Origin of the sequence: Vibrio frigidus, from assembly GCF_042465995.1 — a bacterium.
In the GTDB taxonomy this organism is placed as follows: domain Bacteria; phylum Pseudomonadota; class Gammaproteobacteria; order Enterobacterales; family Vibrionaceae; genus Vibrio.
This window is the reverse complement of sequence record NZ_JBCDMC010000014.1, coordinates 1-57,671: the sequence shown is the minus strand read 5'-3', so window position 1 is coordinate 57,671 and position 57,671 is coordinate 1. Positions and strand designations below refer to the sequence as shown.

At 41.7% G+C, this 57,671-nt stretch carries 46 protein-coding genes and 1 riboswitch (1 of these 47 running past the window's edge); of the genes, 24 read left to right on the top strand and 22 right to left on the bottom strand.

The features are described 5' to 3' along the window. The 4 genes from eutL to eat form a co-directional block, all read left to right on the top strand. Positions 1-519, top strand: the 3' portion of a protein-coding gene (gene eutL / locus AACW90_RS19980) for an ethanolamine utilization microcompartment protein EutL (protein WP_195702917.1). 138 nt of this gene lie to the left of the window's left edge; 519 of the gene's 657 nt are visible here — the last part of the coding sequence; its start codon lies beyond the left edge, outside the window; its stop codon occupies positions 517-519. A gap of 11 nt (positions 520-530) precedes the next feature. Beyond that, on the top strand, positions 531-1,874 hold the full coding sequence (locus tag AACW90_RS19975) for a 4Fe-4S dicluster domain-containing protein (RefSeq protein ID WP_390238080.1): 1,344 nt from the start codon (positions 531-533) through the stop codon (positions 1,872-1,874). A gap of 12 nt (positions 1,875-1,886) precedes the next feature. Beyond that, a complete protein-coding gene (locus AACW90_RS19970) occupies positions 1,887-2,435 on the top strand; it encodes a BMC domain-containing protein (protein ID WP_275136267.1) in 549 nt (182 codons plus the stop codon). Between the two features lie 189 nt (positions 2,436-2,624). After that, complete coding sequence (gene eat / locus AACW90_RS19965) at positions 2,625-4,049, top strand: ethanolamine permease (RefSeq protein ID WP_390238077.1); 1,425 nt, start codon at positions 2,625-2,627, stop codon at positions 4,047-4,049. A gap of 66 nt (positions 4,050-4,115) precedes the next feature. Here eat and AACW90_RS19960 read toward each other — a convergent pair whose 3' ends face one another. Together AACW90_RS19960 and pflA are read right to left on the bottom strand one after the other, a co-directional pair. Beyond that, positions 4,116-4,616, bottom strand: a complete 501-nt coding sequence (locus AACW90_RS19960) for a YfbU family protein (protein WP_390238074.1) — start codon at positions 4,614-4,616, stop codon at positions 4,116-4,118. 54 nt (positions 4,617-4,670) lie between these two features. Beyond that, a complete protein-coding gene (gene pflA, locus AACW90_RS19955; protein ID WP_390238071.1) occupies positions 4,671-5,411 on the bottom strand; it encodes a pyruvate formate lyase 1-activating protein in 741 nt (246 codons plus the stop codon). Positions 5,412-5,626: 215 nt separating this feature from the next. Here pflA and AACW90_RS19950 point away from each other — a divergent pair, with 215 nt between their 5' ends. Beyond that, on the top strand, positions 5,627-7,507 hold the full coding sequence (locus tag AACW90_RS19950) for a methyl-accepting chemotaxis protein (protein WP_390238068.1): 1,881 nt from the start codon (positions 5,627-5,629) through the stop codon (positions 7,505-7,507). A gap of 38 nt (positions 7,508-7,545) precedes the next feature. On the opposite strand, the gene AACW90_RS19945 is transcribed toward AACW90_RS19950, so the two are convergent. From AACW90_RS19945 to AACW90_RS19935, 3 genes are all read right to left on the bottom strand, one after another. Then, entirely contained in the window at positions 7,546-8,541 is a 996-nt protein-coding gene (locus tag AACW90_RS19945) for a lipid A deacylase LpxR family protein (protein ID WP_390238066.1), read from the bottom strand. A gap of 121 nt (positions 8,542-8,662) precedes the next feature. Next, on the bottom strand, positions 8,663-10,939 hold the full coding sequence (pflB, locus tag AACW90_RS19940) for a formate C-acetyltransferase (RefSeq protein ID WP_390238065.1): 2,277 nt from the start codon (positions 10,937-10,939) through the stop codon (positions 8,663-8,665). Between the two features lie 239 nt (positions 10,940-11,178). Next, positions 11,179-12,720: a DUF3360 family protein gene (locus AACW90_RS19935; RefSeq protein WP_390238063.1), complete on the bottom strand. Its 1,542-nt coding sequence runs from the start codon at positions 12,718-12,720 to the stop codon at positions 11,179-11,181. An 811-nt stretch (positions 12,721-13,531) separates the two neighbouring features. On the opposite strand from AACW90_RS19935, the gene AACW90_RS19930 reads away from it, so the two are divergent. The 4 genes from AACW90_RS19930 (at position 13,532) to AACW90_RS19915 (ending at position 16,818) form a co-directional block, all read left to right on the top strand. Beyond that, complete coding sequence (locus AACW90_RS19930; RefSeq protein WP_390238061.1) at positions 13,532-14,302, top strand: ABC transporter ATP-binding protein; 771 nt, start codon at positions 13,532-13,534, stop codon at positions 14,300-14,302. Positions 14,303-14,466: 164 nt separating this feature from the next. Then, a complete protein-coding gene (locus tag AACW90_RS19925; RefSeq protein WP_390238058.1) occupies positions 14,467-15,234 on the top strand; it encodes an ABC transporter substrate-binding protein in 768 nt (255 codons plus the stop codon). A gap of 160 nt (positions 15,235-15,394) precedes the next feature. Further along, the gene (locus AACW90_RS19920) at positions 15,395-16,135 is read left to right on the top strand and encodes an ABC transporter permease (protein WP_195705019.1); all 741 of its coding nucleotides are present in this window, start codon (positions 15,395-15,397) and stop codon (positions 16,133-16,135) included. A 5-nt stretch (positions 16,136-16,140) separates the two neighbouring features. Next, on the top strand, positions 16,141-16,818 hold the full coding sequence (locus AACW90_RS19915) for an ABC transporter permease (protein ID WP_390238055.1): 678 nt from the start codon (positions 16,141-16,143) through the stop codon (positions 16,816-16,818). A 130-nt stretch (positions 16,819-16,948) separates the two neighbouring features. Here the strand turns inward: AACW90_RS19915 and xthA are convergent, their stop codons facing one another. Continuing rightward, the gene (gene xthA, locus AACW90_RS19910) at positions 16,949-17,755 is read right to left on the bottom strand and encodes an exodeoxyribonuclease III (RefSeq protein WP_390238052.1); all 807 of its coding nucleotides are present in this window, start codon (positions 17,753-17,755) and stop codon (positions 16,949-16,951) included. Between the two features lie 317 nt (positions 17,756-18,072). Here xthA and AACW90_RS19905 point away from each other — a divergent pair, with 317 nt between their 5' ends. Together AACW90_RS19905 and AACW90_RS19900 are read left to right on the top strand one after the other, a co-directional pair. Further along, positions 18,073-20,190, top strand: coding sequence for a methyl-accepting chemotaxis protein (locus tag AACW90_RS19905; RefSeq protein WP_390238049.1), 2,118 nt, complete (start codon positions 18,073-18,075; stop codon positions 20,188-20,190). Between the two features lie 163 nt (positions 20,191-20,353). Beyond that, on the top strand, positions 20,354-22,471 hold the full coding sequence (locus AACW90_RS19900) for a methyl-accepting chemotaxis protein (RefSeq protein ID WP_390238046.1): 2,118 nt from the start codon (positions 20,354-20,356) through the stop codon (positions 22,469-22,471). A gap of 56 nt (positions 22,472-22,527) precedes the next feature. On the opposite strand, the gene AACW90_RS19895 is transcribed toward AACW90_RS19900, so the two are convergent. The 4 genes from AACW90_RS19895 to mnmA form a co-directional block, all read right to left on the bottom strand. Continuing rightward, complete coding sequence (locus AACW90_RS19895) at positions 22,528-23,034, bottom strand: GNAT family N-acetyltransferase (RefSeq protein ID WP_390238044.1); 507 nt, start codon at positions 23,032-23,034, stop codon at positions 22,528-22,530. Between the two features lie 80 nt (positions 23,035-23,114). Then, the gene (gene purB / locus AACW90_RS19890) at positions 23,115-24,485 is read right to left on the bottom strand and encodes an adenylosuccinate lyase (RefSeq protein ID WP_390238042.1); all 1,371 of its coding nucleotides are present in this window, start codon (positions 24,483-24,485) and stop codon (positions 23,115-23,117) included. A gap of 33 nt (positions 24,486-24,518) precedes the next feature. Continuing rightward, positions 24,519-25,136, bottom strand: coding sequence for a high frequency lysogenization protein HflD (gene hflD / locus AACW90_RS19885; protein ID WP_390238040.1), 618 nt, complete (start codon positions 25,134-25,136; stop codon positions 24,519-24,521). A 36-nt stretch (positions 25,137-25,172) separates the two neighbouring features. Next, the gene (gene mnmA / locus AACW90_RS19880; protein WP_390238036.1) at positions 25,173-26,303 is read right to left on the bottom strand and encodes a tRNA 2-thiouridine(34) synthase MnmA; all 1,131 of its coding nucleotides are present in this window, start codon (positions 26,301-26,303) and stop codon (positions 25,173-25,175) included. Positions 26,304-26,469: 166 nt separating this feature from the next. Here mnmA and AACW90_RS19875 point away from each other — a divergent pair, with 166 nt between their 5' ends. Further along, a complete protein-coding gene (locus AACW90_RS19875; RefSeq protein WP_275136281.1) occupies positions 26,470-26,739 on the top strand; it encodes a hypothetical protein in 270 nt (89 codons plus the stop codon). A 42-nt stretch (positions 26,740-26,781) separates the two neighbouring features. On the opposite strand, the gene AACW90_RS19870 is transcribed toward AACW90_RS19875, so the two are convergent. Continuing rightward, positions 26,782-27,459, bottom strand: a complete 678-nt coding sequence (locus AACW90_RS19870) for a pseudouridine synthase (protein ID WP_390238033.1) — start codon at positions 27,457-27,459, stop codon at positions 26,782-26,784. Between the two features lie 296 nt (positions 27,460-27,755). Here AACW90_RS19870 and AACW90_RS19865 point away from each other — a divergent pair, with 296 nt between their 5' ends. Further along, positions 27,756-29,984, top strand: coding sequence for an NADP-dependent isocitrate dehydrogenase (locus AACW90_RS19865; protein WP_390238030.1), 2,229 nt, complete (start codon positions 27,756-27,758; stop codon positions 29,982-29,984). Between the two features lie 81 nt (positions 29,985-30,065). Here AACW90_RS19865 and cspD read toward each other — a convergent pair whose 3' ends face one another. After that, positions 30,066-30,287, bottom strand: coding sequence for a cold shock domain-containing protein CspD (cspD, locus tag AACW90_RS19860; protein ID WP_275136284.1), 222 nt, complete (start codon positions 30,285-30,287; stop codon positions 30,066-30,068). Between the two features lie 397 nt (positions 30,288-30,684). On the opposite strand from cspD, the gene clpS reads away from it, so the two are divergent. Together clpS and clpA are read left to right on the top strand one after the other, a co-directional pair. After that, positions 30,685-31,005, top strand: coding sequence for an ATP-dependent Clp protease adapter ClpS (gene clpS, locus AACW90_RS19855; protein WP_390238026.1), 321 nt, complete (start codon positions 30,685-30,687; stop codon positions 31,003-31,005). A 47-nt stretch (positions 31,006-31,052) separates the two neighbouring features. After that, positions 31,053-33,323 carry an ATP-dependent Clp protease ATP-binding subunit ClpA gene (gene clpA / locus AACW90_RS19850; protein ID WP_390238023.1) on the top strand — a complete coding sequence of 757 codons (2,271 nt, stop codon included), beginning with the start codon at positions 31,053-31,055 and terminating at the stop codon, positions 33,321-33,323. Positions 33,324-33,473: 150 nt separating this feature from the next. Here clpA and infA read toward each other — a convergent pair whose 3' ends face one another. The 3 genes from infA to aat form a co-directional block, all read right to left on the bottom strand. Next, the gene (gene infA, locus AACW90_RS19845; RefSeq protein WP_005600159.1) at positions 33,474-33,692 is read right to left on the bottom strand and encodes a translation initiation factor IF-1; all 219 of its coding nucleotides are present in this window, start codon (positions 33,690-33,692) and stop codon (positions 33,474-33,476) included. Positions 33,693-33,771: 79 nt separating this feature from the next. Beyond that, the gene (locus AACW90_RS19840; RefSeq protein ID WP_390238018.1) at positions 33,772-34,470 is read right to left on the bottom strand and encodes an arginyltransferase; all 699 of its coding nucleotides are present in this window, start codon (positions 34,468-34,470) and stop codon (positions 33,772-33,774) included. A 13-nt stretch (positions 34,471-34,483) separates the two neighbouring features. Then, a complete protein-coding gene (gene aat, locus AACW90_RS19835) occupies positions 34,484-35,206 on the bottom strand; it encodes a leucyl/phenylalanyl-tRNA--protein transferase (RefSeq protein ID WP_390238016.1) in 723 nt (240 codons plus the stop codon). A gap of 149 nt (positions 35,207-35,355) precedes the next feature. Between aat and aroA the strand changes: the two genes are divergently transcribed. Next, positions 35,356-36,642 (top strand): 3-phosphoshikimate 1-carboxyvinyltransferase, encoded by a 1,287-nt coding sequence (gene aroA, locus AACW90_RS19830; protein ID WP_390238013.1) that lies wholly within the window; start codon positions 35,356-35,358, stop codon positions 36,640-36,642. A 121-nt stretch (positions 36,643-36,763) separates the two neighbouring features. Here the strand turns inward: aroA and AACW90_RS19825 are convergent, their stop codons facing one another. After that, positions 36,764-37,009: a DUF2498 family protein gene (locus AACW90_RS19825; RefSeq protein WP_390238010.1), complete on the bottom strand. Its 246-nt coding sequence runs from the start codon at positions 37,007-37,009 to the stop codon at positions 36,764-36,766. Positions 37,010-37,378: 369 nt separating this feature from the next. Here AACW90_RS19825 and topA point away from each other — a divergent pair, with 369 nt between their 5' ends. The 3 genes from topA (at position 37,379) to AACW90_RS19810 (ending at position 42,703) form a co-directional block, all read left to right on the top strand. Then, positions 37,379-40,006 carry a type I DNA topoisomerase gene (gene topA, locus AACW90_RS19820; protein ID WP_390238007.1) on the top strand — a complete coding sequence of 876 codons (2,628 nt, stop codon included), beginning with the start codon at positions 37,379-37,381 and terminating at the stop codon, positions 40,004-40,006. Between the two features lie 278 nt (positions 40,007-40,284). Further along, positions 40,285-41,733, top strand: coding sequence for a glycogen synthase GlgA (gene glgA / locus AACW90_RS19815; protein ID WP_390238004.1), 1,449 nt, complete (start codon positions 40,285-40,287; stop codon positions 41,731-41,733). A 172-nt stretch (positions 41,734-41,905) separates the two neighbouring features. Further along, complete coding sequence (locus AACW90_RS19810; protein WP_390238001.1) at positions 41,906-42,703, top strand: alpha/beta fold hydrolase; 798 nt, start codon at positions 41,906-41,908, stop codon at positions 42,701-42,703. Positions 42,704-42,720: 17 nt separating this feature from the next. Here AACW90_RS19810 and AACW90_RS19805 read toward each other — a convergent pair whose 3' ends face one another. From AACW90_RS19805 to torD, 5 genes are all read right to left on the bottom strand, one after another. Further along, positions 42,721-43,023 (bottom strand): putative signal transducing protein, encoded by a 303-nt coding sequence (locus AACW90_RS19805; protein WP_390237998.1) that lies wholly within the window; start codon positions 43,021-43,023, stop codon positions 42,721-42,723. A gap of 3 nt (positions 43,024-43,026) precedes the next feature. Continuing rightward, positions 43,027-43,704 (bottom strand): TVP38/TMEM64 family protein, encoded by a 678-nt coding sequence (locus AACW90_RS19800; RefSeq protein WP_390237995.1) that lies wholly within the window; start codon positions 43,702-43,704, stop codon positions 43,027-43,029. Between the two features lie 135 nt (positions 43,705-43,839). After that, a complete protein-coding gene (locus AACW90_RS19795; protein WP_390237992.1) occupies positions 43,840-44,430 on the bottom strand; it encodes a TfoX/Sxy family DNA transformation protein in 591 nt (196 codons plus the stop codon). 117 nt (positions 44,431-44,547) lie between these two features. After that, positions 44,548-44,650: riboswitch (cyclic di-GMP riboswitch) on the bottom strand. A gap of 138 nt (positions 44,651-44,788) precedes the next feature. Continuing rightward, on the bottom strand, positions 44,789-45,808 hold the full coding sequence (locus tag AACW90_RS19790; protein ID WP_390237990.1) for a substrate-binding domain-containing protein: 1,020 nt from the start codon (positions 45,806-45,808) through the stop codon (positions 44,789-44,791). A 248-nt stretch (positions 45,809-46,056) separates the two neighbouring features. Next, on the bottom strand, positions 46,057-46,704 hold the full coding sequence (gene torD, locus AACW90_RS19785; RefSeq protein ID WP_390237988.1) for a molecular chaperone TorD: 648 nt from the start codon (positions 46,702-46,704) through the stop codon (positions 46,057-46,059). A 233-nt stretch (positions 46,705-46,937) separates the two neighbouring features. Here torD and torR point away from each other — a divergent pair, with 233 nt between their 5' ends. Further along, positions 46,938-47,651 (top strand): two-component system response regulator TorR, encoded by a 714-nt coding sequence (torR, locus tag AACW90_RS19780; RefSeq protein ID WP_195702957.1) that lies wholly within the window; start codon positions 46,938-46,940, stop codon positions 47,649-47,651. Between the two features lie 53 nt (positions 47,652-47,704). On the opposite strand, the gene elyC is transcribed toward torR, so the two are convergent. After that, positions 47,705-48,505, bottom strand: a complete 801-nt coding sequence (gene elyC / locus AACW90_RS19775; RefSeq protein WP_390237985.1) for an envelope biogenesis factor ElyC — start codon at positions 48,503-48,505, stop codon at positions 47,705-47,707. Positions 48,506-48,865: 360 nt separating this feature from the next. On the opposite strand from elyC, the gene mukF reads away from it, so the two are divergent. The 4 genes from mukF (at position 48,866) to AACW90_RS19755 (ending at position 57,502) form a co-directional block, all read left to right on the top strand. Next, complete coding sequence (gene mukF / locus AACW90_RS19770; RefSeq protein WP_390237983.1) at positions 48,866-50,203, top strand: chromosome partition protein MukF; 1,338 nt, start codon at positions 48,866-48,868, stop codon at positions 50,201-50,203. Beyond that, positions 50,184-50,903: a chromosome partition protein MukE gene (gene mukE / locus AACW90_RS19765; RefSeq protein WP_390237981.1), complete on the top strand. Its 720-nt coding sequence runs from the start codon at positions 50,184-50,186 to the stop codon at positions 50,901-50,903. Before mukF ends, mukE begins: the two co-directional genes overlap by 20 nt. After that, a complete protein-coding gene (mukB, locus tag AACW90_RS19760; RefSeq protein WP_390237979.1) occupies positions 50,900-55,360 on the top strand; it encodes a chromosome partition protein MukB in 4,461 nt (1,486 codons plus the stop codon). Before mukE ends, mukB begins: the two co-directional genes overlap by 4 nt. Before the next feature lie 372 nt (positions 55,361-55,732). Continuing rightward, the gene (locus AACW90_RS19755; protein WP_390237976.1) at positions 55,733-57,502 is read left to right on the top strand and encodes a LolA-like protein; all 1,770 of its coding nucleotides are present in this window, start codon (positions 55,733-55,735) and stop codon (positions 57,500-57,502) included. Positions 57,503-57,671: the final 169 nt, after the last annotated feature.

Genomic DNA, 57,671 nt, shown 5'->3' with positions numbered 1-57,671 from the left:
GTTACGTATTGTGCGCTAGATGAAGCAACAAAAGCCGCCAACGTAGAAGTCGTATACGCTCGTTCATTCTATGCTGGTGCGGCACACTCATCTGGACCTACATCTGGTGAAGTCATCGGTATCATTGCTGGTGAATGTCCGGCAGATGTCATTGCAGGTTTAGACCGTTGCAAAGAAGTAATAGAAAACGAGGCAGCGTTTCAGACAGCAAATGAAGCGGGAGATATCGCTTATTTTGCACACTTAGTCACCTCAACAGGTAGTTACCTTTCTGCGGAAGCGGATGTAGAACAGGGTGATGCATTAGCGTATCTAATTGCGCCACCATTGGAAGCAATGTTTGCCATTGATGCGGCTCTAAAATCAGCTGATGTTCAATTGAAAAACTTGTTTGAACCACCATCAGAAACAAACTTTGCTGGCGCTCATTTAGTTGGTTCTCAAGCGGCTTGCCGTGCTGCCTGCGAAGCGTTTGCTGAAGCAGTAATTAGCATCGCTAGCAACCCAATCTCTCACTAAGGCACGTTAACATGAGCTCATTTTTAGATAAAGTCAGAGATGCTGGGGTCGTTGGTGCTGGAGGGGCCGGTTTTCCTACCTACGTAAAGCTAGATTGTAAAGTTGATCTGGTTCTTGCGAATGGTGCTGAATGCGAACCTTTGCTAAATAAAGATCAAGTCGTTATGCAGATCTGGGCAGATGAAATGCTCGGGGGCATGTTACTCGCGATGAAACAAACGGGGGCATCGCAAGCTATTATCGGTATCAAAGACAAACATCAAGATACTATCGAGATAATAGAAAGCGCAATTCAAAAATTAGCAAAACCTGAAGAGTTTTCGGTATTACAAATGCGTGACGTCTATCCAGCAGGCGATGAAGTTGAGCTGATTTATGAGGCGACAGGGAAGCGAGTGCCTTCAGGCGGTCTTCCGAAAGATATTGGCGTTTTGGTGCAAAATTCCGAGTCATATATAAATATATTTAGAGCGGCGATAGATCAACCTGTTACACATACGATGCTGACCGTTCATGGTGAGGTGCAGTCGCCTTATACGGCGTGGCTGCCTGTCGGTATTTCAGTCTCTGACGCTCTGGACATTGCGGGTGGAACAACCTGTGATGACTTCATTATTATTGATGGCGGTCCAATGATGGGTGGTGTGGTCAATTCTCTTGATCAGCCGATAACACGGCTCTCAAGTGGCTTTATCGTTATTCCTAAATCGTCGTCATTGGCGGTCAAAAAGACGATGCCAGAGTCGACGTATCGACGTATTGGTAAAGCGGCTTGTGACCAATGTAGTTTGTGTACTTCGATGTGCCCACGAAACATGTTGGGGTATCCCATAAAACCTCACTTAGTCATGCGAGCATTACAGACATCAGGTCCGAATAGTGAAACGTATGCCTTATCGGCTCAAGCGTGCAGTGAATGTAATCTTTGTTCGATGTGGTCTTGTCCTGAAGGTTTAGACCCAAGGAATATGTGTGTAACCACGAAGCGTGATTTACGTGAATCGGGAAGGCTGATGACCCCTGAACAGTTGCAAGGGCAAACCGTAGAGGTGCATCCAATGCGTGATTACCGAGGTGTTCCTACTAAGCGATTGATTCAGCGATTGGGCTTGGTGCAATACAGCAAAACAGAAGCCAAAAACCTAGAAGGTGAATTTGACTTTAAACACGTCAACATTCCACTAAAACAGCATATCGGAGCGCCTGCTCAAGCGTGTGTCAAAGTGGGTGAAAATGTGACGGTTGGTCAGGTGATTGGTTTGGCATTAGACGATGCTTTGAGCGTCAACATTCATGCAAGCATCGCTGGTAAAGTGGCGTCTGTCACCGAACAGCATGTCGTGATAACGAAATAGATGAGTAAAAATATGATTAATGCAATTGGATGTATCGAGCTTAATTCTATCGCACGTGGTTTTTTTGTTGCTGATGTAATGTTAAAAGCGGCGCAAGTTGAAATAATTTTTAACCGTAGTATCTGTCCGGGAAAATTCATGGTGATGATATGCGGAGATGTTGCTGCGGTAAACGCATCAGTAGAAGCCGGTATGATCGCAGGTGGTACAGAGATTGTAGACGACCTAATAATATCAAATGTTCATGAAGATGTGTTCCCTGCAATCTCAGGTACACGAGTCGTTGAACGTACCGATGCGCTTGGAATTATTGAAACATTTTCAGTCGCTTCTATCGTTGAAGCTGCAGATGCTGCCGTAAAAGCAGCTAACGTTGAATTGCTTGAAGTCCATATGGCAATGGCCATTGGAGGCAAGGGATACGTCACTTTAACCGGAGACGTCGCTTCAGTAACTGCCGCAGTAGAGGCGGGTGCTGAGTGTATTAAACATAAAGGATTGCTCGTGGATAAGGTTGTAATTGCCCAACCACGTAAAGAAATATTGGCTGACAAAGTATAAAAATAAGGAGCAATAGCTAGTTAGTAGATAGAAAAAATCAAATAGAAAATAAATTAGAACAAACAGTATGTTAACTAAAAAATTATAGGGATGTATCAATCCGTACCCTACAAGAAGGATTGATCCGTCATATCACTTGGTAGTCAGACGATGATTACTGAGTCAAAAATTAAATCATACGGGTGGCTTATGTCTGAAAATAAAGCAAGTGATTTTGGTTCCTCCGAGTTTATGCATGAACGACAGCTTAAGAAAGGTGTGGCTGGTTGGTTTTTGCTCGCGACGCTTGGGGTTTCCTACGTAATATCAGGGGACTATGCAGGGTGGAACTTCGGTATCGCCACGGCTGGTTGGGGTGGCATGTTAATCGCATCAGTGTTGATGGGAATAATGTATTTAACATTGGTTTTGTCACTGGCAGAAATGTCGGCAGCGATACCAACAGCAGGTGGTGGTTACAGCTTCGCTAGGAAAGTAATGGGGCCGATCGGTGGTTACGCCACTGGATTAGCAGTATTAATAGAGTATGCGATAGCACCCGCTGCCATTGTCATCTTTATTGGTGGTTACCTTGAAGCATTAGTTGGGTGGAACGGACCAACGGTGTATGCGGTCTTTTATGCAATATTTATCGGTATCCATTTGATTGGTGCTGGTGAAGCACTACGTATTATGCTTGTTATCACAGCATTAGCTGTTGTTGCAATCATTGCAACTGCATTTGGGTTGATCCCCTATTTTGAAGTGGCTAACCTTTTTGATATACCAGCCAACCCAGCAATAGCAGGTGCAACGACATTCTTACCTCAAGGTTGGAATGGTGTTTGGGCTGCATTACCATTTGGTATGTGGTTATTCCTAGCAGTAGAAGGTGTACCTTTGGCTGCGGAAGAAGCAAAAGACCCGGCAAAAGATATGCCTAAAGGCATCATCGCGGCGATGATATTCCTATTAATCACGGCCGTTGGGGTTATGTTATTAGTTCCTGGCGCTGCCGGTGCTAAAGCGACCGCTGGGTATGCCGCGCCGTTAGTCGATGCGTTGCGTGCTGTTCATGGTGAAGATTCCATGTTAGCTAACTTCGTGAACGTGGTTGGTTTGACTGGTCTTATTGCGTCATTCTTCTCAATTATTTATGGTTATAGTCGTTTAGTCTTCGCACTTTCGAGAGCGGGTTACTTACCAGCGTTCTTATCATTAACAGGTAAGCGTAAAGTACCAGTTTGGGCATTGATCATTCCAGGGATTGTAGGTTTCTTAGCATCACTAACTGGCGAAGGTGATCGCATGATCATGATCGCGGTGTTTGGTGCAACAATCTCTTATGCTCTACAAGCTTATAGTCATATCTTGTTGAGAAAAAATGAACCTGATTTGGAACGTCCTTATAGAACACCAGGTGGCATCGTTACACCTTGGATCACGATAGTTCTTTCGTTACTTGCTCTATCATCATGTTTTGTATATGACGCAACAGCGGCATTCTGGGCTGTAGGTTTATATGTGATTGGTATGGCTTACTACTTTATCTTTAAGCATAAAGAAGTATCTAAGCATACTGCGGAAGAAGAATTTGAAGCAATCTTTAAAGCAGAAGCGGAACTGGATGATTAATCTAGTTTTATAAATGCGTAAAAAGGAGGTCAATTGACCTCCTTTTTTATTGGAATTATTTACTTATTATGCGTTAAATATCTGAGTAAACTCAGTAGAAGATAGGTGATATTGACGCGGGCAATTACGCCATGTTGTTAGCATACGGGTATATTTTTCTAACATAGGCATTTGGGCATTAAAGTGGTGGTCACTCTTCTCAAATTGAGGGTAAAGCCCTTCAGAATCAACGAGAAAACGAACATAATTGACGAGTTGATGTTCACTTGCGATGTCAAAACCCAAGAATTGTAGTCTACGTTGGTCAACGTTGTTCCTATCCGCTTCACTTAACATTTTGTTTGACTCTTGCATCGCGTGGTACATTTCCATGATGTTGATCACTTCGCGACATTCTTCTTCGGTTATCTTACCGAAATGTTTATCCAATTCACGCATTTGTAACTCATAGCCTCTCTCCACAATCGTTTGTAAACGACTATATTTAGCTTCATTTTCAGGTCGGAGCTTAGACATAAGGTAGTATTGATTTGAAAGGATCAAGCGTTGAGCGTTCGTCATTTCCATTGTGAGGCCTCGAAGTAATTATTATCTGTTTGTTGTTACTTTATAATCAAAGTACTAATATTTTACGTTGTCGACATACTGTTCGAGTATACCCACCATTTTATCCATGGTTTCTTTACTTGGTGGATTGACCCCTTCTAGAGGGTAGTCATAACCAAGTGCTTCCCATTTATGAGCGCCCAATTTGTGATACGGCAGCAGCTCAACTTTTTCGATGTTATCCATTTCTTTAATGAACGCACCTAGTAGATGTGCCGACTCTTCATCATCGGTATATCCGGGTACGATGACATATCGAATCCATGTTGTTTTACCTATTTTGTGCAGGTAACGCGCAAAGTCCAGAGTGCGCCTATTCGATACACCAATAAAGTCGTGATGAATTTCATCCTTCATATGCTTGATATCAAGCATGACTAAATCGGATGCCTCTAATACTTCATCGACTACATCGGTATGTTTACGAATATAACCGTTGGTATCAAGGCACGTATGCATCCCTTCCCTTTGGGCTGCACGGAAAAAATCACGAACAAATTCTGGTTGAAGCATCGCCTCGCCACCGGAGCAGGTAATTCCGCCGCCAGATGCTTTCATGAAGTGTCGGTACGACTTAGCTTCGTTGATTATTTCATCTACGGTAACTTCTTTACCACCATGTGTATCCCACGTATCGCGGTTATGGCAATACATACAACGCATTAAGCAACCTTGTAGAAACACGATAAAACGAATTCCAGGTCCGTCTACGGTACCGCAAGATTCGAATGAATGGATACGACCAGATGTTGACATAGGTTCTTCTCAGAGAGTTTTTCTTATCTGTTATTTTATTACATTTAAGTTCCATAACCTAGTCTAACTTTCTGCTATTACGTATGTTCTTTGATTAATGAATTGCTTTGATGGTGGTTTTTTCCATTCGCGTTATAATTGTTATGATATTGTTAAATTTATCGCAGGGCGCATTTTGGTCGCGCTGTTATTACTGGTGTGGCTAAGGAAAATACATGGAACGTTTTTTATTCTCACAAAAAGAAAAAATTTGGATTGTATTAGGGGTATTGATTGTCGGTTTTATCGGGCTAGCTGCTTACACAAGCAATAGCTTCAAAGCAATGAATTCAGAATATCGCTTGAGTATAGATGTCACCAATGGTTCCAATGAGATTGAACAGACCCAGGTGAATCTGTTCAAGTTAGCTAACAGTTTAATGACCATGAACTCAGAGAAAGTAGAAGCAGTTAAGCAATCTTTATCTGTCATTCAAAATAAGGGTCAGATTAATAGAGAATACTTAAATAATGTTGGTATGGAAAACCGAGCAAATGAGCTGACGAGCCTAATTGAACGCTATCAGAATACCGTCGAACCATGGTTAGTTCTTCGACGCGAACTGGGTTTTAATGCAGACGATGGAAAGTTAGGTAGGCTGAAAAAGATCGCGGTGATCATAGAACAAAAAATCGCAGAAACCGGAATGGTAACGCTCAACTCCGATTTTCAAACGATGATAAAAGCGCAGCAAAACTATCTACTTACTCCTAGTGAGCAGAACCTGAAGCTTTTTAATCGTGCGAAAGCGGGATTTAAGAATATGTCCAATACCTATGCGATGCTTGAGCTTTATGAAAAAGAGCTGGAAGCGTTTTCGGTTACCTTTGAACAGGTATCCGTGCTTTCTGGGCAACTAAGTAATATTGAATCTGATCTTTACGCTAATCAGGATGTGTTGTTAACGGCTGTAGAACAGATTACAACTGAACTTGCGGCAATTAGTGAACGTTATCAAAATTCAGCGTCCGCGACAGCAGATGTTTCACTTTGGTCCGTTCTCATCGCTTGTATTGTCCTCGCGGTGATAACCATAGTGATATTTATTACGCTATCTTTATCTATAACACGCTCGCTTAATCAAACCAATACGGCACTTGACTCGATTTCGAAAGGGAACCTAAGTGTACGGTTGCCAGTGACCCTCAACAATAAAGATGAATTTAACCAATTGTCGATGGCAATTAACCAAACCTGCGAGAACTTAACAGAGTTAGTTAGAGAAGTGCAAAGTAATAGTGACGCGCTTTCACTTAATGCGAAAGAACTTAATCGAGGTATTGAAAGAGTGGTGGTAGGGCAGTCAAAGGCCATTGAACAGACGCATATACTTGCTTCTGCCACAGAAGAGGTGAGCGTAACCACGAAAGAGGTTTCAAACAGCTTAGAGCGAGTTTCAGTAGTGAGTAAGTCGTCGGCTCAGTCTGCCGATGACGGAGGTAAAATTATTACGCTTGCCATTGAGTCAATTGAACAGGTAGGTAGTATTTTAACTCTGGCAGCGACGCATATTCAGCAATTAGAGTCGGCGTCGAACAAGATAGACTCAGTCATGGACATTATTAACGGTATTGCCGAACAAACTAACTTGTTAGCACTGAATGCGGCGATAGAAGCGGCTCGCGCGGGTGAACAGGGTAGAGGCTTTGCCGTAGTTGCTGATGAGGTTAGGAACTTGGCGGTTCGAACCGTTGAGGCTGTGTCTGAGATTTCAGGTACTATTGAAACGCTACAAACCGAGAGCGGTGAAGTCATTCAATACATTAATAAATCTCAAAAATCGATGGAGGCCGGTAGACAAAATGGTCATGATGCTGTTCAAGCGTTATCTGAAATAACGAATAAGGCTGAAGAGGCGAGTCAACAGACGGATATGATATTTTCGTCAATCCGAGAGTTGGCAATAACAAGTCAGTCAATGGCCGATAGTATGTCTCAGATATCAACCTCGATGAGCTCTATCGCCCTTAGCAATAATGAACTCAAACAGACGAGTCAACGAGTGGATAAACGTTCAACAACCTTAAATCAAAAATGCCTCAAGTTTACCTTGTAAAATATGATTTTTAGAATCAAGGAGCGGTCTTGGACCGCTTAAAACATCCAAAAAAGTGACATAGACAGATTTGCTGAGTAGCCATTTAGGTCTTGTTCAAAGTCTTCTGATTTGAATGCTAATGTCGCGCTACCACCTATAGATTCGCCATACACTGCGCCGCCAAACACAGCCGTTGCTTGAAGGTGTTCTACATCGGTAGGGTATACTTCATCCGGGCGATCGCCGTCTATGGTAATATCATTAAATCGATATCGTGCTTCAACACCGGCGAATAGAAAAGCACCGGTTGTTTTACCTTGTACCATAAAGGACTTAAAGCTCATTTCATTCTCTGTTTTGGTGCTGCCAATACTGTCTTGCAAGTTCAACCCCCATCGCCATAGAAGCCCGGTCGCGATTTCGCTTCGATAATTGCCCGCCAAAATTCTAATCGGTGCGCTGATCTCGTGGGATAGACCCGACGACTTATCAATGGTGTATAACTGGTAACTACTATCGTAAGAAAGGTTAGCAATGAAGGTGCCTTCTATCTGATAATCCCATCCTTGAGGCGTGTCGGAGCCGACAATTTCATGCACAATTTTCTGAGCGCCTTCGGCAAAAGATTTCGGGCCCGTTACACCAATCATCAAACCGAAAGCCTGGGTGTTTGTATCTGAAATCGCGATGAGTTCTCCTTGTGTATATAAGAGGCCTGCGTAGGCTCGCTCGTTTGGTTCTGGTTGTTCTTTTTTTATGTCTGAAGGTGTCCACATTTTCTGACCAATACTTATATGCCATTTATATGTATTGAATTCGTGATTTTCAAGCAACGATAGAGGTGAGTACGCAATCAAAGCGCTGTTTAAATCTAAAAGCGATGTCGAATAATCGACTTGGATTCCGTTCGTGTAATTCTGATCAGTACCGAATGGACCATCATTATCGAAGGACATAGAGATAATGTTTTCGTTGGCGTTTGCTGCAAATGACAACAAAAAGACAGATGAGATAAATAGATGTTTTAATTGGATAATATCAGCCTTAAACAACTTTTATTATAATTACGCCTAGTGTAGCCTTTTTTTTATAAAAAACAAAAAGCCCCGCATAAATGCGAGGCTTTAATCAATGTTCGCTATAACTAGCGAACATTGAATGACGTTTACTGGATTACATCGTCTCAGTAAAAGTACGCGCGATTACGTCAGCTTGCTGCTCTGTAGTTAGAGAGTTAAAGCGAACTGCATAACCAGATACACGAATTGTTAGCTGAGGATAATTCTCAGGGTGCTTAACAGCGTCTTCTAGCGTTTCACGATTAAGAACATTAACGTTAAGGTGTTGACCACCTTCAATGCCAGTCTCGTGGTGGAAATAACCATCCATAAGACCTGCAAGGTTCGCTTTCTGCGAGTTATCATCTTTACCTAGTGCGTTAGGTACGATAGAGAACGTATACGAGATACCATCTTTCGCATCAGCAAACGGTAGTTTACCGACTGATGTTAGTGATGCTACAGCACCTTTCTCATCACGTCCGTGCATTGGGTTAGCACCAGGAGCAAATGGAGCACCTGCGCGACGACCGTCTGGTGTGTTACCGGTTTTCTTACCATACACTACGTTTGAAGTGATAGTAAGAATAGACTGAGTAGGTACCGAGTTACGGTAGGTTTTCAGTTTACGGATTTTGCCCATAAATACGGATACTAATTCACAAGCGATATCATCTACGCGAGAATCGTTGTTACCAAATTTAGGATAGTCACCTTCGATTTCAAAATCGATAGCGATGCCGTCTTCGTCACGTACAGGTTTAACCGTCGCGTATTTGATAGCAGACAATGAATCAGCCGCAACAGAAAGACCAGCAATACCACATGCCATTGTGCGATAAACATCACGGTCATGTAGAGCCATTAATGATGCTTCGTAGCTGTACTTGTCATGCATGTAGTGAATGCTGTTTAGAGCTGTCACATATTGCTTAGCAAGCCAATCCATGAAGTGGTCCATCTTGCCCCAAAGTTCGTCGTATGAAAGCACTTCAGAAGTGATTTTATCCATAACAGGACCAACTTGAGCTTTAGACTTCTCATCAACACCACCGTTGATGGTGTAAAGCATGGTTTTAGCTAGGTTAGCACGAGCTCCAAAGAACTGCATTTGCTTACCAACAATCATTGGTGATACACAACATGCAATAGAGTAGTCATCAGACGCCATATCTGGACGCATTAGATCATCGTTTTCGTACTGGATAGAAGAAGTATCGATAGATACTTTCGCACAGAAACGTTTGAATCCGTCAGGTAGTTTCTCAGACCAAAGAACCGTGATGTTCGGCTCTGGGCTTGGACCCATTGTGTATAAGCTGTTTAGGAAGCGGAAGTTACTACGTGAAACTAAAGTACGTCCGTCAAGACCCATGCCGCCCATTGATTCTGTTGCCCAGATTGGGTCACCAGAGAATAACTCGTCATATTCAGGAGTACGTAGGAAACGAACCATACGTAGCTTCATGACAAAGTGGTCGATCATCTCTTGAGCTTGTGCTTCAGTGATAGTACCAGCAGCGATATCACGTTCGATGTAAACATCTAGGAAAGTCGAAGTACGACCTAAAGACATTGCAGCACCGTTTTGAGATTTAACAGCGGCTAGGTAACCGAAGTAAGTCCACTGTACCGCTTCTTGAGCCGTCGTTGCAGGACCAGAGATATCACAACCGTATTTAGCGGCCATTTCTTTGATTTGCTTAAGTGCACGATGTTGCTCAGCAATTTCTTCACGAAGTTGCATTGTTGCTTCTAAATCTTCGCCATTCTCAAATCTCTCTTGAAGAGAATTGAATTGAGCTAGCTTATCCTTCATCAAGAAGTTAATGCCGTATAAAGCAACGCGACGGTAATCACCGATGATACGACCACGGCCATAAGCATCAGGAAGACCAGTTAGAACACCAGACTTACGACACGCCATAATATCAGGCGTATAGATATCAAAAACACCAGCGTTATGTGTCTTACGGTATTCTGAATAGATTTTGCTAACCATAGGATCAAGTTCGCGATCATATGCTTTTGCAGAACCTTCAACCATGCGAATACCACCGTTAGGGATGATAGCGCGTTTCAATGGAGCGTCAGTTTGTAAACCAACAATAGTTTCTAGATCTTTGTTTATATAGCCAGCATCGTGCGCAGTGATGGTAGAAATAAGAGAAGTATCGAAATCTACAGGAGCATGAGTGCTGTTTTCCTGTTTGATGCCTTCCATTACTTTAGCCCAAAGCGAATTAGTTGCTTCAGTACCTTCAGAAACTAGGAAAGATTCGTCACCTTCATAAGGCGTATAGTTCTTTTGAATAAAATCACGAACGTTTACTTCGTTTTGCCAATCTCCGTTCGCAAAACCTTCCCAAGCTTTAGCAAATTGCTCTGCCATGATATACCTACCTTTTTCGTAGAAAAATTACGTACTGTTTTTACTGATATTAGCTAGTGCCGAAGCACGCAGTACACTTTTTAATTAATAACAATATTTATGACCAAATGATACGTCATTAAACCATAGATATTGTAACCAAAATTGCCATTCGATTTTGTGATTCAAATTATATTGTAAAATTTAAAAAAAATATACAAAAAAATGGGCAGCATTTCTGCTGCCCAATTTTTATCTATTTATAGAAAGCCCGGAATGCCATATTTTCCTTCAAACATACCGACTGAAAGCATTGCAATTAAACAGATGACGAGCACAGAAGCAGGGATAACGACTTTATCAATGATGGTCAATTTTTGAGCGCGTTCTTTGTTGCCGATCAAACCATTGTTATCAAGTAACATCGTTAAGGCCCAAGCCAATACTGGGTTCGCTACAGCAGAAGCGAAAATACAGATGCCGGCTGCATGAGAGTCTTTCGTATCTTTAACCATTTGCATGCCCGCTTCCAATAGTGGAAGGAACACACCAACTAGAAGAGCAATACGCATAACAGGAGGCCATACTGCCACATCCATAGGGAAACCTAAGATTGCAATAATCATGACCAAAAGACCAAGCAGAATAGCACCACCCGGGATAGGACGCTTAGCAATAGCCGCTGGGATCATATAAGTACCCCAAGATGATGTAATGTTACCACCACCCACTGCGGTACCAACCATCTGACGGATAGAACACATTGTCATCGTATCATCTACATCCATAAGTACTTTTTCAGTACGCTTAGGATAGTTAAGCTCTTGGAAAATACGGTGACCAAGGAAGTCAGGCGACCACATTGCAACCGCCAGAATAGCAAACGGCAAAGAGGCGATGAAATGTTGCAGATTTGGTAAACCTAACATCCATCCTTCTTGTGTATTACCCCACCAGTAAACTGGGTTTAGGTTAGGAAGACCCATCTCTGTTTCAAAGGTCAGGTCAAAACCAGCACCAAATATTAACGCGATAAGTAGTCCAGTTACTGCACAAGCTGGGATAGCTAACCAACGCTTATTTATCTTCGCAAGGAATGCGTAAAGAACAATGTTGACGCCTAACACAACCAGACCGATGTAGCCCATGCTGCCTTTCGCAATCTCAGCGGACTCAAGACCTACTGCCCAGCTTTGAATCTGGCCAATCTGACTCATGGTTCCGGTAAAACCGAGGAAAACAAGCAAACCACCTGCGACCCCTTCACTGGTTAAGTTGACTAACTTAGACCCACCTTTGAAGTAACTAAGTAGAAGACCAAATACACCGAGTAAAATAGCAAGCGCTAGAGGGTGAGCACCGGCAAGTGCAATCGTACCGATAAGTGGAATCATCGGACCGTGGTTGCCTGCAAGGTTGGCACGTGGGTTAATAAAACCAGAAGCAAGAACACAGAAAAGTAGAGCAGGAATAAGCATTTCTACGCGAGCAACTTCAATCGCAAAATCTTTTCCTAAATTGATGTGGTCCCATGCTTGAGTTAGGCCATCAGCCCAAGACATCATCACAGCCGAGTACATCGCGATTATACCAATAGTACCCGCAATGGCAGGTACCAGATCTTCAATTTCGAATCGGAAATCACGGCCCGGAAGGTTTAAAGCATAACGGCGTGGTTTCATTATTTGAAGTTCGTGGTCCAGATATTCAGAACGACTAGAGAACTCAGAAGCAGGGCGATGTAGCTCTGAATAGCTTTTCTCGTCGATTTCTGAGTGGTCTGTGTTGACTACGTCTGACATAGATTCCTCATTTAGTATTGTTAGTGATTTAAATTTTAAGTAGCTGTATAGCCATCATAATTGTGTTTTGTCATCGACATACTGTGCCACATGAATGTCGTGTTTTAATCATACTTCATATTAAAGTGACAAAGGACTAAAATTTGCCCCATATTTGTTGACGGAGTCTAACAAGCTCCCAATTTTGGGTGATTGATCCTGATCATTTTATGAAAAATAGTGAAATAAAACTACGGGAAAATTGGTGGAAATGTGAGTTGGTAATCAGTTTCTGTAACTGCCTTTCAATAACTCACGCATAGAAATATCTACTTTCACAACAGTCAACATGAATTCGGCAAGATAATTAAGAAATAAATGACCAATTATGAGGGTTTACAGTTGGGGTGAAGAGTTTAAAAAGTTTATTGGTTTAAACGGATGTTCAGCGCCTTAAAACATGCCGTATATTTGTTCACAGTGACGTTGTGAAATTGAATATTTGATTGAAAATATCATAAGATCTTATTTATCTAGGGTATTAGTCTGGGTGTGAAAGATTTTGTGACAGTTATCACTAATTTTACTACTAATATCGGAATTAATTAACTTTATATTTACATGCCTCGTTATTTGCTTTTCTCGGGTTTTGCTGTTTTATGCGTTCGTGGCTAGGTTTATAGTCTGTATTTGAATAAAAATGCAGCACTATCGCTTGTGTATTGCTATCTTGTCAGTTAATGATTTGTTGCATGTTTCTAGGATGAATGCTAATTTGTAGCGACTAAAGAGGTCGGATAACCTCTCGATATTGCACAGGGAGTAGTGGCGCATGAATGATGTACCAGCGCTGGACATTAAAGATCTACATAAGACATTTGGTCAAAATGAAGTACTCAAGGGTATTTCGCTTCAGGCGCACAAGGGTGACGTGATTTCGATTATCGGGTCATCTGGTTCAGGTAAGAGTACCTTTCTCCGCTGTATCAATCTTTTAGAGACACCAACCGCAGGTCAAATCTGGGTAGATGGTGAGCTCATCGAAATGAAAAATAACCGCCAAGGTGAATCTGTCCCTGTTAACGAAAAACAGGTGCAACGAATTCGTTCGCGTTTAGCGATGGTTTTTCAAGGTTTTAATCTCTGGTCACATCTCACTGTACTAGGAAATGTAATAGAAGCACCTATTCACGTTCTTGGCGTGCCAAAAGCTGAAGCGATAGAAAAGGGCGAAGCGCTTCTTGATAAAGTGGGGCTATTGGAAAGGAAAGATTATTACCCAGGGCATTTATCTGGTGGTCAGCAGCAACGAGCGGCTATTGCCAGAGCTCTGGCGGTTGATCCTGAAGTGATGCTTTTTGATGAACCAACCTCTGCGCTCGATCCGGAGCTTGTTGGTGAGGTACTTGGTGTAATGCGCGATCTAGCCGATGAAGGACGAACCATGCTTGTGGTTACGCATGAAATGGCATTCGCCCGTGATGTATCAAATCATCTTATGTTTTTACATCAAGGCGTAGTTGAAGAGCAGGGCGATCCCGCGAAGCTGTTTACTGACCCGAAATCAGATAGGTTAAAGCAGTTTATCTCTTCAATATACTAACAATATTTTAAAAATAGAGGTGGTGTTAATGTCTATCTTTATTAGAAATGTAACAACATGGACACGGTTTCGTTAAAGGCGGGTTTAATGAGGAAAAGCTAAGTCAATTTTCTTATATAACTCAAAGCTTAGAAACCGAATTGTAAACACACAGGAGTATGGAAATGAAAAAGTGGTTATTAGCGGCAACATTGGCTGCTACAACAGTAACAGGCGTAGCTCAAGCAAAGGATTGGAAGGTTGTGCGTTTCGGTATCGAAGGAGCCTATCCTCCTTTTAGTAAAACAGAAGCAGATGGCTCACTTAGTGGGTTTGATGTAGATATGGCTAACGCATTATGTGCGGAAATGAAAGTAGAGTGTAAGCTCGTTGCTCAAGATTGGGACGGTATTATTCCTTCTCTTTTATCTCGTAAATACGATGCGATAATCGCGGCTATGTCGATTACTGAAGAACGTAAGAAGAAGATAGATTTCACAGGCAAGTATGCTTTAATCCCAAATAAATTTATTGCCAAAAAAGACGCTGCTCTTGATTTCTCAAATCTTGATGGTGTGAAAATTGGTGTTCAGCGTGCAACAACCCATGACAAATACCTGACTGACAACTATAAAAATGTTGAAGTTGTACGTTACGGTTCATTTGATGAAGCGTATCTCGACTTAGGTAATGGCCGTGTTGCCGCCGTTCTAGGTGACGCCTCTGCGCTAGAAGAGGGTGTGTTAAACCAACAAGGTGGTGAAGCTTATGAGTTTGTTGGCCCTTCATTAACGGATCCTAAATGGTTCGGTGACGGGTTCGGCATTGCTGTTCGTAAGCAAGACAAAGATTTAACAAAGACGCTTGATGCTGCGATACTTTCTTTACGTGAAAAAGGTATTTATCAAGAGATTCAAGCTAAATACTTTGACTACGATGTCTATGGTGACTAAGTAGTAAAATGAAGAGGTGGCGGTTATTGCCACCTCTTACCTAAAAGGAGTGTCCATTCAACACGTAATTTCGCCAAAGCTATAAAATATGAGGCGGAGTAATATGTTGAATGGTCATAACTTCGGCCTAGCTGGTTTGCTGAATAATGGACTAACGACGATGTTCGACTTACAAGGTTACGAAGCCTCTATATTATCTGGTGCACTATTAACGATACAGGTTGCAGTATTGTCTCTGCTTCTTGCAGTTGTGTTAGGAATGGCCGGAGCGTTAGCAAAAATGGCGCCATACCGATTTGCAAGATCGATTGCTACCTTGTACACAACCATAATCCGCGGTATCCCTGATCTCGTGCTTATGATGCTGATTTTCTTTGGTGGGCAAATTCTTCTTAACAATAGTCTTTACGCTGTGAATGAATGGATAAATGAATGGATGGTATCTTCTGATCCTGCCCATGAATGGACAGCTTATCTACCTGACTATATCGATATTAGTCCGTTTGTTGCCGGTGTATTAACCATAGGGTTTATATTCGGTGCCTACATGGCGGAAACCTTCCGTGGTGCCATTATGGCGGTCGACAAAGGTGAGCTGGAAGCGGCGAAAGCGTATGGGATGAGTGGCCCAATGGCATTTAAACGTGTTCTGCTACCTCAAATGATTCGTCACGCTTTACCTGGTTTTGGTAATAACTGGTTGGTGTTATTAAAAACCACCGCATTGGTGTCTATTATTGGATTAGAAGATATGGTTCGGGTTGGTTCATTAGCCGCAGGGTCAACAAAAATGCCATTCACTTTCTATATGACAATTTCGATTATTTTCCTATTTTTCACCAGCGTCTCGACAGGTTTACTTAAGCTTGCAGAGCGAAAATTCAGTATTCACACGAGGTAGATGATATGGATTTCTCATTGATAATCGAAAGCCTGCCTATCTATTTCGAAGGGCTATGGACGACGCTTTGGCTAGTATCGGTTGCTCTTTTCTTGGGTTTATGTATTGCGATTCCATTAGCGGTCGCAAGAAATAGTCGTAACCCGTTGATTAGTTTTCCTTCATGGGCTTACACCTACTTTTTTCGTGGAACACCGCTATTAGTCCAGTTATACCTGATTTATTATGGTATGGACCAATTTGTACCAGTCAAAGATACGTTGTGGGAAAACGCTTGGTTCTGCGCCTTGGTGGCTTTTGTATTGAATACTTCTGCGTACAGCGCAGAGATCATTCGCGGCTCTATAAACGGCTTGCCGAAGGGTGAAGTTGAAGCCGCCAAAGCCTATGGTATGAGTACGTGGAAAACGTATCAGCGGATTATATTACCAAGTGCTTTGCGCCGTTCTTTGCCTGCCTATAGTAATGAAGCGATATTCATGCTGCATGGTTCTGCGGTTGCAGGTATTGTGACTATATTGGATCTAACAGGAGCGGCTCGATTGGTTAACTCTCGCTACTATGCGCCTTTTGAATCGTTCTTGACCGCAGGGTTATTCTATATGTGCTTAACGTTTTGCATCCTTTGGTTCTTCAAATGGGCAGAGAAGAAGTATTTGGCTTATCTAAGGCCACTGAGCTAACGGTCAATCATTAGGAATAAAAAAAGCAGCGTTATGGGTCCACTTCATAAGCTGCTTTTTTTATTTAAGGCGTAACCTAAATCACTTATTCTGTTCAGTTGCGTTTGTACGTCGAACAGTTCAATCAATATTAGCCAAATTCAGACCAAATTGGCGCGTGGTCAGACGGTTTTTCTATGCCTCGTAGTTCGTAATCTATGCCCGCTTCGGTGCATTTAGCCGCTAACTTAGACGTCGCAAGGACCACGTCAATTCGCAATCCACGGTTATCATCAAATCCACGTGAGCGATAGTCGAACCAAGAGTATTGATCTTGGACCTCAGGATGCAAGCTTCTAAATGTATCTTCAAATCCCCAATCGAGTAGTGTTTTTAGCCATTCTCTCTCTTCTGGTTGGAACGAACATTTACCTGTTTTTAGCCAACGCTTACGGTTTGCATCACCGATGCCGATATCCAAATCAATCGGGCTAATATTGATATCACCCATAACGATGAGGTTATCTTCGCTGGTGTGATGACCGTTTAAGTATGCCATTAAATCTTTGTAAAACTGGCGTTTATATGGATATTTTGTTTCGTGCTCGATATTGTCGCCTTGAGGAAAATAGCCATTTAGTACGGTGGTTTTTTCACCTTCTGCATTTTCAAAGGTTGCCATTATCATACGCTTTTGATGATCTTCATCGTCAGTCGGAAAACCGTATTGAACAGATACAGGCTCTTTTTTACACATCATGGCAACACCGTAATGAGCTTTCTGTCCATGAAAGTAGACCTTGTAGCCCATTGCTTCAACATCTTCTATAGGAAAAGCGTCGTTATGCACTTTAATCTCTTGTAGACCAATCACATCAGGCTGATGCTTATCGATGATCGCTTGAAGTTGATGCAGTCGAGCGCGGAGTCCATTTATATTAAAACTGATTACTTTCATTATATTCTCAATGTTCTATTAAATGAGTAGCAATATATTAACATTTTTCTAAGCAGGTCAAATGACAAGTTGACATAAAAGTGCCGGTTTTTTCGGTTGTCCACCGTCTGGCTCATAGAATGGATAACATGCTCGTTTCAAAGGTGAAAATTGTGATCGATAAGTGCTAGTGGAAACGTTTTCATTCAAAAGAGGTCATTTCTGTGGTTAATTTGTGTAGGAACAAATAATGACCAGATTGTCATTGTGCTATTAGGTTTATAGTCGACAGTGACGTCGGTAATAGATTTGATGCGTTAAATTTATAGGGCATAAATATGAAAAAGTTATCCGTTCAGTGGAAGATCACCTTTCTTTCTGGGCTTTGTCTGATACTTACCTCCATCGCACTTATTAGCTTTTCAGTTTATAACGCCAAACAGAATCAAAATATCATTAAAGAAAGCAGTGCTGAGTCGGTAATCAAGAAGTCAACTAAGATCTTAGAAAGTGAGTCTCAACTCAACTCTGTAGAAATACAAAAATACCTATCTGAAGCCTTTTATCGTGCCGAAATGATGGTAGAAACAGCTCTGTTAATGAAAGAGAACGCAGAATTCAACGAAACCCCAAGTGAAGAGCTTAGAATGGCGCAAGACGAACAGATTAGACGTTCAGTTGAGCGATTCGATACCCTACAAAGTGCATTCCTCGTTTTCAAAAAGAATGCATTGGACGGAAAAGACGAAGAGTTCATGGGTGCCGATTATGCGGGTTCAAATGAGATTGGTCGACTTGCCACATACTGGGCAATAAACGTTGAAGGGACGAAAGCGCTCTCTAACATTCTTTATGAATCACTATTAGTTGAAGAGAGCAACCACGAGCGTTTTACCTGCGTTTTGGAATCCAAGAGTAGTTGCTTGAGTACACCGAGGTTTAGTGACTATGGTGATATCAGTACATTAACAACGACGATATCTATGCCAATACTTGTTGATACCGAAGTGATAGGTTTTTTGGGGATAGATCTTAAGCTAGACAACCTAATTGCAATGGCAAAGCAGACAGACAAAAACCTCTTTGATGCAAAAGGGTCAGTGTCAATTCTAACTGACCAGATAATGCTTATCGCCAGTGATAACCAAGATATAAAGATTGGAGAAACCTATCACAGCACACATATTTCAGATTCTGATATGAATGGATTAATGAGTCAGAAGACGGTTGCGACGCAATGGTCGCAAGACGGTGAGTGGCTAGTGGCCTATGCGCCAATCAATATAGCAAACAGGACATGGGCTGTTTTATTGGAGATGCCAAAGTCTAGTGTGGTTGCGGATGCAGAACACCTAGATGGCATAATTGAACAACAAATTGATAAAGGTATCGTTGCTGAATTGGTGGCAGGAATCGTCTTCATTGTGGTCGGTTTTATCATCATCGCCATCGCGGCATTAAAACTAGTCACGCCTATCAGAACGGTAGTGGCGAGCCTAAAAGATATTGCTTCTGGCGAAGGTGATCTGACGCAGCGGTTAGAAGTAAAATCTGAAGATGAAATTGGTCAGTTGGCGAATAACTTCAACTTTTTCCTAGAAAAACTACAAGGAACAATTAAAGAAGTTATTCAAACGTCCAATCAAGTGGCAGATACTACCGCGAGAGCCGAACAAGCCGCGACTCAGATTACAAATAGCAGTGACTCACAGTTTAAAGAGGTTGATTTGGTTGCTACGGCTTCCGAAGAGATGACTCAAACTGCTGGACTTGTTTTTCAGAATGCAGATATGGCGGTTAATTCAGCGACTAAGGCCAATAAAGCGGCGACGGAGAGCCAACAGGTCATTGAAAATTGCGCTGTTGAAATGAGTCGTCTGGTTGAGCAGATGAGTGATGCAGTGCCGATTGTTGAAGAATTAGCAAAACATAATTTGAGTATTACCGAGATCCTTGCCGTCATTGAAGGTATTTCTGAACAAACCAATCTACTTGCCTTAAATGCAGCCATCGAAGCCGCGAGAGCGGGTGAGCAGGGTAGAGGGTTTGCAGTGGTTGCAGACGAAGTGAGAAACCTATCGAGTCGTACAAAAGATTCGTTGAGCGAAATTGGTAGCGTAATTGATAATATTCAATCCGGAACTAAACAGGTCGTTACTGCTATCCATAGCGGAAATGAGTTAGCAAATAATGCGTCGACTCGGGTTGTACAAGCAGTAAGTGAGCTGGGCTCGGTATTTGAAGCCATTTCTGAAATAACAGATATGAATACTCAGATAGTCCGAGCGGCAGAAGAACAGCAAGCAGTGTCTACGGAGGTCAATCATAGCGTCTCTAAAATTCGCGATCTAAGTGCTGAAATTTTAAGGCAAGCGAGCTCTGCAGAAAAAGTTGGTAAGGACATCGCCCATATTTCTATAGAACAACAAACTATATTGAATCAATTTAAAGTGTAGTATTCACAGGTGTTATACAAGCAAAGCGCAGGAATCTACTTTCTGCGTTTTTTGTTTTTAATAGTTTGAAACAAAAGCAAATGTAATTAAACTTATCGGTCAAAGTGTCGATAACTAATTACTCTCTGTATTAACGCTCATTCGCAACGTAAAAGGATTTAACATGCGGTCAATGTCTGTTCAATGGAAAATTTCCCTGCTCTCAGGGTTGTGCCTTGTTTTGACTTCCATATCCCTCATCGGTTTTTCTGTTTTCAATGGGTATGAAAACCAAAAGACGATAAAAACGTACAGTACCGAATCGGTCATCTCTAAATCGGAAAAACTGCTCGAAGCTCAATCACAACAAAACGCGACAGAAGCAATTAAGTATCTAGATGAAGCATTGAATCGCGCAGAGATGTTAGCTAAAACAACGCTATTCTTGCAACAGAACGCGGAGGATAACTTTACCGCTAGTGAGGTATTGAGAACCTCTTTGCAAGATATGTTACGTCAATCTGTAGAAAGTTTTGACGCCATTAAAAGCATCTATTTAGTGTTCGAGCAAGATGCTTTAGACAGTGAAGATAGCAACTATCATGGTGCGGATTATGTTGGATCCAATGAAATTGGACGGTTTTCTACATATTGGCGCCAGATGGAATCCGGGGATGATGCAGTTTCTAGTGTATTATCTGAACAAGAATTAACCAATAAAACCAATGCAGAGAAATTTATCTGTCCTAAGAATACGGCACAGAGTTGTATCTCGACACCTACCTTCACCGATTTTTCTGGTACATCTGTATTTACGTCTTCAATCTCGTATCCATTAATCAAAGATGATGAAGTTATCGGTGTGTTAGGGATCGTTTTAAACCTGAGTGATCTGCAAAATATTGCACTTCAAACCGATAAAAAACTCTTTGATGCGAAGGGGAAAGTCTCCATTTTAAGTGCAAATGGTACTCTGGTTGCTAGCGACGAAATGGAGAGTGAAATAGGAAAGAGTTTTTCTCCTACAAGTATTTCTAACGATGAACTCAAGAGTTTTCTTAGCGCTGCGGTTTTACAGACAACGTGGAGCCAAGATGAAAATTGGTTGATTGTGTTTGCTCCTGCAAAGGTTGCAAACCAAAACTGGGGCGTTCTGCTTGAGATACCTGCTGCGAGTGTATTGTCAGATGCGAATCAATTAGATGACGTAATTACAAAGAGTATTAGCAATACCGTTAGCTCTGAAATAATGGTTGGTGTTTTTCTAGTGGTTATTGGGTTGAGCATTATTGCCATCAGTGCACGTGCCTTAGTTAAGCCGATAAAAGAAGTGGTCACTCGATTAGAAGATATCGCTTCTGGCGAAGGCGATTTAACCCAGAGAATTGACGTTAAGAGTAACGATGAAATTGGTCAGCTCGCCGACGGATTTAATCATTTTCTAGGAAAGCTGCAAACGACAATTAAGCAGGTCGTCGACACCAGTTCTCAAGTCGCGACTATGACGACGGAAGCCCAAGATGCTGCGATTGTCACTCGCAATAATAGTGGTTCACTATTTAAAGAAGTTGACTTAGTGGCGACGGCTTCAGAAGAGATGACACAAACCGCTGGGCTTGTCTTCCAAAATGCGGATGTGGCCGTCGTGGCGGCGACGAAAGCCAACGAAGCGGCAACTCTCGGACAGGACGTTATTTCTCGCTCCTCGGTGGAGATGGATCGGTTGGTTAGCCGCATGAGTGCAGCCGTACCAGTGGTAGAAGAGTTGGCGTCGAATAATGTTAACATTACAGAGATTTTAGGTGTGATAGAAGCGATCTCTCAACAGACAAATTTACTCGCTCTAAACGCAGCAATTGAGGCGGCAAGAGCAGGAGAATATGGCCGTGGATTTGCGGTAGTTGCTGATGAAGTTCGCAATTTAGCTAGTAATACTCAATCGTCAGTGGATGAAATCAAGCAGGTGATTGAGAGAGTTCAGGTGGGCACTAAGGACGTTGTTAAGGCTATCCAAGAGGGTAATGACCTCGCGATGAATACATCGACAGAGGTACAAAATGCAGTTGAGAAGCTAAATGCTGTATTTGAAGCTATTGCAGAAATTAGTGAGATGAATAGTCAGATAGTGCGGGCGGCGGAAGAACAACAATTGGTATCGACGGAAGTGAACCAAAGTGTTTCTAATATCAGAGATCTTAGTGGGCAGATATTGAACCAAACGGAGTCTTCGGAATCCATTGGTAGACAAATTGCTGAGCTTTCCGCTGAACAGCAAACACTAGTAGGACAATTCAAAGTCTAATTTGATGTGTTCGAAAACGTCTCGCAATAAAAAGAAGAACTCAAATGGTCGACGTTTTAAAAAGGCGCACCTTCAAGTTTAACTGGTTCTTCCGGCCAGTGGGATGCAATACCGCACGCCATTGCTTTGACTGGTTTCCATTGTCCATCTAAAAATACAGTGAGGTTGGTGACATCTTGATACCCGTTTGAGTTATAGACGCAGTAATCGCCAAATAGTATTGAAAAATGAATGCCATTTTTTTCTAACTGTTTGTGAATATGGTCCAACATGTCATGAACTAAACCTTGCTTGCGATGACGGGGAAGAACGCATACTTCAGCTATTCCAGCGACGGGTAGCTCAACATCATCGATGATAACGTTTTTTTCATGTACCGCGATGTGTGCGATGATGTTCTCACAATTGTCGAGAACGAAATAACGATGCTGCGGCATTTCGTTGAAGAATCGTTGCTGGCTAAATATCGCCGTGTCTTTTGCAAAACAGGTGCTCAAAATATACCGGAGTTGTGCGTCGATAATGGGTGTCACATCCTTATCGGCGATGTATTGAATGTTCATTTAGGTCACATAGCTAATGGATTGAAAATAAAAAAGGTTGCTATCCATCAGCAACCTTTCTAATTCGTTACGCTTTAAAATTATAGTTTATCTGTTAACTCGATAGCTTGGCCAATGTAGTTAGCTGGTGTCATCTCTTTGAGGCGTATTTTCTCGTCCTCAGGTATCTCTAAGCCGTCGATAAAGCGACGCATCGCTTCGCCATCCACACGTTTACCACGGGTTAACTCTTTTAGTTTTTCGTATGGTTTTTCAATACCGTAGCGGCGCATGACAGTTTGAACCGGTTCGGCTAATACTTCCCAGTTTTTGTCTAGTTCAGCAAGAAGCGCAGCGCGGTTGATTTCCAACTTGCTAATGCCTTTAAGTGTAGAAGTGTAAGCGATAATGGCATATCCACAACCCACGCCGAGGTTTCTAAGTACCGTCGAGTCGGTAAGATCCCGTTGCCAGCGTGAGATAGGTAGTTTTTGGGCAAGATGACCAAAAACGGCGTTAGCAAGTCCTAAGTTCCCCTCTGAATTTTCAAAATCGATTGGGTTTACTTTATGTGGCATTGTAGAAGAGCCGATTTCACCTGCAATCGTTTTTTGTTTGAAGTGACCTAAAGCAATATAACCCCAAACATCACGATCGAAATCAATAAGAATAGTATTAAAGCGAGCGATAGCATCAAACAATTCAGCTATATAGTCATGCGGTTCAATTTGAGTAGTATAAGGATTCCACGTTACGCCTAGTGACTCAGTGATAAAGGTTTCACTAAACTCATGCCAGTCAACGTCAGGATAAGCCGATAGATGGGCGTTATAGTTGCCGACAGCACCATTAGTTTTTGCCAGAATCTCGACATCTTGGATCTGCTTATATTGACGCTCCATGCGATAAGCAACGTTTGCCATCTCTTTACCCATGGTAGACGGAGACGCAGGTTGACCATGTGTACGTGATAGCAGAGGAATATCTCTATATTCTACGGACAGGGCTTTTATCGCATCAATAATGTTGCGAAGCTCTGGTAGAATAACCGTCTCACGTGCTTCTTTAAGCATTAGTGCGTGGGAGGTGTTGTTGATATCTTCAGAGGTACATGCAAAGTGGATAAATTCATTTACCGCATGCAGCTCAGGTACGTCGGCCACTTTCTCTTTTAAGAAATATTCAACGGCTTTAACATCATGGTTTGTTGTGCGCTCAATGTCTTTGATACGTTGGGCATCGGCTTCGCTGAAATTTGCGGCGAGTTCATCAAGGAATTGGTTTGCTTCGGCACTGAATGCTGGTACTTCTTTTATTGCATCCGTTGCAGAAAGCTTCTGTAACCAACGAATTTCAACGATAGCACGATACTTTAGTAGACCGTACTCGCTGAAGATACTGCGTAACGCAATCGTTTTACTTCCGTAACGTCCGTCTACGGGTGAAACAGCAGTCAATGCTGACAGTTCCATGGTGATTCTCCTGAATAAAGTGGGTGTTAGATGTTAAAGTCGAGCTAAAAGTATTTGTGCCTGTTCGACCATTTTTTTACGGCCAAATACCATATGGCGGCGCTTACCACCAACCTGCCTCCAAAGTACAGTACTACGGATGCCAGATAGCAAAAGAGCGCGAACTTTGTGTTGGTTAGTGGTCTGCTGTAATACGGATGGGGTGCCAGTTACCTGAATACGAGGACCAATAGGGCTGATTACCTCGAGGTAAATACTTGCTATGTTGCTTATCATCTGCTCATCGAAAAGGTCAAAATGATTCACTTGACGTGCGATCATTTGAATGCGTTCGCCTAACTGTGCCATCGCTTCATTTTTTTCATTTAACTTGCGTTCTAATGCCATCAAACTAATGATATAGCGAGTGACTTCACTTCCAGCTGGTGTGCTGTCAATGCCTTTAACCATACACTCAAGTCCGATCTTTAAGTCAGACTCTCGACCGTAGACCTCCAGTGTGTTGGAAGGGTTGGTATTAATAATGGCTTTAACAGAAGCTTCAAACGCGTCAGTATCACAATAACCGTCTTTTGCTACCTGTTGAACTAGTGCAACAGCTTGGCATATGCCAGCAAAAGCAATCGTACGATCATAAAGTGTATTTGCCACGTAAAGCTCCTATTCAGGTGTTAAATTCGTTTTGAATTAAATTCTTTGTTCAATGATACCACCACCAAGGCAAATATCATTTCTATAAAATACCGCAGATTGCCCAGGCGTCACAGCAACTTGTGGCTCGTCAAAGATTACTTTGATATTTTCATCATCGATAGGGATGATTGTACATGGAATATCTTGTTGACGATAACGCGTTTTTACTGTGCAACTCATTGGTTCTGAAATTACACCTCTGTTTACCCAATGCAACTGCGAGGCGAGCAATCCAGTTGATTTTAGAAGCGGATGGTCAGCTCCTTGAACCGCAATCAGTATATTTCGCTTTAAATCTTTGTCAGCAACATACCACGGATCTTCATTACCACCACCACCTTTCTGACCACCGATATGTAACCCTTTACGTTGACCTAGCGTGTGATACATAAGCCCTTGGTGTTCGCCAATTACTTTTCCATCTGGCGTTTCTATTTGTCCCGGCTGTGCTGGCAAATAACGACCAAGAAAATCGGTGAACTTTCGTTCGCCAATAAAGCAGATACCAGTAGAGTCTTTTTTCTCAGCCGTAACAAGGCCTTGTTCTTCAGCGATACGGCGGACCTCAGGTTTTTCCAGTTCACCCACGGGGAAAAGGCTTCGTTCAACCTGTTCGTGGCTCAATGTATAGAGGAAGTAACTTTGATCCTTATTGCCATCAATCCCACGCAACATCTGTGGTTTCTCCCCTTGTTTTGGGAAGGTTCGACGGACGTAATGTCCCATGGCGATATAGTCAGCATCAAGGACTTCATCTGCAAATTCTAGAAAAGCTTTGAATTTGATCTCTTTATTACAAAGAATGTCAGGGTTTGGTGTACGTCCTGCTTTATATTCAGCTAAAAAGTATTCAAATACATTATCCCAATACTCGGCTGCGAAATTAATGGTATGAAGATAGATACCTAGTTTGTCACACACCGATTGAGCATCGGCAAGGTCTTCAGCTGCGGTGCAGTACTCTTCACCATCGTCTTCTTCCCAGTTCTTCATAAACAGGCCTTCTACTTGATAGCCCTGTTGTTGGAGAAGATAGGCAGATACGGATGAATCTACACCGCCGGACATTCCGACAATGACTTTCTTTTGGCTGTTATCAGACATTGTTTTTTCCACTAAGATCATACGGGCGATGATTCTACCAGAAAGATTTTAAAGGATACAGTTTAGCGACGTTGTTCACAGTTTTTGAGCTTCTCAGAAGAGTAAAAATCGAATTAATGTGGAATTATTTTCGAGTTTTAGCAATTATCTGTCATAGTTTAATCAGAATTTTAGAAGAGACAACAAAATGACCGATCAAAATGAATTTATGGGTGAAGCTGAATTGCTCGAAACAATAGACAATCAGTTGGCAGATGGACAACCCAAAAAAGTTACTGAGACTTTAATGAGGTTAATGATGACCGGGTCATCAAAGGAAGATGCTAAAGCGATGATGGCGTGTGCATTAACTATAGAGATATTTGATGTGATGAAAAATGATGGTAAGTTCGATGAAAAACGCTACGCACAACACCTTGATATGCTACCTGACTTGAGCTTCATGCAAGGAGAGTAGTGTCACCACAAACGGTTCAATCACATCGTTAATATCGTGGGCTTACATGTCAATGACTCGGAACTCACCAGGTTTCAGTTCTTGAAGATTCTGGTTCGCCATTGAATAACGGATAAGCCGTAAAGTAGGGTGGCCAATATTCGCGGTCATTCTACGCACTTGGCGATTCCTACCTTCATAAATAGTAATCGAAAGCCACGTTGTCGGAATAGCAGCTCTAAAACGAACTGGTGGAGTTCGCGGCCATATATTCGGTTCGTTCATCACTTCGACAATCGCTGGAAGCGTTAAACCATCTTTTAATTCGACTCCCTTTCTAAGTTTGTCTATGTCCGATTCTTTTGGCGCTCCTTCGATCTGGACCCAATAAGTCTTAGGTTCCTTTGAGCTCGGTTGAGTTAACTTGGCTTGCAAGATGCCGTCATTGGTTAAGATCATCAATCCTTCGCTATCTCTATCAAGTCTGCCTGCTGCGTAAATATCTTTAATGGGTATGTAATCCGCTAACGTTTTTCTTCCTTCACCATCGGTAAATTGACTTAACGTATCGTAAGGTTTGTTGAACATGATCACTTTTCTTTCTTCCGGCGATATAGTTGGCTTAACCCTTCGGCTCTTTGCTCTGTTTTTACTCGAAGAAACAGGGTGTGCGTGTTTAAAATGCGAAGAACTAGACTTATTGAATTGTTTGGATTTAGTGCATTTTAACTGCGAAGACATGTTAACTACCTTACATTTATGTAAACAAATTGTGTGTAAAAGTTTGAATATTAGGAAAACTAAGCTATTATTTTTGCGCCGAAAATATGGATTGCTGCACGTTATGATAGACTAACTTACGTTAATTGTTTAATTATAACGATGTAACTGCTTATGGAGTGGTCAAGCTCACTAAACTTGATCGTAAAGAGCAAACAAGCACAGTTGAATCTTGAGGATGTTTTATAGTCAATTGTGTTAATTAAATTCGGGCTTTCTTCTCATCCAATTAGCCTGCAAAATTATAGGGAAATTTCATGCCTACAGAAAAACCGACCATCATTTATACCATTACAGATGAAGCTCCAGCTTTGGCAACGCACTCATTGCTGCCAATTATTCGAGCGTTTACAGCATCTTCTGGTATTGACGTTGATACTCGTGATATTTCGTTAGCGGGACGTGTAATAGCGAACTTCCCAGAGTATTTAAAAGAAGAACAACGCATTGACGATGCGTTAGCAGAGCTAGGTGAATTAGCCACAACCCCAGAAGCAAATATTATCAAGCTTCCCAATGTTTCTGCGTCTGTTCCACAACTACAAGCGGTAGTTAAGGAGCTTCAGTCTAAAGGATACGCGTTACCTAACTATCCTGAAGAAGCGACAAACGATGAGCAACAAGCGGTAAAAGCCATCTATGACAAGATTAAAGGTAGCGCAGTCAACCCTGTGTTACGTGAAGGTAATTCAGACCGCCGAGCGCCAACATCAGTGAAAAATTATGCCAAGAAAAACCCACATTCAATGGGCGCTTGGGCGAAAGATTCCAATACTCATGTTGTTAGTATGTCAGACAATGACTTCTTTGGTAGCGAAACATCCGTCACTATTGATGGCGAGGATGAGGTAAGCATTCAGCTTGTTAAAGCAAGTGGTGATACGGTTATTTTTAAAGAAAAAATAGCATTGAAAGATAAAGAAATTATTGATGCCTCAGTAATGAACAAAAAAGCACTTGTTGCATTTTTTGAAGCAGAAACGGCAAAAGCAAAACAAGAAGATGTATTGTTGTCGCTTCACCTGAAGGCGACAATGATGAAGGTATCTGATCCGGTCATATTTGGTTACGCGGTTAAGGTCTATTTTAAAGCGGTATTCGAAAAATATGGCCAGCTTTTCGATGAGCTAGGTGTAGATGTAAATAACGGTATTGGTGATGTTTACGCGAAGATCCAAGATCTACCACAAGCTCAAAAAGAAGAGATTGAAGCGGCGATACAAAGTGTATACGGTACTCAACCTCCTCTTGCTATGGTTGATTCAGATCGCGGTATCACTAACCTACATGTACCCAGTGATGTCATTGTTGATGCTTCAATGCCTGCAATGATCAGAGCTTCTGGTCAAATGTGGGGTCCAGACGGTAAGCAAAAAGATACCAAAGCAATGATCCCAGATCGCTGCTACGCAGGTGTATACCAAACCGTTATCGATTTCTGTAAAGAAAATGGTGCCTTTGACCCGACGACGATGGGAAGCGTGCCAAACGTTGGTTTGATGGCGCAAAAAGCAGAAGAATATGGTTCGCACGATAAAACATTTGTCATTCAAGACGCGGGCACAGTTAATGTTGTCAATGCATCTGGAGTCGTGTTAATGGAACAGGCGGTCGAAGAAGGCGATATCTTCCGAATGTGCCAAGTAAAAGATGCACCAATCCAAGATTGGGTAAAACTTGCTGTTACTCGTGCTCGTGCAACGGGTGTCCCTGCGATCTTTTGGTTAGACGAAGCGCGAGCTCATGACGCTCAATTAATCAAAAAAGTGAAACAGTATCTGCCGGATTATGATACATCAGGATTAGAGATTAAGATTCTTTCTCCGGTTGAAGCGACAGAGTTCTCTTTGGTTAGAATAAAAGCGGGTTTAGATACTATCTCAGTTACAGGTAATGTGCTTCGAGATTACCTTACTGATTTATTCCCAATTTTGGAGCTAGGTACATCCGCTAAGATGCTTTCAATAGTGCCACTAATGAATGGTGGTGGTTTGTTTGAAACAGGGGCAGGTGGCTCAGCGCCAAAGCACGTACAACAAGTAGAAAAAGAAAACCATTTGCGCTGGGACTCACTAGGTGAGTTCTTGGCATTGGCCGCTTCTTTAGAGCATTTAAGTGTTGTTACTGGTAATGCTAGAGCGAAAGTTCTTGCTGATACTTTGGATAAGGCAACAGGCAAATTCTTAGATACTAACAAGTCGCCTTCTCGTCGAGTTGGTGAGTTAGATAACCGAGGAAGTCATTTCTATTTAGCAATGTACTGGGCTGAAGCGTTAAAAGAGCAGGCACAAGATGCACAACTTGCGAAAGAATTTGCACCGATTGCCGCTCAGCTAAATGATAACGAAAATGTCATTGTAAATGAGTTAAATCAAGTGCAAGGTGTTAAAGGTGAGTTGGGCGGCTATTATGCTCCTGATGATGCTTTGGTATCCGCATTGATGCGACCTAGTGCTACGTTGAATCAATTGATAGACAACTTGTAATGTAAATCAAGAATAAAAAAACCCGCTTAATTTGGCGGGTTTTTTATTTTTTCTACTACATCATTTAAGGCAGCATTGTTATTATTTTACTTGTTGACCTTCAACGGGAACAACTGAACTAGCGTGGGAACCTTTAGGTCCGTCTTCAACTTCGTAAGATACCTGCTGACCCGCTTTCAATGTACGGTATCCGTCCATCTTTATCGTCGAGTAATGCGCAAAGATATCTCCGTCTTCACCTTCTGGGCAGATAAATCCAAATCCTTTGGCGTTGTTGAACCACTTAACTGTACCTGTAGCCATGCTTTACATCCCTCATGCATTTTGTAACTGAAGTTGTTTCATACTATTTACGTCTAAAATGCGTAAATTGTAGTGAGTAAACCATTTTGCTGCCTAATTTACCTTCACTACAGAACATAATTTAGCCAATCAGAGAGGACAGTCAATACTAAAACACCACAAAAACGTAAAAATTATGCAACAACTCAGATTTGAGATTAACATTTTACTAACTTTGTGATCTATTGTGCAAACTGGTACGTATTTGTTCATTAAGTGTAAAGTTGATTAGGTTTTGTTCGATCAGGCGTAGAAAGTTCAAAGATGACAAAGTTTTATTTGCAGGTACACCGATGGTGAATTAGGCTCTAAGTTAAGGAAAAATTATGTTTTAATTTTTCAACAACTCGATGTAGAAATGAGCAAACAATACGAATGGGTCACTCCAGATTCAGACCTACTGGAGAAAGAACTAACTAAGGTCACAGCGCCATCTTTGTACCATGTCATTTTAAATAATGATGACTATACACCGATGGATTTTGTCATAGATATACTGGCGAGATTCTTTTCCATGGATTTGGAGAAGGCAACTCAGATAATGCTTCAAATTCATTACGAAGGTAAGGCTATTTGTGGCACTTATACTGCTGAAATTGCCGAAACAAAAGTGGCTCAGGTCACTGTGTATTCGAGGGAAAACGAGCACCCGCTTTTGTGCACGGTGGAACAAGCGTAGTTTAGTCGCTATTCACCGGACACTGGTTGCTCTTTGCGGAGGTACTTATGCTTAACAAAGAATTAGAAACAAGTCTTAACGGCGCTTTTGCCCGTGCTCGAGATAAACGGCATGAGTTTATGACGGTCGAACACCTATTACTCGCTCTATTGGACAACAACGCAGCAAGAGAAACACTCAAAGCCTGTAAAGCTGATATTGAGGTGTTGAAAACTGAGCTAGATACCTTCATTGATCAAACCACACCACTTATACCAGAAAATGATGAAAGCAGAGAGACGCAACCAACACTGAGCTTTCAGCGCGTGCTGCAAAGAGCGGTTTTTCACGTTCAGTCCTCTGGTCGCAACGAAGTGTCAGGCGCAAATGTTCTGGTCGCTATCTTTAGTGAGCAGGAGTCCCATGCGGCTTACTTGTTGAAAAAACATGATGTGAGTCGATTAGATATTGTTAACTATATCTCCCATGGTATTTCTAAGTCATCCGATAAGGATGATGAATCGTCACCTGATGTTTTTGGTAGCAGCCCACAACAAGAAGATATCCCAGCAGATGAACGCTTAGAAGCTTTCGCGACCAATCTAAATAATGTTGCAAAAAACGGCGACATAGACCCGTTGATTGGTCGAGATAAGGAACTGGAGCGAACTATTCAGGTTCTGTGTCGTAGACGAAAAAATAACCCATTGTTAGTTGGTGAAGCTGGTGTCGGAAAAACGGCCATCGCAGAAGGCCTTGCTTGGCGTATTGTTGAAGGCTTAGTACCGGAAGTTATTCAAGACAGCATAATCTATTCTCTTGATATTGGGTCTTTACTGGCGGGCACCAAATATCGTGGTGATTTCGAGAAGCGATTTAAAGGAATACTTAAGCAGCTAGAAAACGAAAAAGATGCCATTCTATTTATAGACGAGATCCACACCATTATTGGTGCTGGTGCGGCGTCAGGTGGTCAGGTGGATGCGGCGAACCTAATTAAGCCACTATTGAGTAGCGGTAAATTGCGTTGTATTGGTTCAACTACTTATCAAGAGTACAGCAGCATTTTCGAAAAAGAACGTGCGCTTTCTCGACGGTTCCAAAAGATAGATGTTATCGAACCGTCGTTAGACGATACCACTAAGATTCTGATTGGTCTCAAATCAAAATACGAGGCACATCATGAAGTCCGCTATACCAATAAAGCGCTTAGAGCTGCGGTTGAGTTGTCAGCAAAGTACATCAATGAACGCCATCTACCAGATAAAGCGATTGATGTGATTGACGAGGCCGGTGCTCGCAGTCGACTGATGCCAGCGAATCGTCGTAAAAAAACGGTGAGCGTCGCGGATATCGAATCGATGGTCGCGAAAATGGCTCGCATACCTGAAAAATCTGTCTCATCTTCAGACAAGGACACGTTACAGGAACTAGAGAAACGGATGAAGATGCTCGTGTTTGGTCAGGATCCTGCTATCGGAGTACTTAGTGAAGCGATAAAGCTAACGAGGGCTGGATTAGGTGCAGACAATAAACCTGTCGGTTCATTCTTATTTGCTGGTCCTACTGGTGTCGGTAAAACAGAAGTTACCTTGCAGCTAGCAAAACTGCTTGGTATAGAACTGCTTCGTTTTGATATGTCTGAGTATGGTGAACGTCATTCTGTTAGCCGATTAATTGGTGCGCCTCCAGGTTATGTAGGTTATGACCAAGGTGGCTTACTAACGGATGCTGTTATAAAGAACCCACATGCCGTTGTGCTGTTAGATGAGATTGAAAAAGCGCATCCAGATATCTTCAACCTGTTGTTACAAGTAATGGATAACGGCACCCTGACGGACAATAATGGTCGAAAAGCTGATTTTCGAAATGTCATTCTAGTAATGACCACGAATGCCGGGGTTTCGGAAACGGAGAAGAAATCGATGGGTCTGATTCAACAAGACAATACCACCGATGCAATGGCTGAGATAAAGAAAGTCTTTACGCCAGAGTTTAGAAACCGTTTAGACAGTATTATTTGGTTTAACAGCTTGAGCGAAGAGGTTATTCATCAGGTAGTTGATAAGTTTATTGTTGAACTACAGGCGCTCTTAGACGCTCGTGGTGTCTCTTTAGAAGTTTCTGAAGATGCAAGGTGCTGGTTAGCAACAAAAGGCTATGATAAGACAATGGGTGCTCGTCCGATGGGACGTGTCATTCAAGATAGATTAAAAAAACCGCTCGCGAACGAACTGTTGTTTGGTTCGTTAGTGAATGGTGGCACAGTAAAAGTCAATCTGACGGATGGTGAGTTGGAGTTTCATTATTTTAATGCACAAGAAGAGCCAGTTCATTAGTTAACGTATAGCAACATGGGTGTGGTGACGTAGTTTGCGTAATTACATCCATCTTGTTCATCGTTAAAGCGGACATATTGATTTAATTTTATGTAATAAAAAACGGAGCATTATGCTCCGTTTTTTTATAGGTACGTAATCGTTGAGTGATTAACGAGCACGGAAAACAATACGTCCTTTCGAAAGGTCGTATGGTGTCATCTCAACAGTTACCTTATCGCCAGTCAGAATACGAATGTAGTTTTTACGCATTTTACCAGAGATATGAGCTGTCACAACGTGACCATTTTCAAGCTCAACACGGAACATAGTGTTAGGCAAAGTATCAAGAACAGTGCCTTGCAATTCAATTACGTCTTCTTTAGCCATTTAATCCTCTTTAGAAATCAGGCGATTATTAACGACGCGATGGTCATTAATTGTATATATAGTAAAGTTGGGCAGTATTCTACCCTTGCCATCGTTGATTTACTAGCTTTTGATGGCGATGAAAACGCACTTTATAATTCATCGCTGCGCATTCGTCTATTTGGTAGCCTAAATATAGCCACTGTTTATTGGTTTGAATGCAATGTTCTATTTGCATCAATACACCAACAGTACCAAGGGATAGCGGGTAGTCAGGATCGAAGAAAGTGTAGAAGGCACTAGCGCTAAGATGCATGTCATCGGTGACAGCAATAGCGATCAGATTCTTTCCGTCATAAATGTGTAGATACTGGGTATTTAACCAATCACATTGAGAAAACTGAGCGAAAACATCTTTTTGAGGAGGGAACATGCTGCCGTTTGTGTGCCTTTTGCTAATGTATCGGCTATATAGCTCGAACCAATTCTCGTCCATCTCATTCTTCATCTGCCAGTTCAGCGTCTGTGCTTTATTTTTCAGCCTTTTTTGGCTTTTAGTGAGCGCCACATCCGGGATGGATATCCTGATTGCCTGACAAGCATTACAGTTGTCACAATAGGGGGTGTATATTGTATTGCCGCTACGTCTAAAACCATTTGCCAGAAGCATTTCATAATTGCTTTCAGTATGCAGTTCTTCATCCATCGCAACCGCGACTCTTTCCATCCGGTCTTCGAGGTAATTGCAGTGATTTTGACTAGACAAGCCAATCTTAATCTGTCGAGCTTCAGCGGGCATTACACTTCTCCATTTACAGTTTATTCGAAGGTGGAATATTGAGCCACTGTGGTTGATAACAAGCGCTATCGAGTCTTTCTGATTTTAAAAGCTCTAGCTTTTCTAAGAACTCGGTACGAGATAACTCAATCGCCCCTAAAGAATGAGTGTGTGGGTTAAGTACTTGGCAGTCGATTAATTCACCGCCATATGAATGGAAGTGTTCGCAGAAGGCCCATAATGCAATTTTTGATGCGTTTGTTTTGGTGCTAAACATTGACTCGCCGCAAAACAGTTTGCCAACCTGAATACCATATAATCCACCAATTAGTTCGCGATCTTGCCAAACCTCAACCGAATGGCAGTAGCCTGTTGAAGCGAGTTGACTATAGGCAACCTGCATCGCTGGGTTCAACCACATTTCGGTTTCATCCCTTAATGAACCGCATAACTCTATGACTCTCTTCGTATTCACGTTGATGCTGATGGTGTAGTCCGATTGACGATAAAACTTCTTAAGGCTACGAGAGGGCTTAAAATCACTAGGGACAATAACGGCTCTAGGTGAGGGGCTCCACCAAAGTATAGGTTCATTAGGGCTATACCATGGGAATATGCCATGGTTATAGGCCTCAACTAGTCGTTCGACTTTTAAGTCTCCTCCTAAAGCAAGCAATCCATTGGGCTCCTTTAACGCTTCTTCAGGTGAAGGGAATAAGAGCAAATCTGAGTCTAGTTCTGGCAAATAAATGGTCATGGAAGGGGGTCTATTATCCAACTAGTAAGGTGAGTTAATCAATTTCGGCCATTTGTATATCATAAATGAATGATTCGTCATTTTCACTAGCCAACCTAAACAAATTTCGCTAGTCTGCTAACACGAAGAATTTATCGACAATCTATTCAATGGAATCCCTTACGCTACAACCTATTCATCAAGTAAATGGTGAAGTAAACCTTCCTGGTTCAAAAAGTGTCTCAAACCGAGCGTTGTTACTTGCTGCTCTTGCCAAAGGCACAACATGTCTTACTAATCTGCTGGATAGTGATGACATCCGACATATGCTCAATGCATTATCACTTTTGGGTGTGCAATATACACTTTCAGATGATAAAACGGTTTGTGAAGTAGAAGGCCTGGGACGACCATTTCAACGCAGCAGCGCATTAGAACTCTTTCTCGGTAATGCAGGAACCGCTATGCGTCCACTAGCCGCCGCTTTATGCTTAGGTGAAGGCGACTACGTATTAACTGGCGAACCTCGGATGAAAGAGCGTCCTATAGGGCATTTAGTTAATGCATTACGCAGCGCTGGTGCTCAAATTGAGTATCTAGAAAATGAAAACTATCCCCCGTTAAAAATCCAAGGAACCGGATTAAAAGAGGGGAGCGTTTCAATTGATGGCTCAATATCAAGTCAATTTTTAACGGCTTTTCTGATGTCGGCCCCGCTTGCTGAAGGCGAAGTAACCATAAATATTGATGGTGAACTAGTTTCTAAGCCATATATCGATATTACGTTACACATAATGAAGCAGTTTGGTGTTGATGTTATCAATAAAAACTACGCCCAATTTGTTATTCCTGCTGGACAAAATTACACCTCACCCGGCGAGTTTCTCGTTGAAGGGGACGCTTCCTCTGCTTCGTATTTCTTGGCCGCAGCGGCTATAAAAGGTGGTGAGATTAAAGTTACAGGTATAGGGAAGAATAGCATTCAAGGTGATATCAAATTTGCGGATGCGCTAGAGAAAATGGGTGCAGAAATAGAGTGGGGGGACGATTATGTTATCTCACGGGTTGGTGAGTTAAAAGCGATAGATATGGACTTTAACCACATTCCGGATGCGGCAATGACTATCGCGACTACCGCTCTATTTGCAAAAGGTACCACGGTTATTCGTAATGTTTATAACTGGCGAGTTAAAGAGACCGATCGTTTAGCTGCGATGGCGACAGAACTACGTAAAGTTGGTGCGAAAGTAGAAGAAGGTGAAGATTATATTACCATCACGCCGACCAATAAGCTCAACCATGCTGTAATCGATACCTACGATGATCATAGAATGGCAATGTGTTTTTCTCTCATTGCATTAAGTGATACGCCAGTTACGATTAATGATCCTGCATGTACATCCAAAACGTTTCCGGACTATTTTGACAAGCTGGAAGGCCTCAGTAGGACACAGTAGACGGATGTATTGTTGCTGAACTGTTGAGATTCCCGTTAAAGCGGGAATCTCATACCATTTAAAGATAATAATGCGAGGCGTATACGCCAAAACGGTGGATATTACCTCTCAGATACATAGGTTATTGAAGCGTAAATTCTTTAGATAAGTTAATCGCGAGATATTTGAACATGTTGAAAACAGCAGTAGTATCCGCGGTTGGTAAGCCGTTTTCGTCTAGGAAATATTGTCCTTTAAAGACTAAAACTTCATCCTTTTCTATTACAGAATCTGCGTGCATTCCCTCTATATAACCATCACTATCTTGGATTATTTGGTTTGCAATCAATAGAAGATCAAATTCGGAAACAATTTTTTTATCGCTCATAATTATTTTGCCTAGGTAAAAATTGATTTTTTGACATTTTATGCATTCAAAGATCAAAATCAATGCTTAAATTACCTTTAATCTTAGTTAAACCATAAAGAAACTGTGAGCTGCGACATAAATCCTTCGTTTTATAAGGGAAATAAATTTGTAGCTGATTACTATGTGCGTCGTCTAGTTTGGAGCGTCGAATTATTGTCTATAAGTCGACCAGATAGAATTAAAATGAAAAATATTTGTTGATCTTCTGGCGCTCTCGCTCAATAGTAAAAATAGAAACTTAAATTTTGGTATAGGTTTTGATAGTGAATATTAACGCTATCAATCGAATTATAGCCATCGCAATGATTGAGGATGTCAGAGTCTATTATGGGTAAATCACTTGTTATAGTGGAGTCACCTGCCAAGGCAAAAACCATCAACAAATACCTTGGTAAAGACTTTATTGTTAAGTCGAGTGTCGGTCATGTAAGAGACCTTCCTACGGCAGGCCAGAGTAGTGGCCAAAAAGCGGCGGCGATTTCGACGAAGGGTATGAGCCCGGAAGATAAAGCTCGTATTAAGAATGAGAAAGAGCGTAAATCACTAATTAAAAAAATGGGCATTGACCCATTTAATGACTGGGAAGCCAACTATCAAGTGCTACCTGGTAAAGAAAAAGTGGTAGCCGAATTACAGAAATTAGCGAAAGACGCAGATACCGTCTATCTCGCAACCGATTTAGACCGCGAAGGGGAAGCTATCGCATGGCACCTTCGTGAGATCATCGGTGGCGATGAAAAGCGATATAAACGAGTTGTTTTTAACGAAATTACTAAAAATGCAATCCAACAAGCTTTTGAAACGCCTGGCGAGTTAAGCATGGATGGCGTTAACGCACAGCAAGCACGTCGCTTTATGGACCGCGTCGTTGGCTTTATGGTTTCTCCGCTACTTTGGAAAAAAGTGGCGAGAGGGCTTTCTGCTGGTCGTGTACAATCCGTTGCGGTTAAGTTATTGGTAGAACGTGAACGTGAAATCAATGCGTTTATCCCTGAAGAGTTTTGGGATATCCACGCGAATACCAAAACGGTGGATAAAACCGATTTTCGTTTGATGGTTGCACAAAGAAGCGGTTCAAATTTTAGGCCAAATGCTGAAGCGGAAGCGATGTCTGCCGTTGCTACCCTTGATAACGCAAGTTATGAAGTGTGTAAACGTGAAGATAGACCCACTCAAAGCAAACCATCGGCACCTTATATTACTTCAACGCTGCAACAAGCCGCGAGTACCCGTATGGGGTATGGAGTTAAGAAGACCATGATGTTAGCTCAGCGACTTTATGAAGCGGGCTATATCACCTATATGCGTACGGACTCTACAAATCTAAGCGCGGAGGCGGTAGAGACACTTCGTGGCTATATCTCGTCTGAATTTGGTGATAAATATCTGCCAGACGCCGCCATTCGTTATGGAAGTAAAGCGGGCGCGCAAGAAGCACACGAAGCTATTCGACCATCAAGCGTAGAAGTTAAGGCGGATGATCTGCAAGGTATGGAAGCAGATGCGGTTAAGCTTTACTCACTTATCTGGAATCAGTTTGTTTCTTGCCAGATGACACCAGCGAAATACGATTCTACTACCGTAAGTGTTAAGGCTGCTGAATTCACCCTAAAAGCGAAAGGTCGTATCCTTAAGTTTGATGGTTGGACTCGCGTTCAAAGACCAATGGGGAAAAATGAAGATCAAATATTACCGGCAGTTCAAGTCGGGGATAAACTGGATCTGAAAGACCTAGAACCTAAACAGCACTTTACTAAACCGCCTGCGCGATTCACTGAAGCGGCGTTGGTTAAAGAGTTAGAAAAGCGTGGTATAGGCCGCCCATCTACTTATGCGTCGATTATATCTACGATTCAAGATCGTGGTTATGTGAAAGTGGCTCAGCGTCGTTTCTACGCTGAGAAGATGGGAGAGATTGTGACTGACCGTCTTGATGGCAGTTTTGATGACCTTATGAACTACGACTTTACCGCTCGTATGGAACAGAAACTTGACCAAGTTGCTGAAGGTGAGACGAATTGGAAAGGCGTATTAGATAACTTCTTTAGTGATTTTTCAAGCCACCTTAAGAAAGCGGAACTGGATGAAGATGATGGGGGTATGAAGCCCAACCACATCGTAGAGACAGATATTGAATGTCCGACCTGTAGCCGTACTATGGGAATTCGTACTGCGTCAACAGGCGTGTTCCTCGGTTGTTCTGGTTATGCACTGCCACCAAAAGAACGTTGTAAGACAACGATTAACTTGGGGGATGAAGAAGGCATTATTAATGTCTTGGAAGAAGACGTTGAAACGGCGGCTTTGAGGGCGAAGAAACGTTGTCCTATTTGCGAAACGGCAATGGACGCTTATTTGATCGATGATACGCGTAAGCTTCATGTTTGTGGTAATAATCCGAACTGCGAAGGCTATGTAATCGAAAAAGGCGAGTTTAAGCTGAAAGGCTATGACGGCCCTATTGTTGAGTGTGATAAATGTAGCTCTGATATGGTCCTCAAAAATGGTCGCTTTGGTAAGTATATGGGTTGTACTAGCGAGGAGTGTAAGAATACTCGTAAGATTCTTAGGAATGGTGATGTCGCGCCCCCTAAAGAAGACCCAGTACATCTGCCAGAATTACCGTGTGAAAACTCAGATGCTTACTTTGTATTGCGTGATGGCGCTTCTGGCCTATTTATGGCAGCAAGTAACTTCCCTAAATCTCGTGAAACTCGTGCGCCATTGGTAGAGGAATTGGTTCTTTATAAAGATAGAATTTCGCCAAAATTCCAGTACCTAACCACCGCACCTGTTGCTGACCCAGACGGACGCCCGACTGTTGTTCGATTCAGCCGTAAGGCGAAAGAAAACTATGTTCGTACCGAAGTGGATGGTAAACCTTCTGGATGGACTGGTTTATACATTGACGGTAAATGGGAAATCACAGATAAGCGGAAAAAGCCGAAAGCATAAACTGTCTATTTGATACTAAGAGGCGGCCGAAAGGGCGCCTTTTTTATTGCCGACAAAATAGCGAATATCTGATACTAAGCGAGGTAAGTTTGTCATCAATACTAGTTCGTGTTTCTCCATCTTAGATTGTCGAACCGATCGCCCTATTATCAAGCCAAAATTGGATTTAAACGAGACTTCAATTCAGGGTTGTAGTATATCTAACGCGTAGAAATATGCTTTTCACGCGCGCGAATAAATCAATGGTATCGTAATTATTTATCTGAAGTGGTTTTAGAATGGAACAATTAAACATTTGGTATGTCGTCTCTGAAGCTGAAGGCCTGGTCAAGAGTGGTGGTTTAGCTGATGTGGCAAAAGCGTTGCCCAAGGCCCTCAAAACGCTTGGACATGATGTAGCTATAGTTATTCCTTGTTACAGCCTCCTGTCTGATTATGCTAGCGCGGAGGTTGTATTATCGACAGAATTAGAATGTTGGCCACGGATTGCCTATAAGGTAAAAAAAATGGACCTTGATGGAGTCCCAGTTTACGCCATTGATTGCCCGCACTATTTTGATAGATCGCAGCTCTATGCTGAAAATAATCAAGCCTATAGCGATAATGCTGAGAGATTTGCTTTTTTCTCTTCTGCTTCTTTGGACTGCTTACCCAAGTTAGGAATTCAACCCAACATCATACATTGCAATGATTGGCATACCGGTTTGGTGCCACTTTTGATCAAGACTCGATACAGACATGATCGTTACTTTGATAATGTGCGCAGTGTACTAACCGTACATAATGCGCTATTTCAAGGGGTCTACTCCTACAACGAACTCAACATTATTCCCGAGCTTAAATTTGATGGCATGGAACACATTAGGTACAACCATAACCATGTGGGGCTACTTCGGGCGGGCCTAGCATTTGCAGACAAGATTAACGCAGTGAGTCCGAATTACGCCAAGGAGTTGTTAACGCCACTAGGTTCTCATGGACTATATATGGACTTTAATCAGCGGTCACAAGACTTGATTGGTATACTCAATGGTTGCGATTATGATACATGGAACCCAAGTGAAGACCGATATATTCCACTCCAATATGGCTCCAGCCTAGCAAGTTTAAAAAAAGGTAAGGCTGCAGCAAAAGAGTGTTTGCAACTTGAAAACGGCCTTAAACATAGAAACGTAGCTATGTTTGGTATGGTGTGTCGTCTATCGCATCAAAAAGGGTTTGATTATCTTCTTCCTATCTTAGAGCGTTTCTTGCGTAACGATGTTCAACTTGTATTTATGGGGACAGGCGATACCAACATCGCCGCTCAATTAAGAGGGATATCAGACAAGTACCCAGATAAATTTGTATTTCTTCAACAATACAGTGAACGGCTGGCTCATTTGATTGAGGCTGGGTCAGATTTTTTTCTTATGCCGTCTGAATTTGAGGCATGCGGTTTGAACCAGATTTATAGCATGGCTTACGGTACATTACCTATTGTACGTGAAGTTGGTGGATTGAAAGATACGGTCATTGATTGTGATGAAAACCCAGAGGGTGCGACGGGGTTTGTATTTGTGCAACCAGATGCACAGGCATTGTTGGTGACAATGCAACGCGCATTGATCTTCTATCTCCAGTCTCCTAAACAGATGAAGCAGGTGCAGATTAGAGGTATGAAGAGCGACTTCAATTGGCGAAACTCAGCTAAAGAGTACCTCGAGATGTATTCTTCCGCGTTTTGAGGATAATACGAAGTAGGGTGAATTCGGTGAACAGATATTCAACTTTAGTAGCAAATTAAATAAATTTATACAATTTCATGCAAATAACCGCTAATCTTATATTTAGCAGATGTGATAAGCTGAATAGCTTGTTAAAGTTTCCATAAATTAGACGGACTATAAGTTACGCCCTATGTCAGAAGCACTTTTATTCCATAAGACCTATACACACCCCACCAGTTCAGAGTGGGTTGTTTTTGTACATGGTGCTGGCGGCAGCTCTTCTATCTGGTTTAAGCAGATCAAGGCATATAAAGCGCATTTCAATTTGTTGCTTGTCGATTTAAGAGGACACGGTCGATCCAATAATTTATTGAAAGGTTTCATCACCAATCAGTATACATTTAAAGATGTCACGCTCGATATTTTGACAGTATTAGATCATCTTAAGATACAATCCGCTCACTTTGTTGGTATGTCGTTGGGTACTATCATTGTTCGAAATATTGCAGAGTTGGCCTCTGATAGAGTGAGGTCAATGGTGTTAGGTGGCGCGGTAACTCGTTTGAATATTCGCTCCCAAATACTGGTAAAGCTTGGCGACATAAGTAAACACATTGTTCCGTATATGTGGCTATATGGCCTGTTTGCCTATATCGTCATGCCGCAGAGAAGTCAGAAAGAATCTCGTCATATATTCGTACGCGAAGCCAAAAAACTCTGCCAAAAAGAGTTTAAACGCTGGGTTAGGCTCACCTCCGAGGTGAACCCAATGATGCGTTATTTCAGAGATAAAGATCTGGTCATTCCAACACTTTATTTAATGCGCGATAAAGACTATATGTTTATCACTCCAGTAAAAGAGATGGTCGCTAGGCACAGTGAAAGTACGCTACATGAAATATTAGATTGTGGTCACGTGTGTAACGTAGAAAAACCAGATGAATTTAACGCCAAATCGATAGACTTTATTCACCAACAAATAAAGTAACTGCCTACTCACGTTTGTTACTTATGACTGCAATTCCAACAAAGTCCAAATTGGCCTTCGTTTACTTCACCACATCCAATACAAGTCCAATCCACCAGATTTTCTTGCTGGTGCTGATAATCTAAGATTAACCGCTTTACGGCTTCAACTTTATTCGTTTGTAGCAACCACACATATGGATCCGTATCTTCCGTTAGCGGAAGTTCGCCTTTGAGACCGAAGATACCTTCTCCGCGCACTTCTGCACGAATAGAGTGCTGTTGTAAAAGCCCACAGACAATATGAGCTTCAGTAGGGTTGGATGCGCAAAACACTTTCATAGGTTAAGCCGGGTTGTTTGGACGTAGCTTGGCCATAATCCATTTTGTAATCACTGGAAAAAGGCCTAACAGAACAAACGAAGCCAATACACTAGGAGATACGATACCAGACAGGCTATCAATATTGGCTAATTGGGTACCTGCGTTTAAGTAAACCAAGGTTCCCGGTAGCATACCAAGTTGGCTTACTAGGTAAAACCTTACGGTTGATATAGGTGTTAGCCCCATCAACAAGTTGATAAGAAAGAAGGGAAACACAGGGATCAGTCTTAGTGAAAACAGATAAAATGCCCCATCTTTTTCAATGCCTTGATTCAAGGTTTCAAGTTTTGTACCAAATTTAGTTTGTACCCAGTCTCTAAGCAGATACCGGCTGCTCAAAAAAGCTAACGTTGCCCCTATAGTGCTCGCAAATGATACAAGGAATATGCTGGTAACAAAACCAAACAATGCCGCGCCTAACAAGGTAACCACGGCCGCCCCAGGGATAGAAAAAGCCGTTACCGCAACATAAGTTAAGAAGTAGATTAGAGCCGCTGTCGCAAAGTTGTTCTCAATGTATTCAGCAAGTAGTGCTTGCTGTTGTTTGGCGTTTTCTAAAGTGAAATACTGACCAAACTGAGTAGCAAGTATAATAATTGTAGCAACCAAAACTAAGCCAATAATGAGTTTTTTGTTCATTTAGATAATTCCAATAAAATGATATTACTTATTATGACAGGCTAAGTTAGGAAAAACTTTCATATAGGCGTTAAAAAACCGCTAAGCGTCGCTTAGCGGTTTTTTAATTATAGAAATTGTAAAAATGACGACGATTTATCGAAGTGAATCGATGAGTTCGCTTCTGCGTGCTTGAGAAATAACAGACCAATGTTCGCCATTTAAAGCGCCTTCAAGTGCCCACAGTAATTCGATATTAAGTTGGTCTTCTTGAGATGCCTGAATAGCTTTGAAAGCTTGTACAGAGCCCATTGTTCTCAATGCGGTAACCGAATTAATCCCCGCCTTTTTTAACATGCGCTCTGTACCTAAACGAAGGTTAGGCAGGTCTTTTAGGCGAGTGGGTTTTTCTTCCGCGTTCGATTCTTTCTCTTTATGAGCGGCTTTTAAAGCAAGCTCTGCTATTTTGAGTATCTGATCGCTATTATCCCAGTGTGAATTTGGGAGAGCAAAATACTTGGTAACAACAGGGAATCCACGTTTTTTGTATACATAAGGTTGGTAGTTTGCTTGCTTAAACTGTTTCTCAAGAGATTCGCAACAGCGAATATGAAGTGAATCATTAACGACGAGAGCAAACATGACGTCATCAACAAAGATGCCAAATCCGCCGAACATCGAGCGAGATTTTATCTTGCCAAATAATTCAAACAGTTTTAATGAGTTTTTAAGTACTGGTTTGTCCATTTTTATAAATCTCAGGTTAAAAATTGCATCAACCAATTCAGAACCGAGAAATTAACAAATATTTTACTTGAGATGTCAGAGGAAAGTTAGAACTCATGACTAATTTGTTAACCGGTCTTCGGTAACCCCGCTACCTTTTCAATTCTGCCAAATTGGCAAAATTAACGTGAGGCCGGAAGCTTTGCGTCCCAACTTTTCAATTGGTTTGCCCTGATCGTGACTCTATTAATATAGGTAAAGTTTGAACAAAGATCACCAATAGAATTTTCTAGTGTGATATTAGTCTCAATTATTCAGTGTAATTATGCATTTGTAGTCAATACTTAGTCAGTTTATGCTAAGTGTTTAAAATTAAACATTAATTTTTGATGTTTTTTACGCTTTCACGAACCATTAGCTCCGGATGCATTTCAAAAATACGCCTTTCATGTTCTTTGTCTTTAATTCTACTCAATAAAATCTCGAATGCGGTTTTACCGACGCGTCGCTTCGGTTGGTGGATTGTCGTTAATGGAGGTGAAAAATATTCTGCTAAATCAATGTTATCGTAACCGATAATAGAGATATCTTCAGGTATACGTATCCCATTTTGCTGAAGTCTACTCATCATGCCGAGGGCCATAGTGTCGTTAAAGCAAAAAATAGCGGTTGGTTTTTTATCCATAGCCAAAATTTTATCTGCTGTTTCGACGGCAGTATCACATTCAAAGTTACCTTCAAACACGTTAGCTTCATTAAACGTAATGTTGTTTTCTGCCAACGCTCTTTTATACCCGTCGAGTCGCTCAATACACAGTGTTTTATCTAAATGGCCACTCAAACAAACGATATCAGTATGACCGTTATCAATAAGAAACTTCGTCGCCAAGTAACCCCCTTCCTCGGAGTTATCGATTATCTTGTCTTTTGATTGCTCTGATAACGATTCACCTTGTCCCCAATCCATGAATACTTTTGGAATGTCAGCATGAGAGTCGAGCATCTGCTGGAGTTCATGAGTTAGGTCAGAACACATCACAAAAATACCGTCAACGCGCTTTTCAGCAAGCATGCGGATATAATCGCGTTGTTTTTCGTAGATACCTCCAGTATTACAAAGCACGAGAGTATAGCCTTGGCGATAACAATAGCTCTCGACACCGTTAATCACTTCTGCAAGAAATGGGTTGGTGGATTGAGTAACAAGCATACCGATAGTTTTTGTGGTATTGCATTTTAGGCTACGAGCAACGGCACTGGGGGCATAGTTCAACTCTTTTACCGCTTCGTTAACCCTTTGTTGAGTCGTTTCTGCAACAAAGCGAGTTTTGTTAATAACGTGAGACACAGTGGTTGTGGATACACCGGCTATGCGGGCGACATCTTTAATCGTTGCCATTATGGTTGTCCTATTCTGCGAAGGCTGAGTTTTTAGTGCGTATTATATCATACAGACATTGAAAGCGATTTCGTCAGCTAATGTCGAGAAAACACAAAAGCCGCTATTAAACATAGCGGCTGTCAGTAATCTTTACTCGTAAGTATGAGAACAATTTTATAGGCAAATAGCTCAGTAAACAATGATAGAAATTTAGTATTAAGATCTAGTACTCAGATTTAATACTTAGTATCTACATTTACCAAGGCTTACTCGCCAGTCAAGTAGACGCAATCTAGTTGACAGAAGTTAACTAGCAGTTCAGTAATGCTGCTATAGAAACCAAAGTCATCTAACTTGACACACTTTTCGCTGAACTGAGGGATCCAGCTCATCAGATAAGTTTCAATAAAATCTTTTTGTTCGACCAAAGCATCGTTTATGTGCTGGAGTTTTTCTAGTTCGTTGGAACGAATGATCATATTACCCAAAAAATCGAGTTCAATGGCAACGTGATCAGCGGGCTCGTTAAAGCTTTCCTTCACATCAATACCTTTGCTTTGCATCAATGCTTCCATCTCTCTAGCGGGTTTATCGTTGAGCAATTTTGCTTTACCAATGTACATCGATGCATAGGGAAGTGCACCAGCAGAATCAGTGGTTAAGAATAGTTCACAATAATCAGCGGCCAGCTCTAAATGAGCATCTTCTCTATCTTGTAAGCGGTTGAGAGCGTCGATGAATTTGTTTACAGGTTCTTTTAAGTTTTCGTTCTCTCCCAGTCCGGTTAAAAAAGAACGGATTTCATGAGATTGATATGTTTCAATTTCTTCTGGTGTTAGTTCACGCGCAAACAGGCTTGAGAGCCACCAATATATTTCAGCTCGTTTTTCGTTAAATGCTTTTGTCTCTTCCATCACGATATTTCCTAAACTAATGAGGTCTCTATTAGTGTAAGCAAAAAATGTGAATAGAACTAATCCAAAATATGAATAAATATGACAGGAAATGTAAGGAAATTAACCCAAAGTCAATAAGTTGCCTTTAATCAATAAAGTGACAAATTTTGCGCGTTTTTTAAAACTATTGCTAGAATTGTTAATAGATATGAATAAGATGCTATCAATCAAACAAGATATAAGCGGCGATTATGAGCAGTCATGTATTAGTTGTAGAAGATGATGTTGTCACTAGAAGTAAACTTGTCGGTTACTTTCAAAAAGAAGGTTATCAAGTTAGTGAAGCAGAAGATGGTCAGCAAATGCGTGGGATACTCGCTGAAAAAGAGATTGATCTCATCATGTTGGATGTCAACCTTCCGGGCGAAGATGGATTGATGTTAACGAGAGAGCTGCGTAGCCAGTCTACTATCGGTATCATTCTGGTGACTGGTCGAACCGATAGCATTGATAAAATTGTAGGGCTCGAAATGGGAGCGGATGACTATGTGACCAAGCCGTTTGAATTGCGAGAGCTTCTTGTTCGGGTTAAAAACCTTCTCTGGCGAATCTCTCTGGTAAATCAAATCCCAGAAGATAAAGAGCTTGTAGATATCTCTGGAAATACGGTTTATTTTGGTGATTGGGTATTTGATATTCAACGCAGAGCCTTATGCAAAGATGGCGAACCGGTGAAGCTAACCAAAGCTGAATATGAATTATTGGTTGCGTTAACGACGCATACCAATAAGGTGCTGAGCCGCGAGAGAATACTGAGCCTAATTAGTCATCGAGTCGATGCACCTAATGACAGAACGATTGATGTGTTAATAAGACGTTTACGTTCGAAGATGGAATATGATCCTAAGAATCCTCAAATATTCGTAACGGTACATGGAGAGGGTTACATGTTTGCCGGCGAATAAAATAAACGGAATGATTAGAGTAAAAAAGGCCGAGGATATTCCTCGGCCTTTTTTTATTCTGGTTGGGTAACCTTCAATTCCGTTTCTTCCGCAGTGAGAAGCGTATCTCGAACGTATGTCCACCAAAGGCCTAATTGTTCATGCCAATAGCGTTCGGTTTGCTCTAAATAGGCGGATTGGGGGGTGTATTTTTGCCAATATTGTTCGATATTCGATTGCGCCAAATAGTTAGTTGGTGCAGGCGTTGGATTCAGACCCGCAGAATTAAACTCCATAAGCGCTCTTTTCATATGGCTCGCAGAGGTGACCAAGACAAGTTTGCTTTGATTTACGAAAGCGGCGGCTTGCCTTGCCTCTTCCCACGTATCTTTTGCGGTTTCGAGAAGAATAATATCAGGTTTTGCGACACCAAGTGCTAACGCGACTCTTGCCATCATTTTTGCATGGCTGAATTCGGTACCTCCTGCGTAACCAGACAGGATTAATTTTGACCCTGGATACATTCGGATAATTCGAATCCCTTCAGTTAATCGCATTAACGCGGTCCGATTGAGTTCTGAAGTCGGTGGAATTTGATCATCTACAACATGGCCAGCACCTAATACCATTACATAATCGATGTTTTCATCCACCGGTAAAAAAACGGTAATCTCTCTTTCCATTGGCATCAATAGACGAGTAGAAACAGGTTGGAAAGAAACGAGAAAAATGCCAGTTAACGAGAAAAACACAAATAGCACGCCAAACTTGTGTCTCTGGGTAAACATAATAAATAACAAACCGATGAACCCGATAAATAATAGAGCGGGTAAGGGCATTGCTAGAGAAGAAACTATCTTTTTCAGCTCAAACATACTTAATTAGTCCGAAAAACCATCACTTAGAAGTAAAAACGCAGCATACCCCTTTATTCTTATTATTCCTATGACAGAATAGCGGGCTCATTTAAAAAATGATGTTCCAATCATAAAAATGGAAAGTATTGAGTGTGAAAATGATGGTCTAGCGCAAATATTTCAACGAATAGCGGGGCTACGCCATCGATTCTCTTTGTGTGATATCTCTTCAGAGATGTGCAACTTAGGGAAGCAAGACATTGTCAAAAACGGCTTACTTGGAGACTATTCGTTAATTTATTCTCTGGTTCAATATAGATCGGAGAAGGTGAAATAGTTTGCCTATATATTTAAGCGTAACAATTAATAGGAACAATGATGAGTGAAATAACTCAAGCGCTTTCACAGCAGCCGATAGAAGAATTGGTTAGTTGGGTGAAAAAACATGACTTCTCATTGAATCTCTCTAGCGAACGGTTGGCTTTTCTAATCTCAATAGCCGTTTTAGGGGATACAAAATTTGATGATGAGTTGGGTGAAGGAGAGCTGCATGATGCGTTCAAGATTGTCACTCAGCAATTTGAAAGTACCGGTGACGCGACCAGTTTCAGGGCAAACAACGCGATAAATGAATTAGTGAATCAAAAGCTAATCAGCCGTTTTACCAGTGAAAGCACCGATGGGTCAAGTATCTATAGGCTCTCGTCTTTAGCCATTGGTATTACAGATTATTACCTTAGGCATCGTCAGTTTTCAGAGCTAAAGCTCTCTATTCAGTTAGCGATGGTCTCCGATGAGATGGAGAAAGCAATGGCGGCCGCCCTTGAAGGTGGCGATATCGCTTACTGGCACAAGAAAGTGTATGGGGTACTGAAATACTCGGTTGGCGAAATATTCGATCAGATAGATCTAAATCAACGGGTAATGGATGATCAACAACAAGAAGTTAAACAGCAAATCGCTGAGCTACTAAACAAAGATTGGCAGGAAGCCATCAGTAATTGTGAATCTCTACTATCTGCTACCTCTAATACACTGCGAGAGCTGCAAGATACGTTACAAACAGTAGGCGATGAGCTGCAAACTAGAATTCTTGATATTCAAGAGCAAATACGCGGTGAAGAAGCGTTAGATTTTGTGGACCAAATTTTGTTTAGTCTGCAGGTCAAACTAGACCGAATTGTTAGTTGGGGGCAACAGGCGATAGACCTCTGGATCGGGTACGACAGGCATGTGCACAAGTTTATTCGCACGGCGATAGACATGGATAAAAACCGAGCATTCAGTCAAAGGCTTCGCCAATCAGTTAACGAGTACTTTGATGCTCCTTGGTATCTCACTTATGCTGATGCAGAAAAATTGACCGACCTTCGAGATGAAGCAATGGTTTTACGGGACGATGAGGTCACTGGTCATCTTCCCATGGAAGTTGAATACGAAGAGCTGCAACAAGTGAACGACGAGTTATCTACGCAGGTAGCGTCGATGTTGGCATTACATAAAGAGCAAGGTAAGGCGATAGAGCTTGGCTCGGTGCTGAAAAATTATCTCGCACAACACCCGCAAGCTCATCATTTTGATCTCGCTCGAATTGTGATCGATCAAGCCGTTAGGCTTGGATATTCTGAATCTGACTATCAGGCTATTCAGCCAGATTGGCAATCTATTAACGATTTTGGCGCAAAGGTACAAGCAAATGTCATCAATAAATACTGACGAATATATGCCAGACAAACTGGTAAAAGCGATAGCCAACCCACTGTTTCCGGCTTTAGACAGCATGCTAAGAGCAGGCAGACACATTTCAACCGATGATATGGACAATCACGCATTACTTTCTGACTTTGAAACGGAATTGACGTTGTTTTATCAAAGATATAATACCGAACTGGTTAAGGCACCAGAAGGGTTTTTCTATTTGCGACCCCGCTCAACGGCGTTGATCTGTCGCAGTGTCCTGTCAGAACTCGATATGCTTGTGGGGAAGGTGCTTTGTTTTCTTTACCTTAGCCCTGAACGTTTGGCCCATGAAGGCATTTTCACTAATCAAGAATTGTATGAAGAGTTACTCGTGTTAGCGGACGAGCAAAAATTAATGCGCATCGTTACCCATCGTTCTACGGGATCGGATCTTGATAAAGAGAAGTTATTTGAGAAAGTGAGAACTTCGTTAAGACGTTTAAAGCGACTTGGTATGGTTATCGCGATAGGAGAGGACGGAAAATTTCGCATCAGTGAAGCGGTGTTCCGTTTTGGAGCAGATGCTCGTTTAGGGGACGAATTAAAAGAAGCTCAATTGAGACTGATACGTAATGGAGAGGCAGTGACAGCCCAACAACTTGATAACGAACCCTCAGGAATCCAACGACAGAATGATAACCATGAACACGGCGAAGAAATAGAGGACGAAGCATGATTGAAAGAGGTAAATATCAATCACTCACCATGATTAACTGGAATGGGTTTTTTGCTCGTACTTTTGATATCGATGATTTGGTTACAACACTTTCTGGTGGTAACGGCGCAGGAAAATCAACGGCAATGGCGGCATTTATTACCGCACTTATACCGGATCAAACCTTGTTGCATTTCAGAAATACCACAGAGGCAGGTAGCTCGCAAGCATCAAGAGACAAAGGGTTATTCGGTAAGCTACAGCCTGGTGTTTGCTATGCAGCGTTGGATGTCATTAATTCAAGAAAACAGCGCGTCCTATTTGGTGTTAGGTTGCAGCAAGTCGCCGGCCGAGATAAAAAAGTCGATATTAAACCGTTTGTGATTCAAGGGCTGCCAAGCCAAATGAAGCCGACTGACGTGTTGATTGAAGCCTTATCTAACAATAGTGCTCGCGTCAGAACTATCAACGAACTTAAACAAGTAATTGGTGAGATTGAAGGGGTCCTGTTTAAAGGGTTCAATTCAGTCGCCGATTATCATTCGCAGATGTTTGAGTTTGGCGTGTTGCCGAAAAAATTGAGAAACAGCAGTGACCGTTCAAAATTCTACCGTCTGATTGAGGCTTCACTTTACGGTGGGATCTCTAGTGCGATCACGCGTTCGTTAAGGGATTATTTATTGCCTCAAAATGGTGGAGTTAAAAAAGCGTTTCAAGATATGGAATCAGCACTGCGTGAAAATCGAATCACGCTTGATGCGATTAAAGCGACGCAGATTGACCGAGACCTATTTAAGCATCTAATTACTGAATCAACCAATTATGTTGCCTCTGACTACATGCGTCATACGAACGATCGAAAAAGTCGACTCGATAAAGCGCTATCATTGCGCAGTGAACTGTTCACCTCAAGGCGTCAGCTAGTAGAGCAGAATCAACTGCTTAGTTCTATTCAGGAAGAGTTAGAACGCCTAATGGAGCAAGAGCTCGATCTTGAATTAGACCACCAAGCCGCATCCGATCATCTTCAATTAGTTCAGAATGCATTGAGACAGAAAGAGAAAATTGAACGCTACATCGATGACCTAGCCGCGTTAAATGAGCGGTTAGAAGAGCAGATGATGGTGGTGGAAGAGTCGCAAGAATGCGTTTTACATCACGAAGAACAAGCGGTACTGGCAGAGCAAGAAGTTGATAGTTTGCAGATGCAGCTGGCAGACTACCAACAAGCACTCGATGTGCAACAAACACGCGCGTTGCAATATCAACAAGCAGTAGAATCTTTGCAACAAGCGCGCATGGTCGTTGAAGACCCCACGCTTTGTCTTGAAAGTATTGCACCTCTATCCGCGAAGCTTAAGCAGCAAGAAAAAGAGCAAACTCAAACTTTGTTGGCGCTTAAGCATAAACTTGATATTTCGGCGGCGGCGGCTGAACAGTTTGAAGCAGGTTTAGGTTTGGTTCAAAGTATCTATGTTGATGCAGAAAGAGCGGACGTCTTAAAGTACGCAAAACAAGCGATAACGACACTAAAAGGTGGGGAGTTATTACTGGCAAATGAGCCGCAGTGGCAGTCACAATTTAAGGAGATCGAGCGCGAACTTTATCAACAGCAGCAGGCATTAGATCTTGCGGAGAGATATAGGAACGCATTTCAGTTTGATCTCAATGACGAGAGTGATGTGAGTCAAGAGTACCTGCATCATCAAGCATTGATTGAGCAGATAGAGCGCTCAATAGAGTCTGGCCGAGACCAACGAATCCAGCTTACTCAACAGGTACAGAGCTTTCAGTTGGCCATAAAGCAACTCGAAGCTCGCGCACCCGCATGGATAGAGGCAAACGAGGCGCTTGAACAACTGGTTACACAGACCGATGAACCGTTGAATAGCCGCCAAGCGGTTATGTCCCACATGCATAAAGTATTGGAAACAGAAAAGCAGACTAACCAAGAGAAAGAGCGATTAGCAATACGTCGGGATCAGCTCAATCAGCAAATAGAACAACTTGCCTCATCGGGGGGAGCAAACGACACACGCTTAAAAGACGTCTCGGTAACATTGGGCGGTGTCCTGCTATCAGAAATATATGACGACATTACTCTGGAGGATGCACCGTATTTTAGTGCCATGTATGGCCCTGCCCGTCATGCTATTGTTGTTTCAGATCTGAGTGGCGTGAAAGAAAAACTGAATCAAATGACAGATTGCCCAGAAGACATTTATGTTATAGAGGGCAACGTTGACGCGTTTGATGACAGCACATTCGATGCAAGTGAATTGGAAGGGGCTGTTTGCGTCCAATACAATGAAAGGCAATTGCGGTATTCTCGTTTCCCACAAATACCTCTATTTGGCCGAGCGGCACGCGAGCAAAGGTTAGATACCTTGCGAAAAGAGCGAGACGACGTTCTTGAGTTGCATTCTATAGCGGCGTTTGATTCGCAAAAAATACTACGTTTGTACCAAAGATTTAGCCAGTTTGTATCGATTCATATTCAAGATGCGTTTGACACGGACCCTGAAAAAGAGATGCAAAAGGTCAGGGCGACGTTAGCAGAGACTCAACGTGAGTTAAGCGGCATAGAGTCAGCGACTAAGCAACAGCAGTCTCTATTACTCCTAAGTAAACAAGCGATAAGTTTACTGGATAAAATCTTGCCTGTTATCGGTTATCTAGCTGAGGATTCAACCATAGAGGAAAGACGTTCAGACGTAGCGCGACAACTGGATAACGTGGCTGAAAGTAAAGAATTTATTAGCCGACATAAAGCCGGAATCAACGTGCTTGAAGGGTATCTTCCGGCATTGGCGAATGACCCCGAACAATCTGTCTTAATTGAATTGGAATACAAGCAGGTTGATCAAAGCTTACGGGCATTGAAACGTAATCAATTTGCTCTAGCTGATCTAAAAGAGCGTCGCGCTTATTTCGCTTACAAAGATTCTGTCTCAATGTTAGACAAAAGCAGTGAGCTAAGTGAACAGCTAAAACAGAAACTGCTTGAAGCTGAATCGTTTCGAGTAAATTATAGGGCGTCGTTAAAGCTGGTAAATCATGAATTTAATCAGACAAATCAAATATTAGTATCACTCAAAAGTGCTTACCAAGCCAAATCTGAGACCGTACAAGAATTTAAAGACGAGTTGCAAGAGTTCGGAGTTAGCACTTCTGAAGGTTCAGAAGATCGTGCTCGTACCCGCAAAGAATCGCTGTTCGATCAACTGCATTCTAGCCGAAACCGCAGGAGTGAGTATTCGCGTACTATTACCGCGACTGAACTGGAAATGAAATCAGTAACACAAACGCTAAAGCGTTCAGAAAAAGAATATAAAGAGATTCGAAATATTGCGGTATTGGCGAAATCAGGTTGGTGCGAGGTGCTACGCCTTGCGAAGCAACATGACGTAGAAAGACGCCTCTATCGCCGTGAACTCGCCTATTTAAGTGCTAGGGAGCTGCGTTCCATGTCCGATAAGTCTTTAGGAGCACTTCGTTTAGCGGTTGCTGATAATGAAGAGCTTCGTGACACATTACGAGCTTCCGAAGAAAATACGTATCCTGAACGCAAAGTGCTGTTTTACATTGCTGTTTATCAGCACCTCAAACAGCGTATCCGACAAGATATTATTCGCACTGATGACCCGGTCGAAGCGATAGAAGAGATGGAAGTCGAGTTAGCAAGGTTGAGTGAGGAACTGACGTTGCGTGAAAATCGTTTAGCGATCAGCTCCGATTCTGCAGCATCGATAATCAAGAAAACAATCCAACGAGAACAAAACCGTATTCGACTGCTAAACCAAGGTTTATCGAATATTAATTTTGGTCAGGTGAAAGGTGTTCGCTTGAACGTGAACATTCGTGAAAGTCACGAGACACTTTTAAAAGGATTGGCTCATCAACAGGATACGCACAGGGACCTTTTTGAAACCTCTCGTTTTACCTTTTCAGAAGCGATGGCTAAGTTGTTTCATCGTGTGAACCCGCATATCGATATGGGGCAGCGCTCTCCTCAAATATTGGGAGAAGAGCTACTCGATTATCGCAACTACCTTGAATTAAGCGTGGAAGTGAATCGAGGAACAGATGGTTGGTTACAAGCCGAATCAGGCGCGCTTTCTACTGGTGAAGCAATCGGAACTGGTCAGTCAATATTGTTGATGGTGGTTCAAAGCTGGGAAGAAGAGTCTCGTCGGTTGCGTAGCAAAGATATCGTACCATGCCGTTTACTCTTCTTAGATGAAGCCGCTCGATTAGACAGCAAATCGATCAATACATTATTCGAATTATGTGATCGCTTAGATATGCAGTTACTTATTGCAGCACCGGAAAATATCAGTCCTGAGCAAGGGACAACTTATAAACTCGTTCGAAAGATATTCAAAGACCACGAACATGTGCATGTTGTAGGACTGAAAGGGTTCAGTAAGAAGCAAAATCGCAATCAAGGATTGCAGGGAGATTTATTAGAAAATTAGTTCATACAAATAAATTGTAAAAAAAGAACGAATATAAAATAATGATATTCGTTCTTTTTGCCATTCAATAAATAAAAGTGAGTAGGTATAAGTATAGCTACTCACTTACAACGCCTTAAACCATTAAATAACATTAGGCATTAGTTAATAAATATTCGTATAGGTTTGCTATGTTGTAATGTCTCAAACTAATTAGAATCAACTCTATTGTAGGGTGAAGTTTTTACGTGGTATTTATTTATAAAATTGTCTGAATGTCAATAATATGACAATTATATTGTAATCTACTGTTTATGATTGTATTAATCATTCTTTCGGCTCCAGTCTGCATACGTATTAACCCTGTTTAGTATTTATTGGTGGAGCCTTATTATGAGTTGCGGAATTAAATGTTTTTTGTTCAGTATTATTATTATATTAGGAGGGTGTAAAGACGGTGATGGCATCGCGGGTGAAGTTATCGTTGATGATGATATCCCGGGTGAAGTGGACACAGGTTTAGATGAAACGGAAGATGACAGTGATGATCTGACTGTTCTCGACCCGAGTATTTCGTACCTGATAGCTTCAGAATCTATTCTAAGAACTGGATTGATAGCGCGAGAGCTAAGAGATGGCATGGACTTAGATGATGTATCGGTTTCTTATGAAAGCAATTTTCAGTTTCTGCTATCTAACAACACCCCTCGAACTCTTGTCCATCCAGTTGTACAAATAGGGGATTTGTTCTATACCATTGAACATACGGTTGAAGCATTCTCTACTATCACCGTAAAAAGCCCTGTATCTATTAGTGACACAACAATATTAATTTATGAAGAAACCCCCTTTTTTAGAGTGAAAATCAATTCATTTAATACCAATACGAATGACGATACAACATTAGATGCAACCGCAGCTCAGATAGAAAGCTTTACTAAAGAGATAGTTGGTTACCGGGTGATCAATAACTATTTTCCTTATGTAAATCAAGCTACTACTTACTTACTGAAGCGATCTGGGTTATTACCAACCTTATCAACGAAAGAGAATAGAATTCCAAACAAGAGTTACGATTGTGGGTTTGATCATTCAACGCCAATGCTACGCTATTCGGATAGTGATTCAGCGACAGAAAAACTGTTCAGTTTACTAAATCATAAGCCTAACTCTCATTATGAAGCTCGCTATGTAGATGGACTAGTTTATGGGATGGCGACGGTAGGGAATGGTTGGTTAAGTGTTGTTGATAAAGTGCTATATAAAAAAGGGCAGATTACGCCCAATGATATTTATTTGCATGAGAAACATCATAATCATGGTTTTAATCATGGTGGTGGAATGACCTACGGTTGGCCAGATATATCAGAAGCCTACATTAGAAAGGCCGACTACTCTTTTTTTGAAGACCCAGAATTACTTGCTACGTCGTTGGTGACAAAACATAGTGCTCAATTTTTACCTAATGGTACTGTACAAATTGATATTCGCTGGTTTCATAAAGACAAAGATAAAGAACAAACGCTCAATAATTTCTTATTTATTAGCGGAAATAAGATGGTCATTAATGAAATAGGATATGTAAATCAAGATGGGTCGATAACACCCGTTGGTTTTGATAACCAATATGATAACCGATTGATTACAATTTCAGAGGATAATATGCATATTAAAACTACACATTTTAATGAAATTAATAACCTTGAAATGCCAATTGGTTTGTACATAAATGCTAGTCGACCTCTGGAATCAAAATATGAATTACTAATGTTGGCAGGTGATGATGATAAACTTCATGGAAATTTGAAAATCGACTTATCTTACCTTGGGGTTGAAGATGAAGATGGTAAACGTGTAGTGTTTATCGAAAGAGAAGTTCAGAAAACAGAAGAAGGAAAATACGTTGATGAGGAACGGTTGTATTTACCGGAGGAAGCGAAACTATATTGTGAGAGTAAAGGGCTCGTATTGGGAATGCTTGACGCTTATAAAAGTGGAGCATTACTACGTTTTCAGTATAAATATTTGCCTTACAGCTCAATGGTTGGAATCTCTCCAGAGAAGGGCACTCCAGTTGCGATATTAAGCAAATCAAGTTACAAACCCAATGCGAGTAACTACACAGACAAAGGCTCACTCATCGTTTGTGCAAAACCAGACTAAACATAACAAAGCAATTTAAAAGCCAACCGCAATCATAGGGTTCAATGCCGTTCGGTTAACGTTATCTAAACCTGTCATCTCGATTAAAATGGGCCTATTTTCACGAAAACCAACGTCATCCCCATGAAAATGGGGATCTAAGATTCCCGTTTTCACGGGAATGACGAAG

Coding starts and splice junctions, on each gene's coding strand:
- AACW90_RS19975 (WP_390238080.1), top strand. CDS start 531: ATGAGCTCATTTTTAGATAAAGTCAGAGATGCTGGGGTCGTTGGTGCT.
- AACW90_RS19970 (WP_275136267.1), top strand. CDS start 1,887: ATGATTAATGCAATTGGATGTATCGAGCTTAATTCTATCGCACGTGGT.
- eat (WP_390238077.1), top strand. CDS start 2,625: ATGTCTGAAAATAAAGCAAGTGATTTTGGTTCCTCCGAGTTTATGCAT.
- AACW90_RS19960 (WP_390238074.1), bottom strand. CDS start 4,616: ATGGAAATGACGAACGCTCAACGCTTGATCCTTTCAAATCAATACTAC.
- pflA (WP_390238071.1), bottom strand. CDS start 5,411: ATGTCAACATCTGGTCGTATCCATTCATTCGAATCTTGCGGTACCGTA.
- AACW90_RS19950 (WP_390238068.1), top strand. CDS start 5,627: ATGGAACGTTTTTTATTCTCACAAAAAGAAAAAATTTGGATTGTATTA.
- pflB (WP_390238065.1), bottom strand. CDS start 10,939: ATGGCAGAGCAATTTGCTAAAGCTTGGGAAGGTTTTGCGAACGGAGAT.
- AACW90_RS19935 (WP_390238063.1), bottom strand. CDS start 12,720: ATGTCAGACGTAGTCAACACAGACCACTCAGAAATCGACGAGAAAAGC.
- AACW90_RS19930 (WP_390238061.1), top strand. CDS start 13,532: ATGAATGATGTACCAGCGCTGGACATTAAAGATCTACATAAGACATTT.
- AACW90_RS19925 (WP_390238058.1), top strand. CDS start 14,467: ATGAAAAAGTGGTTATTAGCGGCAACATTGGCTGCTACAACAGTAACA.
- AACW90_RS19920 (WP_195705019.1), top strand. CDS start 15,395: ATGTTCGACTTACAAGGTTACGAAGCCTCTATATTATCTGGTGCACTA.
- AACW90_RS19915 (WP_390238055.1), top strand. CDS start 16,141: ATGGATTTCTCATTGATAATCGAAAGCCTGCCTATCTATTTCGAAGGG.
- xthA (WP_390238052.1), bottom strand. CDS start 17,755: ATGAAAGTAATCAGTTTTAATATAAATGGACTCCGCGCTCGACTGCAT.
- AACW90_RS19905 (WP_390238049.1), top strand. CDS start 18,073: ATGAAAAAGTTATCCGTTCAGTGGAAGATCACCTTTCTTTCTGGGCTT.
- AACW90_RS19900 (WP_390238046.1), top strand. CDS start 20,354: ATGCGGTCAATGTCTGTTCAATGGAAAATTTCCCTGCTCTCAGGGTTG.
- AACW90_RS19895 (WP_390238044.1), bottom strand. CDS start 23,034: ATGAACATTCAATACATCGCCGATAAGGATGTGACACCCATTATCGAC.
- purB (WP_390238042.1), bottom strand. CDS start 24,485: ATGGAACTGTCAGCATTGACTGCTGTTTCACCCGTAGACGGACGTTAC.
- mnmA (WP_390238036.1), bottom strand. CDS start 26,303: ATGATCTTAGTGGAAAAAACAATGTCTGATAACAGCCAAAAGAAAGTC.
- AACW90_RS19875 (WP_275136281.1), top strand. CDS start 26,470: ATGACCGATCAAAATGAATTTATGGGTGAAGCTGAATTGCTCGAAACA.
- AACW90_RS19870 (WP_390238033.1), bottom strand. CDS start 27,459: ATGTCTTCGCAGTTAAAATGCACTAAATCCAAACAATTCAATAAGTCT.
- AACW90_RS19865 (WP_390238030.1), top strand. CDS start 27,756: ATGCCTACAGAAAAACCGACCATCATTTATACCATTACAGATGAAGCT.
- cspD (WP_275136284.1), bottom strand. CDS start 30,287: ATGGCTACAGGTACAGTTAAGTGGTTCAACAACGCCAAAGGATTTGGA.
- clpS (WP_390238026.1), top strand. CDS start 30,685: ATGAGCAAACAATACGAATGGGTCACTCCAGATTCAGACCTACTGGAG.
- clpA (WP_390238023.1), top strand. CDS start 31,053: ATGCTTAACAAAGAATTAGAAACAAGTCTTAACGGCGCTTTTGCCCGT.
- infA (WP_005600159.1), bottom strand. CDS start 33,692: ATGGCTAAAGAAGACGTAATTGAATTGCAAGGCACTGTTCTTGATACT.
- AACW90_RS19840 (WP_390238018.1), bottom strand. CDS start 34,470: ATGCCCGCTGAAGCTCGACAGATTAAGATTGGCTTGTCTAGTCAAAAT.
- aat (WP_390238016.1), bottom strand. CDS start 35,206: ATGACCATTTATTTGCCAGAACTAGACTCAGATTTGCTCTTATTCCCT.
- aroA (WP_390238013.1), top strand. CDS start 35,356: ATGGAATCCCTTACGCTACAACCTATTCATCAAGTAAATGGTGAAGTA.
- AACW90_RS19825 (WP_390238010.1), bottom strand. CDS start 37,009: ATGAGCGATAAAAAAATTGTTTCCGAATTTGATCTTCTATTGATTGCA.
- topA (WP_390238007.1), top strand. CDS start 37,379: ATGGGTAAATCACTTGTTATAGTGGAGTCACCTGCCAAGGCAAAAACC.
- glgA (WP_390238004.1), top strand. CDS start 40,285: ATGGAACAATTAAACATTTGGTATGTCGTCTCTGAAGCTGAAGGCCTG.
- AACW90_RS19810 (WP_390238001.1), top strand. CDS start 41,906: ATGTCAGAAGCACTTTTATTCCATAAGACCTATACACACCCCACCAGT.
- AACW90_RS19805 (WP_390237998.1), bottom strand. CDS start 43,023: ATGAAAGTGTTTTGCGCATCCAACCCTACTGAAGCTCATATTGTCTGT.
- AACW90_RS19800 (WP_390237995.1), bottom strand. CDS start 43,704: ATGAACAAAAAACTCATTATTGGCTTAGTTTTGGTTGCTACAATTATT.
- AACW90_RS19795 (WP_390237992.1), bottom strand. CDS start 44,430: ATGGACAAACCAGTACTTAAAAACTCATTAAAACTGTTTGAATTATTT.
- AACW90_RS19790 (WP_390237990.1), bottom strand. CDS start 45,808: ATGGCAACGATTAAAGATGTCGCCCGCATAGCCGGTGTATCCACAACC.
- torD (WP_390237988.1), bottom strand. CDS start 46,704: ATGGAAGAGACAAAAGCATTTAACGAAAAACGAGCTGAAATATATTGG.
- torR (WP_195702957.1), top strand. CDS start 46,938: ATGAGCAGTCATGTATTAGTTGTAGAAGATGATGTTGTCACTAGAAGT.
- elyC (WP_390237985.1), bottom strand. CDS start 48,505: ATGTTTGAGCTGAAAAAGATAGTTTCTTCTCTAGCAATGCCCTTACCC.
- mukF (WP_390237983.1), top strand. CDS start 48,866: ATGAGTGAAATAACTCAAGCGCTTTCACAGCAGCCGATAGAAGAATTG.
- mukE (WP_390237981.1), top strand. CDS start 50,184: ATGTCATCAATAAATACTGACGAATATATGCCAGACAAACTGGTAAAA.
- mukB (WP_390237979.1), top strand. CDS start 50,900: ATGATTGAAAGAGGTAAATATCAATCACTCACCATGATTAACTGGAAT.
- AACW90_RS19755 (WP_390237976.1), top strand. CDS start 55,733: ATGAGTTGCGGAATTAAATGTTTTTTGTTCAGTATTATTATTATATTA.